The organism is Streptomyces mangrovisoli, assembly GCF_000974985.2.
Taxonomy (GTDB): domain Bacteria; phylum Actinomycetota; class Actinomycetes; order Streptomycetales; family Streptomycetaceae; genus Streptomyces; species Streptomyces mangrovisoli.
Genome location: NZ_LAVA02000034.1, coordinates 1 through 57671, shown reverse-complemented (window position 1 = coordinate 57671; position 57671 = coordinate 1). Strand labels below are relative to the sequence as shown.

The following is a 57671-nucleotide window of genomic DNA, read 5'->3' as shown; positions in this document are numbered from 1 at the left end:
ACGGCGACGCCAATGACGTCAAGGTGGCCGCGTTCTGCTCCTCCGAGCCCGACGCCGGCTCCGACGTGGCCTCCATGCGTACCCGCGCGGTGTACGACGAGGCCAAGGACGAGTGGGTCCTGAACGGCACCAAGACGTGGGCGACCAACGGCGGCATCGCCAACGTCCACGTCGTCGTCGCCGTCGTCGACCCCGACCTCGGCTCCAAGGGCCACGCGTCCTTCATCGTCCCGCCCGGCACGCCCGGCCTCGGCCAGGGCCAGAAGTTCAAGAAGCACGGCATCCGCGCCTCGCACACCGCCGAGGTCGTCCTCGACGACGTGCGGGTGCCCGGCTCCTGCCTCCTCGGCGGCAAGGAGAAGCTCGACGAGCGCCTCGCCCGCGCCCGCGAGCGCGCCAGGGCGGGCGGCGAGCGGGTGAAGAACGCGGCGATGGCCACCTTCGAGGCGTCCCGGCCGGCCGTCGGCGCGATGGCGGTCGGCACCGCCCGCGCCGCCTACGAGGTCGCGCTCGACTACGCCGTCACCCGCGAGCAGTTCGGCCGTCCGATCATCGACAACCAGGGTGTGGCCTTCCAGCTCGCCGACATGCGCACCTCCATCGACGCGGCGCGGCTGCTGGTGTGGCGGGCCTCCTGGATGGCGATCAACGGCAAGCCGTTCACCGCGGCCGAGGGCTCGATGTCGAAGCTGTTCGCCAGCGAGACGGCGAAGAAGGTGACCGCCCAGGCCATCCAGATCCTCGGCGGCAACGGCTACACCCGCGAATACCCGGTGGAGCGGATGCACCGGGACGCGGCGATCTACACGATCTTCGAGGGGACGAGCGAGATCCAGCGACTGGTGATCGCCAGGACCCTGGCCGGGGGTGTGGCGATCCGCTAGACGCGGGGGCTCGCAGGTGTCCACGGGCGTCCGCGGGCCCGTCGTGCTCGCTCGCGCAGTTCCCCGCGCCCCCAGAAGGGGCGCGGGGAACTGCGCGACCAGCCACGACGGACCCGCACGGAAACCGCTGCCCCGCCAGACCCGCCCGCCCTCAAGGGGAACCGCTGCTGTGGGCGATGCACGCCACGTCGATGCGGTCGGCCAGCTTCGCCAGTTCGATCGTGAGCGCGGCGACGGTGTCCTCGTCGAGTTCGTCCTCGCCGGCCTCGACCAGGTGCAGCCACCGGCCGCCGAGCGTCCGCAACAACTTGCTGACATCGGCCGCGGCGACCTGCAAGGTGCCCCGGTCGTCGACGATCAGGGGCAGAGTTACTTCGCGGTTCACAGACGGGATGGTAGCCGCGCGGCCCTCACGCACCCTGCCAAACCGTCGTGATGTTGCAGAACTCGCGGATTCCGTGCCCGGACAGCTCACGCCCGTACCCGGACCGCTTGACCCCGCCGAACGGGAACGCCGGGTGCGAGGCGGTCATCCCGTTCACGTACACCGCCCCCGCCTCCAGATCCCGCGCGAACCGCTCGACCTCCTGGTCGTCACGCGTCCAGACGTTCGAACTCAGGCCGAACGGCGAATCGTTGGCGATCAGCACCGCCTCGTCCGGATCGGCCGCCCGGTACAGCGTGGCCACCGGCCCGAACGCCTCCTCCCGGTGGATGCGCATCGCACGCGTGATGCCGGCGAGCACGGTCGGCGGGTAGTACCAGCCCGGCCCGTCCGGACGTTCGCCACCGCACAGCACCTGCGCCCCGGCCCGCCGCGCGTCGTCGACCAGTTCCTCCAGGTCGGCCCGGCCCTGTTCGGTGGCGAGCGGCCCGACCCCGGTGTCCTCCTCCATCGGGTCGCCGACCTTCAACTCCCGCATCCCCGCGACGAATCGCTCGGCGAAGGCGTCGTAGACGTCCGTGTGCACGATGAACCGCTTCGCGGCGATGCAGGATTGGCCGTTGTTCTGCACCCGCGCGGTCACCGCGACCTTCGCCGCACGGTCCAGATCGGCCGAGGGCATGACCACGTACGGGTCCGAACCGCCCAGCTCCAGCACGGTCTTCTTGATCATCTCGCCCGCGGTGGACGCGACGGCCCGCCCGGCCGGCTCGCTCCCGGTGAGGGTCGCCGCCTTGACCCGGTCGTCGCGCAGGATCTCGTCGACCGCCCCCGCACCGATCAGCAGGGTCTGGAAGGTGCCCTCGGTGAAGCCCGCCCGGTGGAAGAGGTCCTCCAGGTACAGCGCGGTCTGCGGCACGTTCGAGGCGTGCTTGAGCAGGCCGACGTTGCCCGCCATCAGCGCGGGCGCGGCGAAGCGCACCACCTGCCAGAGCGGGAAGTTCCACGGCATCACCGCGAGCACCGGGCCCAGCGGCCGGTAGCGCACCCGCACCCGGGCCGCGCCGGAGTCCTTCACGTCCCGCTCGGCGGGCTCCTCGTCGGCGAGCAGTTCCTCGGCGTGGGCGGCGTACCAGCGCATCGCCTTGGCGCACTTCACGGCCTCCGCGCGCGCCTGCACGACCGGCTTGCCCATCTCGGTGGTCATCACCCGGCCGATCTCCTGCTGGTCCTCCTCCAGCAGGTCGGCGGCGCGGTTCAGCAACCGGGCGCGCTCGGCGAACGACGTCGTCCGGTACGTGCGGAACGTCGCCTCCGCGAGCTGGAGCCGGCGCTCCAGCTCCTCCTCGCCCATGGCCTCGTACGTCTTGAGCGTCTCGCCGTTCGCCGGATTCACCGTCGCGATGGGCATGACCGACCTCCCTGTGAGCGGGTGTGCTTCGACCTTCGCGCGCCGCGCTGCCGCGCGCAACGCGTGGGCCGCTGTTCAGTACGCGTGCCCGGTCCGTGGGCGCGTGTTCAGTCCGTGTGCTCCGCCAGCCGGTCGAGAAACGCGGCCTGTGCCTTGACGATCAGCTCCCGGCCCCGGTCCAGGCCCAGCCACGCGACCCGGTCCAGCTCGGGGAACTCCTGCGTCCGCCCGGAGCGCGGCGGCCACTCCATGGTGAAGGTGCCGGGCACCATGTCCGCCGGGTCGAGATCGGCCTCGATCGCCCACACCGTGACGATCTTGCCGCCCGACTGCCTGACCTCGCCGAGCGGCAGGGCCTCCCCGTCGGGCGGGGCGAGCCCCAGCTCCTCGCGGAACTCCCGGCGCGCCGCGTCCCAGGCCGGCTCGTCCGGCTCGTACTCGCCCTTCGGGACGCTCCACGACCCGGCGTCCTTGCGGGCGTGGAAGGGCCCGCCCATGTGCCCGAGCAGCACCTCCAAGCCGTCCTCGGTGCGCCGGAAGAGCAGCAGACCGGCACTGCGCCGCGCGGTCACGGGTGCACCTCGGGATGGGCCGCCAGCAGGTTCTCCACGGTGTCGGCCTCCTCGGCGCGTTTGTCCTCGCGGTAGCGCACGACGCGGGCGAAACGCAGGGTCACGCCCGCCGGATAGCGGGTGGAGCGCTGGAGGCCGTCGTAGGCGATCTCGACGACGAGTTCGGGGCGTACGGTGACGCCCCAGCCGTGCTCCTCGACGGCGAGTTCGCGCAGCCGGCCGGTCTGCCAGGCGAGCATCGCGTCCGTCATGCCCTTGAACGTCTTGCCGAGCATGATGAACGCGCCGTCCGGGCCGCGCGCCCCGAGGTGCAGGTTGGAGAGTCTTCCGGTACGGCGGCCATGGCCCCACTCGGCGGCCAGCACCACCAGGTCGAGGGTGTGCACCGGCTTGACCTTCAGCCAGGAGGCGCCGCGCCGGCCGGCGCTGTACGGGGCGTCGAGCGCCTTGACCACGACGCCCTCGTGGCCGCGCGCCAGCGTCTCGGCGAGGAACGCCTCGGCCCGCGCGGTGTCCTTAGGCCCCGTGACGAGCGTACGGCGCACCCGCATCGGCTCCGGCACCAGCCGGGCCAGCTCCGCGTGGCGCTCGGTGAACGGCAGGTCGAGCAGGTCGCGGTCGCCGACGGCGAGCGCGTCGAAGAAGACGGGGGAGACGGGCACCGCCTCGGCGGCCGTCGCCACGTCCACCCGGGAGCCGACGCGGCCCGCGGTGTCCTGGAAGGACCGCGGCCGCCCGTCCGGCCCGAAGGAGAGCACCTCCCCGTCCAGGATGAATCTCTCGCCCGGCAACTCCCGTGCGGCCGCCGTCACTTCGGGCAGCCGGTCGGTGATGTCGTCGAGGGTGCGGGTGTGTACGCGTACGGTGTCGCCGTCCCGGTGGACCTGGACCCGGATGCCGTCCAGCTTCTCCTCGACCGCGCAGCCGTCCAGCTTCGCGACCGCCTCGCCGACCGAGGACGCGGAGTGCGCCAGCATGGGCAGCACCGGACGCCCCACGGTGAGCCGGAACCGTTCCAGGGCGGGCGGCCCCTCGGTGAGCAGGGCCTGCGCCACCGGCTGGAGCGCCCCGGCCAGCATCACGGCCCGCCGTACGTCCGCCGGGGGCGCGCCGGTCGCCTCGGCGAGGCCCTCCACCGCGACGGCGTCGAGCGCGCCCTGCCGTACCTCGCCGGTGAGCAGTCCGAGCAGGTACCGCTGCTCGTCCGCCGTGGCGGCGCCCATCAACTCGGCCACCAGCCGCTGTCGTTCGGCCTGCGAGCCGGGGCCCGCGACGGTCGCGAGCTCGGTGAGCAGCGCGTCCACCTCCCGCACGGTGAGCCCCGGTGCGGCGGCGGGCTCCACGGGCCGTCCGAGCACCTTCCACCCCACCCCGAGGCGGCCCTGCGGCAGGCGTCCCGCCAGGTACGGGATGACGATCGGTACGTCGTCCGCGTCCGCCTCCCGGAACAACTCCGCGAGCAGGGCGGTCTTGCGGGACCGGGCGGAGGTGGCGGCGACCTCCCGCGACACGTCGGCGAGCCGGGTCAGCAACATGCAGCCATCGTGCCTCGGGCCGTCCGGCGGCACACCTGCGCGGTATCCGCCCGCGGACCGGTGGGGGGTGTTCGCGCAGTTCCCCGCGCCCCTGAGGGGTGGGGCCTGCCCCCGGACGGACTGCTGCGGCCGCGTCGTGGTCACCCGCGCAGTTCCCCGCGCCCCCAAAAAGGGGCGCGGGGAACTGCGCGACCAGCCCACGACGGCCCGCAGTCATCCACCCGCGATCCGGCCCCATCCAAAAAGGGGCGCGGGGAACTGCGCGATCAGCCACGACGGAGCCGCACCAACGACCCCGACCCGGCCCGCGCTGCCGAATTGACAAACGGCCTTGCCGAAACTGCAATGAAGTCATGGATGACGAGACCGCCCACGACGCCGGCGCCGACGACGACACCGACGGCGTGCTCGCCGCCGTAGGCCCCCGCCTGCGTCGCATCCGCAAGGAGCGCGAGGTGACCCTCGCCGCCCTCTCGGAGGCGACCGGCATCTCCGTCAGCACCCTCTCCCGCCTGGAGTCCGGGCTGCGCAAGCCCAGCCTGGAGCTGCTGCTGCCGATCGCGCGGGCGCACCAGGTGCCGCTGGACGAACTGGTCGGCGCCCCGCCGGTGGGAGACCCGCGGGTGCGGGCGCGGCCGATCGTGCGGCACGGGCGCACCTACCTGCCGCTCACCCGCCAGCCCGGCGGCCTCCAGGCCTTCAAGATCATCGAGCCGCGCCGCACCGGCCACCCCGACCCCCGCACCCACGAGGGCTATGAATGGGTGTACGTGCTCTCGGGAAAGCTGCGGCTGGTCCTCGGCGAGCACGACGTGGTGCTGGCGCCGGGGGAGGCGGCCGAGTTCGACACCCGGGTCCCGCACTGGTTCGGCTCGACGGGCGAGGGTCCGGTGGAGTTCCTCAGCCTGTTCGGGCCGCAGGGCGAGCGCATGCACGTGCGGGCGCGGCCGCGGCAGGAGGGCGGTGGGGGCGGCGCGGGCGAGGAGTGACGGAGGCCATCCGGCCGCCGCGGTTCCCTGAAGGCAAGCGACCGCTTAGTATGCGATCGACCGGTCCGACGGCCGGTCCGACGACGCAGTCGACGCAGCCCGTGGAGGCCCCCCATGCAGGCATGGCACGTGCACGAGAACGGCGAGCCGAGCGAGGTGATGCGCCTCGAAGCGGCGGAGACACCCGTGCCGGGCGAGGGGCAGGTGCTGCTGCGCGTGCGCGCCGCCAACATCAACTTCCCCGACGTGCTGATGTGCCGAGGCCAGTACCAGGTCCGGCCCCCGCTGCCGTTCACCCCCGGCGTGGAGATCTGCGGCGAGACCGAGGACGGCCGCCGCGTCATCGCCAACCCGGCCCTGCCGTACGGCGGTTTCGCCGAGTACGCGGTCGCGGACGCCGCCGCCCTGCTGCCCGCCCCCGAGGCGCTGGACGACGCCCAGGCCGCCGCCCTGCACATCGGTTACCAGACCGGCTGGTTCGGCCTGCACCGCAGGGCGCACCTGGAGGCCGGCGAGACGCTGCTCGTGCACGCCGCAGCCGGCGGCGTCGGCAGCGCCGCCGTCCAGCTCGGCAAGGCCGCGGGCGCCACCGTCATCGGCGTCGTCGGCGGCGCCGACAAGGCCGCCGTCGCCCGCGAACTCGGCTGCGACGTCGTGGTCGACCGCCGCACCGAGGACGTCGTGGCCGCGGTCAAGCAGGCCACCGGCGGCCGCGGCGCCGACGTGATCTACGACCCGGTGGGCGGCGACGCCTACGCCCAGTCCGCCAAGCTGGTCGCCTTCGAGGGCCGTATCGTCGTGGTCGGCTTCGCGAGCGGCTCCATCCCGAGCCCCGCGCTCAACCACGCCCTGGTGAAGAACTACTCGATCGTCGGCCTGCACTGGGGCCTGTACAACACCAAGAACCCCAAGCTGGTCCAGCACTGCCACGAGCAGCTCACCGAGCTGGCCGCCCGGGGCGTCGTCAAGCCCCTGGTGAGCGAGCGCGTCCCGCTGGCCGGGGCCGCGGCCGCCGTGCAGCGGGTCGGCGACGGCCTCACCACGGGCCGCGTCACGGTGCTGCCCGCCCTGAGCGAGGGAGCCGCCGTATGATCGTCGACGCAGCCGAACTGAGGCGTCGCACCGCCGAACTGCTCGCCGCGCACCCGCCCGCCGAGACCGGGCGGCAGGCCTTCCTCGAAGCCCGCTTCGACGCCGGACTCGCCTGGGTGCACTACCCCGAGGGCCTCGGCGGCCTGGGCGCGCCGCGCACCCTCCAGGCCGTCGTGGACGCCGAGCTGGAGGCCGCGAGCGCCCCCGACAACGACCCGCGACGGATCGGCATCGGCCTCGGCATGGCCGCCCCGACGATCCTCGCCTACGGCACCGAGGAGCAGAAGCGGCGCTTCCTGCGGCCCCTGTGGACCGGCGAGGAGGTGTGGTGCCAGCTGTTCAGCGAGCCCGGCGCCGGCTCCGACCTGGCCGCGCTCGGCACCCGCGCCGTCCGCCAGGACGACGGGGACTGGGTGGTCGACGGGCAGAAGGTGTGGACCTCCAGCGCCCACCTCGCCCGCTGGGCCATCCTCATCGCCCGCACCGACCCGGACGTGCCCAAGCACGCCGGCATCACCTACTTCGTCTGCGACATGACCGACCCCGGCGTCGAGGTGCGCCCGCTGCGCCAGATCACCGGCGAGGCGGAGTTCAACGAGGTCTTCCTCACCGGCGTCCGCATCCCCGACAGCCGCCGCCTCGGCGAGGTCGGCGACGGCTGGCGGGTCGCCCAGACCACGCTGATGAACGAGCGCGTCTCCATCGGCGGGATGCGGCTGCCCCGCGAGGGCGGCATGATCGGCCCGGTCGCGCGGACCTGGCGCGAGCGGCCCGAACTGCGCACCCCCGACCTGCACCAGCGCCTCGTCGGCCTCTGGGTGGAGGCCGAGGTCGCCCGGCTCACCGCCGAACGCCTGCGCCAGCAGCTCGCCGCGGGCCAGCCCGGCTACGAGGGCTCCGGCATGAAGCTCGCCTTCGCCCGCCTCAACCAGGAGATCAGCGGCCTGGAGGTCGAACTCCGCGGCGAAGAGGGCCTGTTGTACGACGACTGGACCATGCGCCGGCCCGAGCTGGTCGACTTCACCGGCCGCGACGCGGGCTACCGCTACCTGCGCTCGAAGGGCAACAGCATCGAGGGCGGGACCAGCGAGGTCCTGCTGAACATCGTCGCCGAACGCGTCCTCGGCCTGCCCGCCGAACCGCGCACCGACAAGGACGTCGCCTGGAAGGACCTGGCCCGATGAGCCCGCAGCCCGACCTGCTGTACTCGGAAGAGGAAGAGGCGCTGCGCGCCGCCGTGCGCGACCTGCTCACGGACCACTGCGGCCCGGCGGACGTGCTCGCGCGCGTCGAGTCGGACGCCCCGCACGACCTGTCGCTGTGGAAGTCCCTCGCCGACGGCATGGGCCTCGCCGGGCTGCTGGTGCCCGAGGAACTCGGCGGCCACGGCGCCACGCACCGCGAAGCGGCCGTCGTCCTGGAGGAGTTGGGGCGCGCGGTGGCCCCGGTGCCGTACCTCGCGAGCGCCGTGGTGGCCACCGAGGCGCTGCTGGAGAGCGGCGACGCGGAGCTGCTCGGACGGCTCGCGTCCGGGCGCGCCATCGGCGTGCTGGCCGTCGGCCTGCACCTCGCGCCGGGCGCGGACTTCCCCGTCGTGGACGTCGAAGACGGCCTTCTGAGCGGTGAGTTGACCGCCGTCGCCGACGCCGCCGCGGCGGACGTGCTCCTGGTGCCCGCACGCGACGGCGACCTGTACGCGGTGGCCGCCGCGGACGCCGTCGTCACTCCGCAGACCTCCCTCGACCTGACCCGCCCGGTCGCCACCGTGACCCTCACCGGGGCGCCCGCGCGGCGCCTCGGCCCCGCCGCACCGGCCGTGCGCCGCGCCCTGCGGGCCGGTGCCGGGCTGCTCGCCTCCGAGCAGCTCGGCCTCGCCGAACGGACCCTGACCGACACCGTGGGCTATCTGAAGGAGCGGAGGCAGTTCAACCGCCCGGTCGGCGGCTTCCAGGCGCTCAAGCACCGGCTCGCCCAGCTCTGGCTGGACGTCGTGCACCTGCGCGCCGCGGCCCGGGGCGCGGCCGACGCCCTCGCCACCGGGGCCGACGCCGAACTCGCGGTCGCCGTGGCGCAGTCCTTCGCCGCCCCCGTCGCCGTCCGCACGGCCGAGGAGGCGCTGCAACTGCACGGCGGCCTCGGCATGACGTGGGAGCACCCGGTCCACCTGTACCTCAAGCGCGCCAAGGCCGACTCGATCGCCTACGGCACCGCGGGCGCCCATCGCGACGCCGTGGCCGCCCTGGTCGACCTGCAAGCGCCCTGACGCCCCACCGGAAGCTGACGCCCCATCGGAAGCTGACGCCCCACCGGAGAAGCTGACGCCCCACCGAGAGCTGACGCCCCACCGGAAGCGCGCCCGTCCGCGGCGGGCCGCCCTCCGGCCCCGCGCCCGACGGAAGCCCGCCCCACCCGGGGCGGGCTTCCTCGCGTACCCCGCCGGGCGGGTGAACGCGTGGCGGCGGTCCGGCCAACTCCTGTCAGGTACAGGCTTATCGGGGTCCTCGCGGACCCATACTCCCTGTGGTTCGCACCCGCCCCACAGGGAGGAACGCATGGCCCTCGTCACCCGTCGCAGAGCCCTCACCGCGTTGGGCGCCACCCTCGCGGCCGTGCTCGCGCCGCCCGCGGGCACCGCCTTCGCCGACGGCGCCCCGTCCCGCACCCGCCCGCTGTGGCGCGCCCACGCCCACAACGACTACGAGCACCCGCACCCGCTGTCGGACGCCCTCGACCACCGCTTCGGCAGCGTCGAGGCCGACATCTTCCTCGTCGGCGACCAGCTCCTGATCGGGCACGACGCCTCCGAACTCGACCCGAGGCGCACCCTCGAATCCCTCTACCTCGACCCCCTCGCGGCCCTCGTCAGGGCCAACAACGGCTCCGTGTACCGGGGGTGGCGCCGGCCCCTGCAGCTGCTCATCGACATCAAGACCGAGGGCTCGTCGACCTACCTCGAACTCGACCGGCATCTGCGGCGCTACCCGCACCTGTTCACCACCTGCGTCCACGGCCGCGTCCACCCCGGTGCCGTCACCAACGTCATCTCCGGCGACCGGGCCGCCCGCATCCCGATGGAGGCGCAGAGCGTCCGCCGCGCCTTCTACGACGGCCGGCTCACCGACCTCGCCACCACCGCGCCCGCCTCCTTCGTCCCGCTGATCTCCGACAACTGGACCCTCAACTTCACCTGGCTGGGCGCCGGGACCTTCCCGGACGCCGAACGCGCCACGCTGCGCGGCATCGTGGACCGGGCCCACGCCCCACGGGCAGCAGGTCCGCTTCTGGGCCACCCCCGACCTGCCCGGCCCCGACCGGGACGCCCTGTGGACGGAACTCCTCGCCGCGGGGGTCGACTTCTTCAACACCGACGACCTCTCCGGCCTGGAAGCCTTCCTGGACACCCACCGCGCCGACTGAACTCCACCCGTTCGGAGGACATGTCAGCCGCCCGGACGAACCCTCCGCTACGCCACACTTGCGGCCGAACGCCGCGAAGTGGACGTGGCGGAGGAGGCGCGCGATGGCGATTTCGATCTCTGCGGTGGTCCTGCTGATGATCCTGGCGATCATCTTCCTGCGCAACGGCGGGCTGAAGGTCTCCCACGCCCTGGTCTGTGCCCTGCTGGGATTCTTCCTGGCCGGCTCGACCATGGCGCCGACCATCAGCCAGGGACTGAGCGCGACCGCCGACCTGGTGAGCAGTCTGCATCCCTGACCATCGGGGCGCGCCCGCCGGCCGGCGGGCGCGCCCCGATGGCTCCGGTGCCGGGAACCCCGCTCACCGCGTCGAGAACACCCCGATGCCGTTCGGCACCGGGCGCTCGGCGCCGCCCGTGGGATGGTTGCGCACCGACACCGCGCTCGCGCCCGGCGCCCGCGCGACCAGCGTCGTCGACCCGCCCCCGTCGAGGCTGAACCCGTCGACCGCGCCCAGCGAGCGCAACGCCGCGGCGACCTCGGCGATGGTCAGCCCGGTGCGGTAGGCGGGCGCGCCGTCCAACGCGAACAGCAGCAGCCGCCGGCCCCCGTCCGCGATGCCGACCGCCGTGCGCACCGCGGCCGTGGCGTTGTCGAGACCGGGCAGCGGCTTCCCGTGCGAGAGCACCGGATACCCGCCGAGCGCGAAGCGGTACGGCACCCGGGACGCCGACGCCACCAGCCGGTGCCGTACCGTCACCCGCTCGCCGATCGAGAGCTTGCGCAGCCGCTGCGCACCCGCCTCCCGCCCCACCAGGACGGTCGTACCCGACGCGATGGCGCCGGAGCCCGGGGTGTCCGCCACCGCCACCACCCGGCCGTGCCGGACCGTCACCTCATAGGTGTCCGAACTGCACGGCGCGGCCCGGTCGGTGTCCGTGCCGCAGGTCGCCCGCGCCCGCGAGACGCCGCCCCACAGCGAGGTGAACGCGCCCACGGAACCCACGGGCAGCGCGAACTGGTTGAACCCGCCGAGCGGCAGCGCCCCGGCGGGGGAGCGGACCGACCCGACGAGCGAGATGCTGTCCAGCCGGGCCCGCCGGTCGGTGCCGACGCCGAGGACGTTCTTCGTCGTCGTACCGGGCGGCAGGGACGGACCGAAGCGCTGCCCGTCGGGCACCGCGGCCTTCAGCTCCCGGCCGCTCGCGATCGCCGGGCCGTCGGTCGCGCCCGTCGCCTCGACGCCCGGGTGCTGGGTCTCGGTGATGTCGAAGAAGTCGCCGTTGACACCCGCCACGGCGCCGGCCGAGTCGGCCAGCCGGGAGACGGCGGCGCGGGCGGCCACCGCTCCCGGGTGCAGCAGGTCGAGCCGCACATGCGGGTCGCGCAGGTCGACGGTGACCACATGGGCGTGGGTGAGCCCCTTGGCCGCCTTGATGTCGTACTGCCGGTAGGTCACGCCGGCCGCGATCCGCTCGGACCGCGGAACGGCACCGGCCGGTGCCGCCCCACCGAGGGCCGCACCGGCCAGCGCACCTAAGGACGCGAGGACCGCGAGAACCGATCTGCCGAGCTTCCGAGGTTTCTGACGATGTGTCACTGTGCCCCCTGATGTCTCGTCAACTGTCCCTGGAGTCAGGGGACAGGACTCAGGGGAAGTGCACCAGAGCGCCCGGTGGCGCGGAGGTTGCTATCCGCCGATGACCCGCGAACGGATCAGGAATCGCACTCCTTCGGGTGCTTCCAGGGAGAATCCGCTGCCACGGCCGTCGACCACGTCCACGATGAGCCGGGTGTGGCTCCAGACCTCGAACTGGCTCTTGGACATCCAGAATCCGACCCGGTCGTCCACCCCGTCGACGGCCAGCTCGGCGAGCAGCACGTCCGAGCCGCCCGTCTTGAACTCCCCCTCCGGATAGCACATCGGCGCGCTGCCGTCGCAGCAGCCGCCCGACTGGTGGAACATCAGCGGCCCGTGCGAGGCGCTCAGCCGCCGCACCATGTCGGCCGCGGCGGGCGTGAGTTCGACGCGGGGGATCTCCTCGTACATGATCACCGTCCAGGAGGTGAGCGGCGGCGGAATTGCCCGCCCCCAGTCTCACGTCGCGTCGGGCCCGCGTCCACCGTGCGGGGTTCCGCGGGATTCTTGTGACGCCCCGTCACTCCGTGCGCAGCGCCGTCGCCGTACGCACCCGTGCCGCCCAGCCCGCCGGCAGCAGCGCGCCCACGACGGCCACGGCCGCCCCGGTCAGCCCGAGCAGCAGCAGCCCTGGCAGGTGGTAGACGTCCACGACGTAGTGCGGCAGGCGCAGTCCGGCGGCGCGGCCCATCGCGGGCATCACCAGCGCGTGCAGGGCGTATCCGAGCGGCACGCCCAGCGCGCCGCCCACGAGACCGGGCACGACGACCGACGCCACCACCATCGCGACCGTCTGGCGGGGCGTCATACCGAGCGCCTTGTGCACCCCGAGGTCGCGGACCCGCTCCCGGGTGTCGAGCACCACCCCGCCGAGCACGCCCAGCGCCGCCACCGCCGCCAGCATCACGCTGAGCAGCGCCGTGACCGAGTCCAGCGCGTCCGCGACATCGCTGCCGTTGACGAACTTGTCGGAGGTCGCGGAGATCCCCAGCGGCTTCAGCCGGGCGTCGAGCGCCTTCACGTACATCGCCACGTCCGTGCCCGGTGCGACGTCGACGTAGTGCGCGGACACCGTGAGGCCCGGGTCGGCGTGCGTGAGGGTGCGGATGTCGGTGAACACGTGCATCCCGTCCTCGCCGGTGTCGAAGACCTCGCCGACGATACGGACCGGCACCTGTGTGCCGTGCACGGTGAGCGTGACCGTGTCGCCGACCCGCGCCCCGGCCGCCGCGAGGAACGGCGTCGCCGCCACCGCCTCGCCCGCGCCGTGCAGCCAGCGGCCGCTCACCATCCGGAAGCCGCCCCAGGACGCGTCCCCGTCGAACGCCACCACCGGCACCTCGCCGGTGACCCCGGTGACACCCGCCCGCTCCGACGCGCTGCCGTACTGCGCGCGCGTGCCGGACTGGGCCGCGATGGCCGTCTTGATCCGGGTCGCGTCGTCGGCCGTCGGCGGCCGCTGCCCCGGCTCCGCCCGCGTGCCGCCCGGCGCGGACAGGCCCACGGTGACATCGGCGGCGTTGTGGTTCTTGGCGGCGATCACCGCGCCGAGCGACGAGGACAGGCCGGTGGCGAAGGTGACGGCCGCCGCGCCGAAGGCGATCGCCACGACCATCGCGGCCGTCCGGCCGGGCCGGGCGAACGGCCGGGCGAGCCCCAGTGCGAGGCCCGGTGGTACGGGCAGCCGGGCCGCGAGCGCGGTGGCCCGGCGGCCCCGCGCCGTACCGGCCGAACGGCCCACCGCGAGCGCGTCCACCGTGCGCAGCCGCCCGGCCCGCCAGGCGCTCGCGCAGGCCGCGCCCGCGACCACCGCCAGCACCGCGGCGACCACCACCACGTCGACCCGCACGGCCACGCCGAGCCCCACCGTGCCGTACGCGTCCGCCGTGTCGGACAGCAGCGGCACCGCCAGCAGATGGCCCGCCGCCACGCCCAGCGCCGTCGCGGCCAGCGCCGGGACCAGCGCCTGCGCCGCATGGGCGCGCACGACCTGGCCCGGGGTGCAGCCGACCGCCTTCAGCACGCCGATCCGGCGCAGCCCGGTGGCCACCGTGCCCGCGACCATGCTGCCCGCGACCAGGGCCGACATCATCAGCCCGAGCACGCCGAACGTGACCAGGAACGGCACGAACAGGGCGGTGTCCCGGTTGGCCGCCTTCTTGACGGCCAGCCAGGACCGCGCCGTCTGGAGGGACTTGGCCGGTACGGCGGCCTCGACCGCCGAGCGCCCGGCCGCGACCTGCGCGGCGGTGCCGGCCTCGGTGAGGCGGTACAGCATCTGGTACCCGGCGGGATGCCCCGACGCGGACAGCGCCGTGATCTCCGCGGGCGTCACCCACCCGTCGGCGGTACGGCTGACCGAGCGCGCGACGCCGACCACCGTGAGGGTCGGGCTGCCCGGCAGGTCCGGGAAGGAGAGCCGGTCCCCGAGGCGGGTGGGGGTGTCCGACCCGGCCGCGATCACGACCTCGCCGGTGGTCCGCACCCAGCGGCCCTGGGTCAGGGTGACCCGGTCCACCGCGCCGCCCCGGCTCGCGCGGCCCACCAGGGCGAGCGGGGCGGCCTCGCCGCCGTCGGGGGTGCCCGGGGCGGCGGACACGGTCGGGTAGGGCCCGGCGGCGGCCGCGACCCCCGTCGTGTGCGCGGACGCGGCCAGTCGCGCCGCCGTCACCCGCCGGGCGTCGAACTGGGCGGTCAGATGCGCCCCGTGCTGGCGGGCGAAGGCGGTGTCGAAGGGCTTGTCCGACGCCACGAGCAGCGCCCCGGCCAGCACGGAGGCCGTCACGGACAGCAGCGTGGCCAGCGCGACCACCGTCGTCTGCACCCAACGCCGCGTCACACCGGCCCGGACCACGCGCGTGAGCGCGCTCATCGAAGGGCCTCCGCACCGGAGGAACCGGAGGAACCGGAGGAACCGGAGGTCCCGGTGGCACCGGAGGTCCCGGTGACGCCGGCCGAACCCGCCGCGCCCGCGGATCCCGCGGCACCGGCGGCGCCGGGCGAATCCCCCGCCCCGGCGGCCCTCACCCCGGCGATCCCCGCCCCGGCGGTCCCGGCGTCGGCGACCCGGCCGTCCGCCAGTCGTACCGTCCGCCCCGTGCACGAGCGCGCCAGCGCGTCGTCGTGCGTGACCAGCAGCAGTGTCTGGCCCTCCGCGTTGAGTTCGCGCAGCAGGCGCCCCACGTCGTCGCCGGACGCCGAGTCCAGCGCGCCGGTCGGCTCGTCGGCCAGCAGCAGCGGGGGGCGGTTCATCAGCGCCCGCGCCACCGCCACCCGCTGCCGCTCGCCCCCGGAGAGCCGGGCCGGGTAGGCGTCCGCGTGCCGGTCGATGCCGAGCGACCCCAGCAGCTCGGCGGCGCGCCGCCGGGCCTCCCGGCGGCCGGTCCCGGCCAGCCGGGCGGCCAGGACCACGTTCTCGGCCACCGTCAGATCGTCCAGCAGGTTGAAGAACTGGAAGACCATGCCGATCTTCTCCCGCCGGTAGCGCGCCGCCCCCGCCTCCTTCAGCCGGTCCACCCGCACCCCGTCCACGGCGACGGTCCCCGCGTCCGGCCGGTCGAGACCGGCGATCAGGTTCAGCAGGGTCGACTTGCCGCTGCCCGAGGGGCCCAGCACGGCGACGGCCTCACCGGCCCGCACGGTCAGCGACACCTCGGACAGGGCGGGCGGCCCGGCGGCGTAGCGCCTGGTCACCTCGGTGAGTTCGATCACGGCTGTGCTCATGGTCCCTCCCGGGTCGGTACGTCGGTGCCCCGACGCTAGGGAGGGTCCGGGCCGTGCCACGTCCGGCGGCGGAGGTGAATGCCGTACCGCGCCGGTACGACGGCCTGCGAGGTCATCCTTGCGATGTAGTCGACGGGAGGAGCCGAACCGGCCGCCGGAGGGATGTCCGGGCCCGGCCGGCCGGGGAGGATGGGCGGATGACGAAGACGGCCCTGACACGGCTGCGCGTCCGGCTGCGGGCCGCCGGGGACGACCTGACGCGCCCGGCCGGGCCGCGGCCCACACCCACCCCCGCGGGCCGGGCGTTCGACACCGGCCTGGCGCTGCTGCTGGGCGTCATGTCGGCGCAGTTCGCCATGGGCGACCTCTACGAGGAGTCGCACCGGCACGGCACCGGCGGGCTGGCCGCGCTGCTGGTCCTGGTCGCCGTGGCCGCGGGCGCGCTCGCCTGGCGCCGCAGCCACCCCCTCACCGTGCTGTGGATCGTGATGGCGGCCAACGCCCTCACCCCGCACGACGCGACACGGCTCACCTTCTACGCCCTGATCATCGCCGCGTACAGCGCCGCCGCGCACAGCCCGTACCGTACGGCGACGATGCTCAGCCTCGGGCCGACGGTCGTACTGGCCGTGGTGGTGGGCCGGTCGGTGCCGTACGTCCCCGGCATGGACGTCGAACCCACCGTCCCCGTCCAGTGGGTGCCGCTGCTCGTGTCCGTGCCGCTCGTGGTGACCGCCGTCGGGCTGCGCACCTGGCGGGAGCGGGCCGCCGAGAGCCGGACCCGGCTGTCCGCCGTGGAGCGGGCCAGGACCGAGGAGCTGCGCGTCGCCGTCGAGCACGAACGCGCCCGCATCGCCCGTGAGTTGCACGACGTCGTCACGCACAACGTCAGCGTGATGGTGATCCAGGCCGGGGCCGCCCGCAAGATCCTCGACCGCTCCCCGGACGAGGCCCGCGAGGCGCTGCTCGCCGTGGAGTCCGGCGGCCGCGCGGCGATGGCGGAGCTGCGGCACGTGATGGGCCTGCTCACGATGGACACCGAGGACGACGCCCACGACGGCGGCGACGGCGGCGAGGCGGGACGGCTGGCGCCGCAGCCCGGCCTCGGCCGGCTGGACAGCCTGGTGGAGCGGGTGCGCGCCGGGGGAGTGGACGTCACGCTCGCCGTCCACGGCCCGGCCCGCCCGCTGCCGCCCGGCATCGAACTGGCCGCCTACCGCGTGGTGCAGGAGGCGCTCACCAATACCGTGAAGCACGCCACGGGCGCGCGGGCGAGCGTCCGGGTCGACTACGGCGCCGACGACCTGCGCGTCGAGGTCGCCGACTCCGGCGGCGCCCCCGGCCCGTCCGCGACCGCGGGCGACGGCCGCGGCCTGATCGGTCTGCGCGAACGCCTCGCCGTCTACGGCGGCACCCTGGACGCCGCCCCGCGCCTCCTCGGCGGCTACCGTGTGCAGGCCCTGATCCCCCTGGACCAGGCGTAAACCTTCCCCTGGAGCAGGCGTGAACACCGACTCGGAGCGCCGGGTGAACACCGCCTCGGAGCGCCCGTGAACATCCCTGGAGCACCCGTGAACCCGTCACCCCCGCGCGTCCTGGTCGCCGACGACCAGGCCCTCGTGCGCACCGGATTCCGGCTGATCCTCGGCGCCGACGGCATCGAGGTGGTCGCCGAGGCGACCGACGGCGCCGAGGCCGTGGCCGCCGTCCGCCGCACCCGGCCCGACGTGGTGCTGATGGACATCCGGATGCCCGAGATGGACGGCCTGGAGGCCACCCGGCGCATTCTCTCCGGTGGCGCGGAGGCTCCCCGGGTCATCATGCTCACCACCTTCGACCTCGACCGTTACGTCTACGCCGCGCTGTCCGCCGGGGCCAGCGGCTTCCTGCTGAAGGACGTCACGCCCGAGCAACTGGTCGCCGCCGTCCGCACGGTCCGCGCGGGCGACGCCCTCCTCGCGCCCGCGATCACCCGCCGTCTCGTCGAACGGTTCGCCCGTACGGCACCGGAGACGGCCGCGCTCCACCGCGACCTCGCCCTGCTCACCCCGCGCGAACTCGACGTGCTGCGGCTGCTCGCCCGCGGTCTGAGCAACGCCGAACTCGCCACCGCGCTGCACCTGTCCGAGGCGACCGTGAAGACCCACGTCTCGCGCGTCCTCGGCAAACTCTCCCTGCGCGACCGGGCCCAGGCGGTGGTGGTGGCGTACGAGACGGGACTGGTCAGTCCGGGCGGCCGGGAGGCCGACGGCGCCGTTCCCTGACGGCCGCCGAACCCGGCGGTGCCGCCCTCGCCGAGCGCGTCGCAGCTCTGGACGGGCAGGCCACCGGTGGGCTCCGGTGGGTCCCGGCGGCCATGATCCGGCTGATCCGATCGCGATACGATCACCGCATGAGCGACCGGCGGGAGAGCTGAGATGGCGGGCCTGCGCGCGGCCCAGAAGGAGATGACCCGCACACTCCTGCTCACCACGGCCCTGGACCTGTTCACGCAGCAGGGCTACGCGGCGACGACGGTGGACGCCATCGCCTCCGCCGCCGGAACCACCCGGGTCACGTTCTACGCCTACTTCCCCTCCCGCAGCGACCTGATGAAGGCGCTCATCGGCGAACTCGGCGAGGCGCTGCAGAGCGCCGGTTCACCCGCCCACGGCTCCCCGGCACGCGGCCTGGCCGCGGTCGTCGCCGAGGGCGGCCGCGCCGCGTTGCGGGAGTGGCTGTGGACCGTCTCCGGCCGCTGGGACGTCGTGCGCGCCCACCTCAACGCCGCCTTCGAGGCCGCCGCCGTCGACCCCGAGCTGCGCGGCCTGGTCGACGCGTGGTCCGAGGAGGCCGTCGGCGACATCGAGCACGGCCTCGACCAGGCGGACCGCTTCGAGCCGTCGAGCCGCCGGCTGCGCGGGGTGCTGGCGATGGCCCAACTCGACCACGTGGCCCGCACCTGGACCCCGGGCCGCTGGGACAACGACCGCGAGCAGGTCGTCGACACCCTGGCGGAGAGCTGGGCGGGGCTGCTCGGCGACGCCTCGCCGGGCAGCTGAGGGCCGGGCCGCCCCGCCCCTCCTGCCACGTCGGCACTACGACGTCGCCGCCAGGAACCGTTCCAGCGAACCCGCCATCGCCGTCACGAACCCCTCGCGCACCGGCTCCGGGACCCGGTCGAGGGAGAGATACGGGTTCAGGTCCTCCAACTCGACCAGCAGCAGCTCCCCTTGACGGGTGCGGCAGGCGTCGACGCGCTGGATGCCGTGGTCCAGGGTGTTCCAGTCGACGAAGCGCCGCGCGAACTCCAGGTCGGCGGCGGTCGGCTCGTACGGTTCGAGCAGCCAGCGCCGCTCGGGGTCGGGCGCGTACAGGGCGTACTGGAAGGCGTCGTCGACGTAGTAGAACGACACCTCGTAGCGGAAGTCGATGTGCGGCTGCACGAGGAGCCCGCCGTCCAGACCGGCCGACAGCCCGTCGAGTTCCGCCGCGGTGACGATCCGCAGCCCGATGGAGTCCGCCCCGGCCTTCGGCTTCACCACGTACTCCGCGGCGCCGGTCAGCAGGCCGAGTTCCGCCGCCCGGTCGACGGTGGGTATCACCGGCTGCCCGGCCCGCGTCAGCTCCAGCAGGTACTCCTTGCCGGCCATGTCGCCCCGGCCGGTCAGCGGGTTGTACACGCGGGTGCCGCGCGCGAGTGCCGCGGCGCGGAAGGCGTCGTACTCCTCGCGGTAGTGGAGGACGGGCCCGCTGTTGCGGACCACGACCGCGTCGAAGGCGTCCATCAGCCGCACGGCGTCGCCCGGATGGCACAGCGCGACGTCGAAGCCGTCGCGGAGCCGGGACGACAGGTGGATGTCCTCGTCGCAGTAGCGCCGGCCGCGGGCGTCGTAGGCGAGATCGGTGACGTAGAGCAGACGCGGACGGGCGGCGGACGCGGACACGGGCATGAGCTGCTCACCTGGGGTTTCCTGAGGGCGGACGGTGATCAGCCACTGTCGCCCGCCCGCCGGAAAGTGTCAAACATTCAACCTTCGGACCGAGGGTGAACCGGGCTGCGGACCGGGCGGCGGACTGGGCTGCGGACCGGGCGGCGGGCCGCCGTCGCCGGATGTGCGGCTCTCCCGCCCGGGTGTTGCAATGACGGAGGGAATCCGGCGTATACGGGAGGGACGAAGCCGTGACGCGGTCGGACCGATCCACCGCCGCCTCCGCCGCCGGTACACAGCCCGAAGAGGCGGACCGGCTTCGGGAGCTGCTGCGCAACCGGGCCTATCAGAAGGCCCTCGTGTTCTCGGCGATCATGGGCGTGCCGGTCTCCCTGGCCGCGTTCTGGTTCCTCGCCGGGCTGCACGAGGCGGAGCACCAGGTGTGGGAGGAGATCCCCGACGACCTGGGCTGGAGCACCCCGCCGTCCTGGTGGCCGCTGCCGTTGCTGGCGCTGGCCGGGCTGGTCGTGGGCCTCGTGGTGCGCCATCTGCCGGGAGGCGGCGGACATGTGCCCGCGGGCGGCCTGCACACCGCGGGGATGTCGCCCGTCGCGCTGCCCGGAGTGATCGTCGCCGCCGCGGCCAGCCTGCCGCTCGGCGCGACCCTCGGCCCCGAGGCGCCGCTGATCGCGCTCGGCGGCGGCCTCGCGCTGCTGTTCAGGGACCTGGCCAGGGCCCCGGCGACCCCGCAGAGCTCGGCCCTGCTCGGCGCGGCGGGCGCCGCGGCAGCCCTGGCCGCGATCTTCGGCAACCCGCTGGTCGCGGCCGTCATCCTCATCGAGGTCGCGGGGGTGGGCGGCCCCCAGCTGTTCGCCGTGATGCTGCCCGCGCTGCTGGCCAGCGGCGTCGGGGCGCTGGTCTTCACCGGCTTCGGCCACTGGACCGGCCTGTCGACCGACAGCCTGACGCTCCATCTGGGCGTCCCGCTGCCGCGCCTCGACGCGGGGGACGTGTGCTGGGCGGTGCTCATGGCCGTCGCCATCGCCGTCGCGATCCACTTCGTCCTGGCCGGCGGGCGCCTCGCCGCGATCTTCGTCGCGGGCGGCGTGATCCCCCGCACCGTGCTGTGCGGGCTGGCCGCGGGCGCCTGCGCCACGCTGTACGCGCTACTGGTCGACCGGTCGCCCGCCGACGTGGCGTCCTCCGGCGAGGCGCTGCTCGGGCAGCTGGCCTCCGATCCGCACTCCTGGCCGGTGAGCGCCCTGATCGCGGTACTCCTGTGCAAGGGGGCGGCGTACGCGCTCTGCCTCGGCAGCCTGCGCGGCGGTCCCGTCTTCCCGTCGCTGTTCCTCGGCGGCGCGGCGGGCGTGCTGCTCGCCCCGCTGCCCGGTCTCGGCGTCGTGCCCGGAATGGCGGCGGGCATGGCCGCCGCGGTGGCGGCGTCCCTGCGGCTCCCGGTCAGCGGCGTGGTGCTGGTGGTCCTGCTGCTCGGCAGCTCCGCGATGATCCCCGTGATCATCCTGGCCGCCGTGGTCGGCTTCATCACCGTGGAGCTGCTGCCGCCCGGCCGCCCCCTGCCCGCGATCGGCAAGCCGGCCGGACCACCGCAGACCCATCCGGCGGCCACCTGGGACGAGGGACGCGAGGGCGGGCACGGCGACGCCGAGCCCGCCACGGAGAAGACCGCGCCGACCGATACGGCGCCCGGCGGCCCGGAGCCACAGGGCACCCGCTGACCCGGAGGGGCCGCACGTGCCCGCCCGGGGTGGCCGTCCGCGGTGCCCGCCCGCGGTGCCCGGCCCGTCGCGGGGGTCAGTCCTTGTGTCCTGGCCGCCCGACCCCGGGCCGCCCGCCCCCGCGTCGCGCGGCGCCGCGGCGGGCCGCCAGGCGCCACAGGCGTCGTTGCAGACGCAGCGTGAGGACGCCGACCACCACCAGGACGACCACGTTGAGCAGCAGTTGAAGCAGTGAACTGCGCGCCTGGTCCCAGTCGTCGAACGCGATCGCCACGCCCACACCGGAGGCGGCGGGGATCGTCGTCACGGAGATGAACACCCCGAGCAGCGCGCTGCCCCGGGCCTCGGTGAGGGAGACGATCCCGACCACACCGGCCAGCACGGCGACGGAGACGGAGAAGAAGTCCGGGGTGCCGATGAGATGGGAGACCGGGCGCAGCCCCAGCTCGAAGGTCGCCGACTGGAAGCCCGCCCGGCGCGCCAGGGCCGAGAAACCGAGGGCGGCGACGATGGCCAGCGCGAAGCCCACGGACAGTGCGACGGTCCCGTCCCGGACGCGATGGCGCAGGCGGCGGTCGATCCCGAGCGCGACGCTGGTGAGCGCGTTGTACTCGGGGCCCACCACCATCGCCGCCACGATCAGGATCTGCGAGTTCGTCATGATGCCGACCGAGCCGATGAGCGCGGCGATGACCAGGAACAGGTAGAACGACGGCGGATAGGTGCCGCCGGCCCGGATCCGGGCCTCCAGCGCCACCCACAGCGGCGCGTCGACGCGGGCGTGCGGCTGGGCCGCCACGACCCGCTCGGCGTCCCGCGAGAACATCATCTCCACGGTGCCGACCGCGATCGAACCCGCCCGGTCCACGCCCAGCGCGCGCAGCCGGGCCAGTACGTCGTTCGCGGCGCCCCGCAGCACGTCGCACTCCAGCGCGTCCCCGTCCGGGACATGGGCGTCCCGGACGAGCAGGAGGTTGAGGACGCACTCGTCGGCGGAGAGCAGGTCGACCACCCGTCCGGTGAGAGCGGGCGGCGTCACCAGGCGGACATGGACCAGATCCATCCGCTGCCTCCTCCGGGCGGGCCTGCCCCCGCGGGGCGGGCGTCGGGCACCGGCCCCGGTCCACTATCGCCCGCCCGGGAGGAACCCGCCCCGCGGAACGGGCCGCGCGGAAGGCAGTCCGGGCGGCCGGCGATCGACGCGCGGACCTCCGGGCCCCCGCCGCGCGTGCCCTCCCACGGACCCCCGCCCTGCGCGCCCCCTCCCCGGGACCCCCGCGCCCCCTCCCGGACCCCTGCCCGTGCTGGCCCGCGTGCCCGGAACGGCCGTCCTCATCAGGCGATTCCCGCCGACGTGGCCGATAGTGGTCACGGGACGACGTCCCCGCCCGTACCCGTACCGGCACAGGAGGACCGATGCGCGTTTCCCGGCGGCTGGCCGCGCTCTGCGGCATGGCGTTGTTCGGTATCGCGCTGACCGCCTGCGAGGATCAGGCGTCCGGCGTCATCGAAGGACGCAAGGGCACGACGGTGCAGACCATCTCGAACCCGCCCATCGACGGCTGCCACCGCTTCGTCGGCAGCGTCGAGGAGGTCCACAACCGGACGGGCAGCGACATCAAGCTGTACACCACGCCCGACTGCACCGTGCCGAAGAACGGCGACAGCAAGTTCCTCGGCACGGGCCTGTCCGACGACGCGGTCGCGTCGACCGGGCTGTGGCAGAGCTTCACCTTCGCCCCGGGCTGACAGGGCCGCGCCGTGCGCGCCGGGACGGTCAGCCCCGCAGGCCTCCCCTGGTCTCGGCCCACTCCGTCCCCCGCGACCACAGGCCGGCGCCGCCCGCGGTGCCCGTGCCGCCCCACGGCCCGGACGGCGCGCCGTCGCCGGAGCCGCCCGTGGCCCGGTCGCCGCTGCCGCCCGCCGCCACCGGCCGGTGGTCCTGGCCCGTACGACGGAACCCGACCGTGTACGTCCGCGTGACCGCACCGTTCGCCGATGTCACCTCGATGGTGCGGGTGGTGAACCCGGCCTCGCCCGACGCGAGCACGGAACCGCCGTCGGTGACTTTCACCCGGGCGCCGGAGGCGGCCGCCACGGCGGAGACCGCGGGAATCCGCGCGTTCCTCGGCAGGTCGACGACGTAGGTGGCCGTGTCCGGGTCGAACCCGTCGATCGCGACACCGCCCACGGTGATGGCGCGGGCGCCGGCGACGCTCGCCCGGGTGGCGTCCGTGCGGCCGGTCACCGTGACCTGCCCGTCGGCGTCCACCACGACCTGCGCCGACATCGCCGCCGCCAGGTCGATCCGCTGCCAGCTCGCCTCGCCGCCGCCGGTGAGGTCGAGCGGGTAGCCCGAGTCGGTCGCGGTCTGCTCCAGGACCTGTGTGCGCTGCCCGGTGGTGAGGTCCGGGAAGGCCGTGGTCAGCAGCGCCGCCGCGTCGGACGGCGTCACCAGGGTCTGCCCGGCCTTCCCCGTCTGCGAGAACCCGTACGTCAGGCGCTGTGTGTACAGGTCGACGTCCTGCGCCTGGCTCAAGCCGTCGTAGGAGTCGCCCGCGCAGGCGGCCAGCGTGTCGCCGTACCCCTGCGCCGAGCACTGCGCGAGCAGGACGTTCTCCATCTCGGTGTGGGCCGCGAGGAGCAGTTGCCGGAACTCGGGGTCGGCCCACCGGTGCGCCACGGTGGCCTGCCCGGTGATGCGGCCGCCCATGACGTCGAGCGGGTAGTGGAACCCGAGGACGATGCGGTTGTCGCCGTACTCCGAGGTGCGCGCGAGGATCGACGGCGCCAGCTCGGGCAGGAGCGTGGCGAGCAGCGTCCCGGTCTCGTAGCCGCTGTAGGTGTGGCCGCTCGGGTACGAACCGTCGCCGGCCAGGCCGCTGTACGAGCCGTCCTGCGACTCGTACACGTCGCCGCCGTCGCCGACGAACCCGAGCCGGACGTACGGGCGGAGATACCCGTAGTGGTCCTTCGCCTCGGCGTGGGTGTCGAGGCCCTGGGCGACGCGCGCGAACAGGGCGCTGGTCTTGGGCAGTCGGCCGGCGTCGAGGGCGTCGAGGTAGAGCCGGCCGAGCCGGGAGCCGAGGCCGTCGGCCATCGTGACGGTCGGGCTGTTCGTCGCGTCCGTCTCGGCCCGGTCGACCTCGCTCTGCGTCGCCGCGTTGTTGATGCCGAGGGCGATCCTGTCGTTCTGCGCGGTGGGCGAAGTGCCGGACGCGACTTTGGAGTTGGCGCCGAGGGTGGTGGAGCCGAGGTCGTCGAAGCCGCTGAGCAGGTCGTCGAAGTAGTCGCTGCCGTCGCCGGTGGCGGGCCAGGTGTCCGACGCGTAGGAGGCGTCGAGAGTGTCGGAGGAGAAGGGGGACGGCACGTAGTCCGCCGGGTCGGAGGACGTCACGGCGGCGGCCGTTGCGTCTGAGGCCGTTCCGTCGGAGGCCGCCGAACCGGCCGAATCCGCGGCGTCGGCAACGGTGTTGGCGTCGGCGGTGGCGGTGGCGTCGGCGCCCGTGCCGGTGTCGTCCGAGGTGCCGGCCAGGGTGACCGCGGTGACGGCGGCCGTGTGGGTCGGCGCGTCGCCGCGGGTGGTGAGCAGCGCGGTGGCCGCCGTGCCGGAGACGTGCGTGGCGGTCCCGTCGTCGAGGGTCACGGTGTAGCCGACGACCGGGAAGCCGCCGTCGCCGGCCGCCCGCCAGGTCACGCGGACGTGATGGCCGTCGGTCACCACGCCCGTCACGGTCGGCGGCTGCGGTGTGCTGTCGCCGGTGACCACGGGCTGCGTGGCGGCGCTCGGCCGCGAGGCGCCCACGGCGTTCACTGCCCGGACCCGCGCGGTGTACGACGCGCCGGTGGGCAGCCAGGTGAACGTCGTGCTGCGGCTGTGCGGATCGCGGATCGTGACCTGGTGGCCGTCGTCGAGGGTGACCCGGTAGCCGGTGACCGCGGAGCCGCCGTCGTCCTCGGGCGCGGACCAGGCCACCGTCACGCTCGTGCCGGACGAGGTCGCCGACACCGCGCCGGGCACGGCCGGGACCGTCCTCGGCTTCGTCGTGAGCCCGGAGCGGGCGTGGTCGAGGGCGTCGTAGCGCGCGGTGAGGGTCTCGTCCGTCGCCGCGCCGTCCGCCACGGCCGTCCTCGCCGCCGCCAGCGCGTCGGTGAACGCGGTCCACAACGCGTCGGTGTAGCGGGCGTCGTCGAGGGCGGATACGGCCGTGATCAGGTCCTCCAGCTTCAGCCGGGGGAGCGGGATCAGCTGGCCGACCGCGAGGGTGAGGCTGCGGGTCTGCGCGTCGACCTCGGACTGCGCGGCGTCGGAGGCGTCCACAAGGGCGCGTGCGGCGCCGAGTTCGCGCAGGAACACCCCGAAGTCGATGGTGTCGTACCGGCTCGCGTCGTCGGACAGCCCCGCGAACGTGTCGATCGCCTTCCGCAACGCGGTGGTGTCCGTGGCGGCGGGCGTGCCGACATGGCTGAAGGTGACCCGGCCGAGGTTCGCGACGTACGGGTGCGAGGAGTCCGCCTGCGTGGTCAGCCGCAGATGCACCCGGTGCGTGCCGGTGATCGCCTTCGGCAGGGTCAGACTGGTCGTCCCGCCGGACGACCACGCCGATCCGGTCACCGGCAGCGGGATCGACGCGTACGGCGTCCCGAGGGCGGCCGGGTCGAAGGAGTCCAGGTAGAGCTGGACGGCTGAACCGGTGCCGCAGCGCGCCGAGTTGTTGACGTAGGTGAGGGTGACGGTGTCCTTCGCGGAGCTGCCGAAGTCGAGGTCGCCGTAGTCGAGCCAGGCGCCGTCGTAGGTGCCGCCGAGGTCGGTGGCGGACCCCGCGCCGGTCCAGGTCGCCGTCTCGCTCTTGAGGCCGCCGCCACCGGAGGCGGTGAACGCCGTCGCGTCGAACGCGAGCGGGGCGTCGGCGCTGCTGGTGAGGGTCAGCGCGTACACGTTGGCCACGTAGGGCTGGCCGGCGGACTGGGTGCCGGAGACGAAGTCTGCGTACACGTCCTGCACCCCGGCGAAGACGCTCGGGTCCAGCTGCACGGTCGTGGTGGCGACGGTGCCCCAGCCCGAACCGGTGTACCCGAGCGGGATGTCGACGCTCCGGGCGTCGTCCTTCGCGCCGAGGTGCAGCTCGATGCGCGAGTCCGACGCCGCGCGCGACTGGGGCTTGTCGTAGCTGACGGTGACGGTGTCGGCGCCCTCGCCGAGGCGGGTGCCCTGCCACTCGGCCCACGCGCCGTTCGTGACGTTCTCGAAGATGCCGTTCGCGAGGTCGAGCTCGGACGAACCGCCGCCGGTCGCCGTGGTGTTGCCCGCGTTCAGGGTGGCGAGCGTGGTCGACGTGGACGAGGCGACCTGGTCCGGTGAGAACTGGTACCAGTCGAAGTTGGAGACCCAGCTCTGCCCGGACGGCGCGTGGAACACGAAGGTCGCGCTCGACGCGGCCAGCAGGGCGTCCGGGTCGGTGACGGCCGCCTGCACCGTGGCGTAGTACTGCCAGCCGCCGGTGCCGGGGAGCTGCACGGTGGCGACCACGGGCCCGTCGGCGCCCCCGGCGTGGATGTCGACGCTGCTCGGAGTCGCGTTCGCCGCCTGCGAGTTGGCGTAGCGGACCGAGACGCTGTGCGGGGCGACCCCGCCGAAGTCCAGCTTGTCGAACGTCTCCCACGACCCCTCGGTGACCCCGCCGAGGTCGCCGTCCGAGTAGTACGCCTCGGCCTTCAGGTCGGCGCCGTACTTCTGGTCGGGGCTCTCGGCCTGGAGCACGGCGTAGCCGCCCTCGTCGATGGTGAGCCCGTCGACTGCGGACTGGAGGGTGTCGTCCGCGGCCATGATCGTGCCGGTCCCGGAGGCGCTGTCCGCGAGGACGGTCCGGGCGCGATCCAGAGCCGACCGGAACAGGGTCCAGGAGCCGTCGGAGTAGTGGCCGGCGCGCACCAGGGACGCCTGGTCGACGAGCGCGGCGAGGGCCTTGCGCGCCACGGCGGCGGCGGACACGACGAGTGGGTCGGCGGGCGAGACCCCGGTGCCGGTGAGGCTGTCCGTGGTCGTGCCACGGCCGAACGCGCCGTCGTGGAAGGCGATGTCGAGGCGCGCGTCGACCTTGGTGCTGCCCGTCAGGGACAGGGTTGCCGTGTGCGCCCCGGTGACCCGGAGATCGGCGGTGACCCCGGCCGGCAGACCGGACACGGAGGCGGCGCCGGTGGCGGTGAGGCTGGTCCCCTTCCGGGCGGCGAAGGAGGCCGGCCCGGACAGGCTGAGCCTGATGTCCCCGTCGACGGTGCCGTCGGCGCTGGTGGCGAGGGTGCCGGGGTCGGCGGAGACGACGGTGCGGCCCGAGCCGGACGCCGTGCCGCCTCCGGTGTCGGTATCGGTGTCGAGCGAGTACGCGGCCGCGGTGTGCGTCCCCCAGTCGGACGCCTTGGCCCCCATGGTGAACTCCAGGGTGCCGCCGGACACGATCTGCGCGTAGTCCAGCCACGTGTTCGCGAACCGCGAGCCGTTGAGGGTCGCGCTCTGCACGTAGTAGGTGCTCGGGGACACGCCGTCGGCCTTCACCGTGAAGTGCCTGCCGTCGGCGTAGGTGATCGTCGTGGACTCGAAGAACGGGCTGCCGATCTGGAACTGGCTGGAGCCCGAGGTCACCGGGAACAGCCCGAGGGCCGCTGCGACGAACATGGTCGACATGGTGCCGGCGTCGTTGTCCATGGTCGGCAGGAAGCCGTGCGGGGAGAGCTGGTAGACCTGCGTGTCGACCGGAGGTGTGAACTCGCCCCCGGAGCTGGGTGCTTCGTTCGTGGAGCCGGTGGCGAGGTAGCGGTTCCAGGTGGTGCCGGTGTAGATGGCGCGCACCCACTTCTGCGTCAGGCCCGGCTCACCGACGTAGTTGAACAGGTAGGGAGCCTGGAGGTCGATCTCGTTGGCGTTGGAGTGCAGCATGGTCGAGCCGTCGGCCGCGTCGGAGTCCTCGCCGAACAGGTGCTCCACGGCGGCCTTTCCGGCCTGTGCGCCGCCCATCGCCTTGATGAGGCCGCCCATGTCGTAGGCGTCGTACCAGTTGTACTGCCAGAGCGTGCCCTGGTAGAGGCCGGCCGCCTCGAACTTCTCGTAGTCGGCGCTCTGCCAGTCGCCGCCGGTGGCACGCGGGGTGAGCAGACCGACCTTCGTGCCGTCGGCCGCCGTCCAGGCCCCGGACTTGACGAGGTTGTCGATCGCCATCGTCGACTGCGTGCGCAGCTTCGTCTCGTCGTCCGACTTTTCGAGCGCGCCCGCGACGACGGACAGCGCCCACTGGTCGTAGCCGCGCTGGACGGTCGTGCCGGGATCGCCCGAGACATAGCCCTGCCGCAGCTGCGCGCCGGTGTAGTACCCGGTGGAGGAGAGCAGCGCGGGATAGGCCTCGTCGAGCCGGTCGAAGTCCCGGTAGCCCTTGGAGATCGCGTCGGCGATCACCACGGCCGACCGCTCCCAGCGCACGGTCGGAACCGAGTGGGTCAGGCTGCCGAGGCTCTTGCCCGAGGTGTGGGCGTCGGCGAACAGTTCGATGAGCGACTGCACCAGGTCCCGGTAGGTGACCGGGTCGATGTAGGCCTCGACGGAGTACTTGCGGAAGTCGTCCCAGGTGGACCAGCCGTCGTAGTACGTGAAGCCGTTGGTCTTGTGCACCGCCCCGTCGACACCGCGGTAGGTCCCGCTGGTGCTGGTGGCGTTCACCGGCAGCGCGTACATGCGGTACAGGTGGGTGTAGAACTCGTCGGTGAGCGTCGAGCCGGGGTCGGAGGTCGCGGAGGACTTCACGTCGACGGCGCCGAGGGTGCTGTTCCAGTCCGCCTTCGTCTGCGCGCGGGCCTGGTCGAAGGTGCTGCCGCCGACCTCGTTGCGCTGGTCGACGGCGGCCTGTTCGGCGCTGATCGGCGACAACGTGATGTGCAACTCCACGTCGGATGCGGCGGACTTGTCGAACTGGAGGATCGCGCCGGTGTCGCCGCCGTCCTGCGTGGTCGCCCCGCTCAGCTTCCCGTCGGCGCCCCAACTCCGCAGCGAGGTCACGGGGACGTTGGTGGTGGCGTAGTAGTACAGCCGGTAGGCGGCGCCGTTGAACGACCCGGCGACGAGACCGGAGATCGCGGTGGTGCCGTCGGACAGGGTCGTGGCGCTCAGGGTCGAACGGGTGCGGCTGGTGTAGTTGTTGGCGAGATCGAGCACCAGCTCGGGGTCGGACCCGTCCGGAAAGCGGTACCGCTCCAGCGCGGTGCGGGTGGTCGCGGTCATCTCGGCGTCGACTGTGCCGCCGGTCTGCGTCACGGCGGACCCGGTGCCGCCCAGGGCGCCGAGGCCCACCTGGTAGTAGCCGGGCGTCGCCGTCTCGTCGTCGTGGCGGTAGGCGTGCGCGTACGTGCCGGTGGCGGGCCGGCTGTCGTACTGCACGGAGGTGGGCACGACCAGCAGGTCGCCGCCGCCGCCCGAACCGCCCACGCCGTCGAGGTCCGTGGCGGTGAACCCGGCGATGTGGTCCTCGTCGTAGTCGTACCCGGAGTGGTTCCGGTCCGGCGTGGTCATCGGGTTGACCTTGGCGAGGCTGTGCGGGGCCTCGGCGCCCGGCAGGTCGTTGCCGTCGTCCCCGCGGGTGGACACGAACGGGTCGACGCGCTGGGTGTAGTCCGTGCCGGACGCCGTCGTGCCGGAAGCCGTCGTGGCGCCCGCCGGGGCCGAGGCCACCGCCGTCCCGCCGGCCGTCAGCGTGGTGAGCCCGAGCGCTCCGGCGAGCAGCGCGCAGACCGTTGCCCGCAGCAACCTCCGGCGCCGCCGGTCCGGTCTCACCAAGGTCGTACGGGCCAAGCGGGCGTGATGTCGTGTGAGCACGGAACCTCTCCAGTGGCGTCGCGATCCACACGCACGGACCGGACCGCGGGACAACGTTGTCGCCCCGACGTGCCCGCACCGTGCGCACCAGAGGAAGGACGGCCGCGACCCTACGGAACACAGACCCGTCATGTCCACGACCGCCCCACATTTCACAGGGGCCGGAAGTACGCCGGGCAAACGGGGTGCGTACACAGGTGGTTGGGGCACCCGTCGTGTGCGGTCCGGGGCGTCCGTCGTGGTCTTCTCCGGCTGCGAAGCCGTTGTGACCGCGGGCAGCGGCGGCGCCCTGTCCGTCCCCGGCGCCATCGGCTGCGGCGCGCTCGCGGGCGCGGCTGCCGGCCTGGTCGACCAGGGCAGCAAGTGCATGGGCGGCCAGCAAGGGGTCTGCTCGGTCAGCGCGTTCGCCACATCCACCGTGCTCGGCGCGGTCGGCGGAGCCGTCGGCGGCGGCATCGGCCGAGCCCTCGGCGGCAAGCTCGCGGCCTCCGCGCTCGGCAAGGCGCTCCCGAAGCTCGTCACGAACGTCCTGGGGGGCGCGGCGATAGGCGGCATCTCCGGCGGCGCGACCGGCGCGGCCGACTACGGCCTGACCTGCTCCGAGACCCACGCGGGCTGCTCCTGGTCGGGCGCGGCGGCCGCGTCCGCGGAGGGAGCGGAGTCCGGCGTCGAGGGCGGAGCGATAGGCGGCGTCATCGCGACGGCGGGCGGCGCGATGCTCGCCCGCGGCTGCGGGACGACCCACAGCTTCACGGGCTCCACGAAGGTCGTGATGGCCGACGGCTCGACCCGCCCCATCGAGGACATCAAGGCGGGCGACAGGATCAAGGACGCCGTCCCCGGCGGGAAGGCCACCGAGACCCACACGGTCACCCGCGTGATCGTGACCCGCACGGACCACGACTTCGTGGACGTGACGGTGACGTCCACGTCCTCGAAGCGGGGGGCGTCGGCGGAGCCCGGGGCCACGGAGCGGGAGACGGCGGCCGGGGCCACAGAGCGGGCGGCCAAGGCGAGTCCGGGTCTGGCCAAGCGCCTCCAGACCGAGACGGGCACGGCCACGGTCACCGCGGTACGCCTGTACCACGCGCACACCACGACGTATGACCTGACGATCGGTGATCTGCATACGTACTATGTGCTGGCGGGGACCACGCCGATCCTCGTCCACAACACGGACGCCTTGAAGTGCGATCTCCGGGCGTATACGGATTTGGCCAGGCTTGCGCCTGGGAAGAATGAGGGGGCGGCGAGCGTTCTCTTGACGCCTTCAGGGAATGCCTATTTCGACATCAGTACCCGTAGGGCGGGTGAGGCTTTGAGGAGCCTTCCCTTGTCGCTGCGTCGAGTGATCGAGCAAACCGGCCATCACGGAGGGTGCGCCGAAATAGGCTGCATCGCCCAGGCGATGGAGGCTGGCGACCTGGTACGCGGAAGCAGTAGCCTGGCTATGCTCCGCAAGCCGTTTGATCACATTCGCTACAGGGACCTGCTCCCGGCTTGCCCACAATGTCAGGCCGTGATGTCGCGGCTCCGGATAACCGACCTATTCCAAGGGTGATGTAATGGGAAGACCGCTCAAGCGACTTCCTGCTGTTCGATGGGGCGAGCTCTCTGATGCCACCGGCTCCGCAGTAGAACTTCCAGCGCTGCTCTCAAAGTTGGCATGGGCCGGCGAGAGCGACGCTCGTGATGCCATTGATGAGCTGGCGGGCAGGGTATGCGCCCTGGGATTCGTTCTCGCGGAGGCCACGGCCAGCGTAATTCCATTTCTTATGGAATTGGCGGAAATTCCTGAATCGAATTGCCGGGTCGAGATCCTGGAGTTGGTCTCTGCTGTACATTCCACTCGGCAATGGGCTGATGCTGCGGCTGTTGCCGCACCAAAGCACCGTTCGTCCTATGACGAAAAGGTCTCCTGGGAGGAGAACTCAAGGGCGGCGGTGGAGGCGTCGAGGGGAATCATCGAATCGCTGACGCTGGACTCCGATGCCGCTGTGGCTGCGCTTGCGTGCCAACTGCTGGACGATTTGGTGGACCCTCCGGGTCGAACTTAGGATCGCTGTCGAGGGCTGTGCCCGGGAGGGGGATCTCCTTGAATTCTACGGATCTTTCGCATTTCGGAGATCCGTTCCTTCTGTCCGAGCCGAACGAAGTGGCGGGGATCCTTGCTCTCGTGGGGTCGTCCGTCCCGCCGCCCTTCTGGTGGGCTTCCCTGATGTCGTCGTGCTGGACGGGTTTTGGGGCAGTGGACTCCGGGAGTCGGATCATGGGCCGGTGGGGCGAGAGCCTTCTGTTGGCTCTGAGATCCGCGCGCAGGTCCGGCGGGTTGCCCTGGGAGGAGACGCTTCATCGTGAGGTCGTGGTCAAACTGGCCATGAACGCGGTGGGGATCGGGAGCGCCGAGATCCTCGACGGCGCGGACGGGGCCTGGCGGGACTTCGTGCGGGACCTGACCGGTGAGGGCGAAAGCCTGGAGGCACTGCGGTCCGAAGTCGCGTCGGTCCGGGCGACGGGCGTGGGATCGATGGCGCCGGTTCGTGTGCTGCGGCTCATGCGGATCCGCTTCGTACTACGGGAGTTCCTTCGCAGCCGGGAGCACCTGACGAGTGACGCGGAACGGGACGTGCGGCACTGGGCGGAGCAGCTCGCCGTCGCGTAGGTGCTCGTCCCGGGCGCGGTCACCGGACCGACGGGCCCTGGACGGAAGGGCGGTTCGGCCCTGTCGTTCATGGGAGGTCGGCGCAATCATCGACGCGTCGGCCGGGGCCCGGTGTGCGGATCCCGGCCGGCGTGCCGTTCCCGCACGTGCCCAACTCCCGGAGGAGTCCCATGCTGTCGCCCGAGTCGGCCGCCGTAGTCCGAGCCACCCTGCCCGCCGTCGGCGGGGCTCTCGGCGAGATAACGACGCGCTTCTACGGCACCATGTTCGCCGAGCACCCCGCCCTGCTGGACGGGATGTTCAACCGCGGCAACCAGGCCACCGGCGAGCAGCGCCAGGCCCTCGCCGGGTCCATCGCCGGATTCGCGACCGCCCTGGTCGCCGACCCCGACGCCCGCCCGGACGCGCTGCTGGCCCGTATCGCCCACAAGCACGCCGCGCTCGGCGTCACCGAGGACCAGTACACGATCGTCCACCAGTACCTGTTCCGCGCGATAGCCGAGGTGCTGGGCGAGGCCGTCACCCCGGAGGTCGCCGCCGCCTGGGACGAGGTCTACTGGCTGATGGCCGGCGCCCTCATCGCCCGCGAGGCCCGCCTCTACCAGGAGGCCCAGGTCGACCCGCACAAGCCCTGGCGCCAGTGGACCGTCGTCGAGCGGCGCGAAGAGACCCCGGACGTCGTGTCCTTCCTGCTGCGCCCGGCGGACGGCGGGCCCCTGCCCGAGGCGCGGGCCGGCCAGTACGTCAGCCTCCGCGCGCTGATGACCGACGGCATCCACCAGACCCGCCAGTACAGCCTCTCCAACGCCCCCGGCGACGGCCTGCGGCGCATCACCGTCAAGCGGGTGGCGAGCGTCGCCGAGAATCCCGAGGGCGAGGTCTCCAGCCTGCTGCACGGCACCGTCCGCGCCGGGGACGAACTGACCCTCTCCGCCCCGTTCGGCGACGTGATCCTCGACGACGCCGACACCCCGCTGCTGCTCGTCTCCGCCGGTATCGGCTGCACCCCGCTGGTGGGCATGCTCGAACACCTCGCCGCCACCGGTTCCACCCGCCCCGTGCGCGTCCTGCACGCCGACCGCTCCCCGGCCGACCACGCCCTGCGCGCGGACACCCGCCGTCTGGTGGGGCAACTGGCCGACGCGAGCGCCGAGTTCTGGTACGAGCAGGACGCCGAGGCGGAGCCCGGGAGCAACGAGGGCCTGATGGACCTGGACGGGCTCGGCCTCCCCGTCGACGCCGACGTCTACCTGTGCGGGGCGCTGCCCTTCATGCGGGACGTCCGCACCCAGCTCCTCAAGGCCGGTGTCCCCGCCCGCACCATCCGCTACGAGGTCTTCGGCCCCGACCTGTGGCTGGCCCACGGCGAGGACTGATCCGACGGCGGAACAAGCGAACTCGGCCCCGAAGCAACCGCGTCGGGGCCGAGCGCGTGTGAAGCGGCCTGCTCCGGCACGCCGTTCAGAGCAGCCCGCTCCAGTACGTCCAGAACCGGGTCAGCACCAGCAGCACGATCACCCCGTACCAGGCGCCGAGCAGCATGCCCTGCGTGTCCCGCAGGACCACCAGCACGCCCCGGGGCGCGCGGACGATTCCCTGCTCCAGCAGGTGCAGGGTCACGAACCAGAACAGGGCGATGGTCACCGTCCAGACCACCACGCAGTACGGGCAGATCTTCCCGAGGTCGTACAGCGACTGCTTGATCAGCCAGTGCACGAACAGGACCGCGAGCAGCGCTCCCGCGTCGAGGGCCAGCCACAGCGCGCGGTGCAGGCGCGCGCCGGAGAGCACCGCCATACCCAGCACCGCCACCACGGCGAAGGCGCCGAGGCCGAGGAGCATGTTGGGGAAGCCGAAGACATGCCCCTCCGCGCTCGACATGACGCTGCCGCAGTTCACCACGGGGCTGAGGTTGCACGGCGGGGTGTAGCCGGGATCGCGGAGCAAACGCCAGTCATCCACCGCGAGTTCGAAGGAGGCGAGCCAGCCGGCGATCCCGGTCAGCAGCAGGACCAGGCCGGTCCGGCGGCTCGCGGCCACGGTCCGCTCGCGCGGGACGGGACCGGCGTCCGGCGCGAGCGCGTGCGGATGGCTCATGCGGCGCGCCCGGGGCGTGAGGCCGACCGGTTCCCGGGTGTGGCCGCGGGGGCAGCGGCCCGGCCGTCCCGGCGGCGGTAGACGAGGTACGGGCGGGCGAGGTACCCGATCGGGGCGCTCCACACATGGACCAGCCGCGTGAACGGCCAGGCCGCGAAGAGCAGGCACGCGCACAGGGCGTGCAGCTGGAACAGCAGCGGCGCCCCGGCGATGGCCTCGGGCTGCGGGTGCAGGGTGAACACCCCGCGGAACCAGACCGAGACGGTCGCGCGGTAGTCGTAGCCGGGACCGAACACGTTGTGCGTCGCCGTGGCGGTGAAGCCGAGCAGCACGGTGGCCGACAGCAGCGGGAAGAGCACCTTGTCGCTGCGGTCGGTGGTGAGCCGGATCCGCCTGGTCAGCAGCCGTCGCGCGCACAGCATGCCCAGGCCGGTGAGCATCGCGACGCCTGCCACGGAACCCAGGGACACGGCCGTGAGGTGGTAGGCGTGTTCGCTGATCCCGGCGGCCTCCGTCCAGGACGCGGGCACCGCGAGGCCCACCACATGGCCGCCGATCACCGCGAACGCGCCGAGGTGGAACAGCGGGCTGCCCCAGCGCAGCCAGCGGTGTTCGAGGAGCTGGGTGGTGCGGGAGGTCCAGCCGAACTGGTCCTGGCGGTAGCGCCAGACATGCCCGACGACGAACACCGCCAGGCAGATGTAGGGGAAGGCGACCCACAGCAGCAGGTCGGTACCGCTGGGCGCGGCGGCCGCGATCGGGTTCATCGGACGCTCTCGGTGTGCTCGGCGTGACATGTGGGTGGGGCGGCGGGCGGTGGTACGAAGGCGTCCGGCGGCGCGAACTCGCCGTGCCCGTAGGCCCCGTACGGGTCGAGGCCCACCTCCTCGGTCGGTGGCCCCTCGGCCGCCAGCCGCGCGACGGCCTTCTCGTCGGCCTCGGAGAGCGGCGGCAGCAGAGTGAGCAGGGCGCCGACCAGGTGGTGGTACGGCGAGTCGGCGGCCTCCAGGGCCCGGTGGATCAGGCCGAGACCCCGGCGGTGCCGGCGCAGCGGCGCCTCGCCCGCGCCCGGACCGGCGAGAGCGGCGAACTCCAGGACGACCGGCAGGTGGTCGGGCAGTTCACCGCCGCCGATGTCCCAGCCGGCGGCCTTGTACGACTGCGCCAGCGTGAGCAGCGCCATGCCGCGGCGGCGGGTGTCGCCGTGCAGGTAGTAGGTGAGGTAGAGGCTGCTCCGGCGGCGCAGGTCGAACGTCTCGACGTAGTGGCTCTCCAGGGCCTCGGGGTCCTGGGCCGTGAACCAGTCGGTGAAGGCGGCCAGCCGAGCAGCGGCCGGAGAGGAAGGCAGAGCGCGCACCGCCTCCACCAACTCAAGACGTCCGGAGGTCAGTTCCGCGTCCGGGTACTGGAGGCACAGCGACAACAGCCTCAGCAGCAGGGCGCGTTCCTCTGCCTCCCGAGGCGTCAGCCGCGGCCGCCGCCGGACCGAGGCGCGGATGCGGGTGCGCACGATGGCGGGCAGGGTGCTGGGCAGCGGGCTCATGCCTGGTCTCCCGAGGTGGTGCGGCGCCGGGTGGGGATGCCGAGCATCACGCGCCGGCCGCCTGCGTCCGAGGGCTCGCCGGAGGTCTCGACGGGGCAGCGGTTCTCCATCGCGGTCAGCGCGGCCGCGTCCTCCTTGTGCGCCGCGGGGACGACGTACCGGTCCTGGTACTTGGCGACGGCCAGCAGCCGGTGCAGGTCCTGCGCGTCTCGCGCGGTGAGGCCCACGGCCTTGATCGCGGTCTCGTCGCCGTCCTCACCCAGGATCCGCTGCCGCATGTACGAGCGCAGCGCGGTGAGTTTCATGAGAACTCCGGCCACGACGTCGGCGTCCCCGGCGGTGAACAGCTCCGCCAGGTACTCCAGGGGGATGCGCAGCCGGGTGACGGCCGCGAAGACATGGTCGGGGTCGTCCTGGTCGCCGCCCGCCGCGTCGACGGCGTCGAGCACGGGGGAGAGCGGCGGGACGTACCAGACCATCGGCAGCGTGCGGTACTCCGGATGCAGCGGCAGCGCCAGCTTGTAGCGCATCACCAGGTCGTACACCGGGGAGCGGCGGGCCGCCTCCAGCCAGTCCTCGGGGATCCCGGACTCCCTTGCCGCCGCGATCACTTCGGGGTCGGACGGGTCGAGGAAGACACCACGCTGGGCGTCCAGCAGGTCCCGCTCGTCCGGGGTGGCGGCGGCCGCGCCGACGCGGTCGGCGTCGTACAGCAGCAGGCCGAGGTAGCGCAGTCGGCCGACGCAGGTCTCCGAGCAGACGGTGGGCTGGCCGGCCTCGATGCGCGGGAAGCAGAAGGTGCACTTCTCGGCCTTGCCGGTGGCGTGGTTGACGTACACCTTCTTGTACGGGCACGCCGTCACGCACATCCGCCAGCCGCGGCAGCGGTCCTGGTCGACCAGGACGATGCCGTCCTCGACCCGCTTGTACATCGCGCCGGACGGACAGGCCGAGACGCAGGCCGGGTTGAGGCAGTGCTCGCACAGGCGGGGCAGGTGGAACAGGAAGGTCTGCTCGAACGCGAACTTCACCTTCTCGGCCCACGCGCCGGTCAGGTTGGGGTCGCCGCCCGCGTGTTCGGGGGCGCCGCCGAGGCCGTCCTCCCAGTTCGCGCCCCAGGTGATCTCGGTGGGCCGGCCGGTGAGCACGGAGCGGGGCCGGGCGACCGGGATGTCCTTCCCGGCCGGGGCGTTGACCAGGTTGTCGTAGTCGTAGGTGACCGGCTCGTAGTAGTCCTCGATGCTCGGCAGGTCCGGGTTGGAGAACAGCGACAGCAGGCGCTTGACCCGGCCGCCCGAGCGCAGCACGAGGCGCCCGCGCCGGTCCAGCGTCCAGCCGCCCTTCCACTGCTCCTGGTCCTCGTAGCGGCGCGGGTAGCCGACGCCGGGCTTGGTCTCGACGTTGTTGAACCAGGCGTACTCGACGCCGGTGCGGTTGGTCCACGTCTGCTTGCAGGTGACCGAACAGGTGTGGCAGCCGATGCACTTGTCGAGGTTCATCACCATCGCCACCTGGGCCATGACGCGTCCCACCGGGGCCTTGGCGCGTTCCTCCGAGACGTCGGCGCGTCCCACCGGGGCCTTGTCACCGGGCATGTCAGTACTCCACTTCCTGGCTGCGGCGGCGGATGACGGTGACCTCGTCGCGCTGGTTGCCGGTCGGGCCGTAGTAGTTGAAGGCGTAGGTGAACTGCGCGTAGCCGCCCGCGAGATGGGTGGGCTTGAGCAGCAGCCGGGTCAGGGAGTTGTGGATGCCGCCGCGCCTGCCGCTGACCTCGGTCTTCGGCACGTTCACGTTCCGGTCCTGGGCGTGGTACATGTACACGGTGCCCTCGGGCATCCGGTGCGTGACCACGGCGCGGGCGGCGACGACACCGTTGCGGTTGTACGCCTCGATCCACTCGTTGTCCCGCACGCCGATCTTCTCGGCGTCCGCGGTGGACATCCAGATGACCGGGCCGCCGCGGGACAGGTCGAGCATGTACTTGTTGTCCTGGTAGTTGGAGTGGATGGACCACTTCGAGTGCGGGGTGAGATAGCGGACCGTGACCTCCGCCCGGCCGTCCTCGTGCAGTTGCTCGTCCCCGTAGTGCCGGGGTGTGTTCAACGGCGGGCGGTAGACCGGCAGTTGTTCGCCCAGTTCGGTCATCCAGTCGTGCTGGACGAAGAAGTGCTGCCGGCCGGTGAGGGTGTGCCAGGGCTTCTTGTGTTCGGTGTTGATGACGAACGGCGAGTAGCGCCGGCCGCCGGTCTCCGAGCCCGACCACTCGTAGGAGGTCATCACGGCGCGCGGCTGGGTGCGGGTGTCGGCGAAGGTGATCCGCTCGGCCTCGCGTTCGGCCGCCAGCTCCACCAGGCCCGCGCTGCCGGTCTGCCGCTCCATCTCCTTGAAACCCTCGGTCGCCAGGCGCCCGTTGGTGGTGCCGGACAGCGCGAGGATCGCCTCGCACAGGTCCGACGCGGTGGCCAGGGAGGGCCGCCCGGCGGCGATCCCGTCCCGCACGGTGCCGATGCGGTGCCGCAACTCCTCCAGCTCCCGGTCCGGGTGGACGGTGACGCCCTTGGTGGTGGTGCCGAGGGTGTCGAGCAGGGGGCCGATGGCCCGCATCTTCTGCGCGGTCGCGGCGTAGTCGCGTTCGACGACGACCAGCTTCGGCATGGTCCGCCCCGGTACGGGCTCGCACTCGCCGGTCCGCCAGTCCCGCACCACCCCGCCCGGCTGGGCGAGTTCGTCGGGGGTGTCGTGCGTCAGCGGCACGGCGAGCACGTCGGTGCGGGTGCCCAGATGCTCGGCGGCCAGCTCGCTGAACCGGTCGGCGAGGGCCAGGAAGGTGTCGTAGTCGGTGCGGGCCTGCCAGGGCGGCGCGATGGCCGGGCTGAAGGCGTGCACGAAGGGATGCATGTCCGTGCTGGACAGGTCGTCCTTCTCGTACCAGGTCGCGGCCGGCAGCACCACGTCGGCGAGCAGCCCGGTGGACGTCATCCGGAAGTCCATGCAGACCAGCAGGTCCAACTTGCCCTCGGGCGCCTCCTCCCGCCACACCACGTCCTTCGGGCGTGCCTCGGGCGGCGTCTCGGCCGAGCGGACCGCGGCGTCCGTGCCGAGCAGATGGCGCAGGAAGTACTCGTTGCCCTTGCCGGAGGAACCGAGCAGGTTGGCCCGCCACACCGTCAGCACCCGGGGGAAGTTGGCCGGATCGTCCGGATCCTCGGCGGCGAACTTGAGCCTGCCGGACTTCAGTTCGTCGACGATGTGGTCGGCGACCGGGCGGCCGGCCCGCGCCGCCTCGTCCGTCAGGTCGAGCGGGTTGCGGTTGAAGCCGGGGTGGCCGGGCGTCCAGCCCAGCCGCACGGCCTGCGCGAGGCAGTCCGCGAACCCCTTGCCCTCGAACCGTCCGGCACCGAGCGGCGAGGCCAGCTCCTCGGGCCCGAAGGCCTCGTAGCGCCACTGGTCGGAGTTGAGGTACCAGTACGAGGTGCCCGCCATGTGCCGGGTGGGCCGCTGCCAGTCGAAGGCGAACGCCAGATGCTGGAAGCCGGTGATCGGGCGGACCTTCTCCTGCCCCACGTAGTGCGCCCAGCCGCCGCCGTTGACGCCCTGGCAGCCGGTCATGGTGATCAGCGCCAGGAACGCCCGGTAGATGGTGTCCGAGTGGTACCAGTGGTTGGTGCCCGCGCCCAGCGCGATCATCGAACGGCCCTGGGTGCGCTCGGCGTTGCGGGCGAACTCCCGGGCGATGCGCGCGGCCTGCTCGGCCGGCACGGACGTGATCGTCTCCTGCCAGGCGGGCGTGTACGGCCGCGACGCGTCGTCGTACGAGGACGGCCAGTCGCCCGGCAGACCCGGACGGGCCACCCCGTACTGCGCGAGCATCAGATCGAACACGGTGGTCGCCAGGCGGCCGCCGACCGTGCGCACCGGCACGCCCCGCACCACGACCGAGCCGCCCTCCGTGGCGCCCTCGTCGAAGCGTGGCAGCGCCACGGAGACGGCGTCCTCGGCGCCGTCGAGCAGCGTCAACATGGGCTCCACGTCACCCAGTTCGAGGTTCCAGCGACCCGCCCCGGTCTGTCCCCAGCGGAAGCCGAGCGAGCCGTTCGGCACGACCGGCTCGCCGGTGGCCGAGTCCAGCAGGACGGTCTTCGCCCCGGCGTTCTCCGTCTCCTCGCCGAGGTCGGCCGCGGTCAGGAACCCGTCCGGCACCAGACCCCGCTCGTGCTCGCGCAGGGTCACCAGGAACGGAGCGTCGGTGAACTTGCGCAAGTAGTCCTGGAAGTAAGGCACTTCACGGTCGACCAGGAACTCGCGCAGGATCACGTGGCCCATGGCCATCGCCAGGGCCCCGTCCGTGCCCGGGTGCGGGGCCACCCACTCGTCGGCGTGCTTGACGTTGTCGGCGTAGTCGGGACTGACCGCGACGATCTTCGTGCCGTTGTAGCGGGTCTCGGTGAGGAAGTGCGCGTCCGGCGTGCGGGTCACCGGGATGTTGGACCCCCACATGATCAGATAGCCGGCGTTCCACCAGTCCGCGGCCTCCGGCACGTCGGTCTGGTCGCCGAAGACCTGCGGGGAGGCGATGGGCAGGTCGGCGTACCAGTCGTAGAACGACAGGAGCGTGCCGCCGATCAGCGACAGGAAGCGGGAGCCCGCCGCGAAGGAGGCCATCGACATCGCCGGGATGGGGGAGAAGCCCGCCACCCGGTCGGGGCCGTACGCCTTGACGGTGTGCACATGGGCGGCGGCGACCAGTTCGTTCACCTCGTCCCAGGTGGCGCGCACCAGGCCGCCCTTGCCCCGGGCCCGCTTGTAGGCGCGGGCCTTCGCGGGATCGCCGGTGATCTCCGCCCACGCGGCCACCGGGTCGCCGAGACGGCGCCGCGCCTCGCGCCACAGCTTCAGCAGCGCACCGCGCACATACGGGTAGCGGACCCGGCTGGGGGAGTAGGTGTACCAGGAGAAGGATGCGCCGCGGGGGCAGCCGCGGGGCTCGTACTCGGGGCAGTCGGTGCCGATCGACGGGTAGTCGGTGGCCTGGTGCTCCCAGGTGATGATGCCGTCCTTGACGTACACCATCCACGAGCACGAGCCCGTGCAGTTCACGCCGTGGGTCGAGCGCACCACCTTGTCGTGCGCCCAGCGGTCGCGGTAGAAGCCCTCCCACGCGGGGTCGCCGGTGCCGAAGACGGCGCGTCCGTCGGCGGAGACCTCACGTCGGTTCAGCAGCCTGCGGGCGGCCAGCGGCCAGCTTCCGGCTTCGCCCGGCCGGGAGGGGCGCGCGATCTTGTCTTTCTCCATGGCATCGCACGCTAGGTGTCCGCCGCGCTGCGGACCCGGGGCCGAACGGCCCTGGTCGGCGACCGTCCGGCCCGTGCGACCGGTCCTGGCGGGTCCGCCGGGTCCGCCAGGTCGGTCGGGTCGGTCGGGTCCGCTGGGTCCGTCGGGTCTGCCGGGTTGGTCGGGTCCGCTGGGTCCGCCGGGTCGGTCGGGTCCACCGGGGCTCCTCCCGCCGCCTGGGGCGCGGCGCGCACCGGGACTCCTGGCCCTGCCGCGGCCCCCGCGGGAAGGGACCCTCGGCCCCGGCGTGAGGGGCGGGCGGCCGCCGCACGGGGGACGGCCACCGCCGGATGCTGGCGGTGAACCGACCGGAGGTACCCCGTGCACGACCGAACACCGCGCCCGTCCGGGCGCGCCCACCGCCGTCCCCCACGGAGGCCCCGGTGACCGCCGCCCGAGCGATACGAAGGCAGCACCAGGACGCCGCCGACCGGCCCTTCATCGTGATCTGGGAGTCCACCCGCGCCTGCCCGCTGGCCTGCCTGCACTGCCGGGCCGAGGCGGTGCCCGACCGTGACCCCTGGGAACTGGACACCGCCGCCGCCAAGGAACTCCTGCACCAGGTGGCCGCCTTCGGCTCCCCCGCCCCGCTCTTCGTGATCACCGGCGGCGACCCCTTCCAACGTCCCGACCTGCTGGAACTGATCTCCTACGGCGAGACGGCGGGGGTGCGCGTCGCCGTCTCGCCGTCCGGCACCCCCACGCTCACCCCCGACCGGCTGCGCGCCGTCCACGAGGCGGGCGCGGTCGGCCTCTCGCTGAGCCTCGACGGCTCCACCCCGGCCCTGCACGACGGGTTCCGCGGGGTGCCCGGGGTGTACCGGTGGACCCTCGACGCGTGGGACACCGCCCGCGCGCTCCGCATGAAGGTGCAGATCAACACCACCGTCACCCGGCACAACCTGCACGATCTGCCCGACATCGTCCACCTGGTCGCCGAACACGGCGCGATGCTCTGGAGCGCCTTCTTCCTGGTGCCCACCGGCCGCGGCCGGCAACTCGGCGTGCTCACCCCGGCCGAGGCGGAGGACGTACTCAACTTCGTGTACGACGTCGGTCTGACCGTGCCCGCCAAGACGACCGAGGCGCACCACTTCCGGCGCGTCGCGCTCCAGCGCCGGATCCTGGCCGACGCCGGCGAGGACCATCTCGGCGCGCTCGGACTGGGACCGCTCTACCGGCGGCTGAGCGAACGCGCCGCCGGACTCGGCCTGGACGCCGGAGGCCGCCGAGCGCGGCGCCCGCCCCTGGACGTGAACGCCGGCCGGGGCTTCGTGTTCGTCTCGCACACCGGCAGCGTCCACCCCAGCGGCTTCCTGCCCCTGGGCGCGGGCAACGTGCGCGCGACCCCGCTGACGGACGTCTACCGCACGTCACCGCTGTTCACCGGCCTGCGCGACCCGGACCGGCTCGGCGGCCGGTGCGGCACCTGCGAGTTCCGCCGGGTCTGCGGCGGCTCCCGTTCCCGCGCCTACGGTGTCACCGGCGACCCTTTCGCCGAGGAACCGTGGTGCGGATACCGGCCCGGGTCCTTCCCCCACCAGCGCGAACTGGCGGCCCTGCTGTCGGACGCCGCCGCCACGGCGCGCCCCGGTGTCCCGTCGGCACCGGCACCGGCCTCGGCACCGGCACCAGCCTCGGCACCAGCCTCGGCACTGGCACCGGCCTCGGCACCGCCGCACCGCTCAGCGTCCGACCGCTCCCTCCAGCGACAGGAAGTCCGGTGACCGTCCCTCTCGGCCGTCCCGAGCCCACCAGAGGCCACCGTCCGAGCGACTCCGGGCAGTCCGCGCAGCCCGCGCAGCCCGCGGAGTCCGTGCAGTCCGTGCGTGGTGGGAAGCCTGGGCGGAGCGTTCCCCTCGGGATGCCCGGGCGGTCCGGGTACCTCGGGAAACCCGGGCACTTCGGTAAGTCGGGGCTGACGGCCCGCCATCTGCGCGCCCACGTCGTCGTCGTGGTGTGGGTGGGCCTCGCGCTGCCGGCGGCGGGCGCGCAGCAGTCGCTGCCCGTCGCCCGTTGGCTGGCGATCCACCTGTTCCTGCTCGGCGCCGCCACCACCGCGGTCGTGGTCTGGAGCGAGCACTTCGCCGTCGCCCTGTTGCACGCCGCGCGCCCCGACGAGCGGTGGAGCGACGCCCGGCTGGCCGCGGTCAATCTCGCCGTGGCGGGTGTCCTCACCGGTGTCGCCACGGACCTGCCGGCCCTGACCGGTGTCGCGTGCGCGCTGCTGGTCGGGGCGGTGACCGCGCACCTGGTGGTGCTGGTGCGCATGGGGCGGGGCGCGCTGGGCGGGCGGCTCGCGCCCGTCGTCGGCTACTACCGGGCGGCCGCCGCCGCGTTGCTCACCGGCGCCGTCCTGGGCGGCCTGCTCGCCACGGGGCACGCCGGTGCCGGGCACTACGGCGGCCTGCGGCTCGCCCACATCCACGTCACCCTGCTCGGCTGGATCGGACTGCCGGTGCTGGGCACCCTGTTCATGCTCTGGCCCACCGTGCTCGGTGTGCGGATGGCCGAGCGCACCACCTCGGTCGCCCGCCGGGTGCTGGGGCTCACCGGCGGCGGACTGGCGGTCGCCGTCGCCGGACTGACCGCCGGATGGCGGCTCCCGGCCGTGGTCGGTGTCCTCGTGTACGGCGCCGGGCTCGCCCTGGCGGTGGACCTGTTCGCCCGCACGGTACGCGGGAGGAATCCCGCGGCGGCCACGGGCGCCGCGAGCCCGGCCTCGCCGGACGGCGCTGGAAGTCCGGCAACAGCGGTGGGCCCCGGCCGCGCCCCGGCCCTCGGGGTGGGCAGCCGCCGGGCTCCCCTCTCCGCGGCCGCCGTCCAGTCGTCGGCCGCGGCCCTGGGCTGGCTGTGCGCCGGGGTGGCGGCGGACGCGGTCGTCCTCGCCGTCCGGCCCCTCGACCGGGCGGGGGAGCAGATCGACACCCTGGTCCCGGTGCTGATCCTCGGGGTCGTCGCGCAGATCCTCATCGGCGCGCTCAGCTATCTGCTGCCGATCGTGCTGTCCGGCGGCCCGAAGGAGCGTACGGCGCTGCAAGCCGTACTGGAGCGGGGCCGCACGGTCCGGCTGGTGGCCCTGAACGCGGGGCTCGTGCTGGTCGCGGCGCCGCTGCCCGGCCCTTGCGGCACGGTGGGCGCCCTGCTCGCCGCGGCGGCCGGGGCGGTGTTCGCCGTCCTCACCGCCATGGTGCTGGTCCGCGGCGCGCGCCGTACCGGAACAGGCGGTTCGCCGCGCAGGCCGGTCCTGCTCGGCAGCGCGGCCGGCGCCCTGCTGGTCGTGCTGGCCGTGCTCGTCGCCAACAGCGGCGGCGTCGGCAACGACAGCACCGGCAACGACAGCGCGGGCCGGTCCGGCACCGGTGCCGTCGCCGCGGGCGAGGGCGCCGACGGCGCCACCGTCGTCCGCACGGTCGACGTCACCCTCGCCGACATGCGTATCCGGCCCAGCCGGATCGACATCACCGCGGGGACCGCGCTGAAGCTGAAGGTCACCAACAAGGACGCCCAGCGCCACGACCTCAAGGTCGACGGCGGTCCCGCCACCCCCCTCCTCGCCGACGGCGAGAGCCGCACCCTCGACCTGGGGACGATCACGGCCGACCGCACCGCCTGGTGCACCCTGCCCGGCCACCGCGCGGCCGGGATGACCCTGGACATCGTCGTGCAGAAGCGCGGACAGAAGCGCGGACAGAAGAGCGAACAGAAGAGCGGGCAGCAGGGCACGGGCCAGGACTCCATGGCCGGCATGACCGACGACGGGCAGATGTCCACGGGCGACGGCACCGGACTGGACCTCACCGCGGACTTCTCCCGCGGTTGGACCTCCCGCGACCCGGCCCTCGCCCCGGCCCGCGGGGGAACGGTGCACCGCGTCACCCTGCACGCCGGTCCCCGGACCGTCGAGGTCGCCCCCGGCGTGAAACAGCGCATGTGGACCTTCGGCGGCACCGCGCCCGGACCCACCCTGCACGGCAAGGTCGGCGACGTCTTCGAGGTCACGCTCGTGAACGACGATCCGGCCATGGGCCACGGCGTCGACTTCCACGCCGGTTCCCTCGCCCCGGACGAGGCGATGCGCACCGTCCGGCCCGGCGGGCGGCTGGTATACCGGTTCCGCGCCGACCACGCCGGAGCCTGGCTCTACCACTGCAGCACCGCGCCGATGCTGCAGCACATGGGCAACGGCATGTACGGCGCCGTCGTCATCGACCCGCCCGGCCTGGCGAAGGTGGACCACGAGTACGTCCTGGTCTCCTCCGAGCTGTACCTGGGCACTCCCGGCAGCGCCGCCCAGGTCGCGAAGATGCGTCAGGACGACCCCGACGCCTGGGTGTTCAACGGTGTCGCGGCCCAGTACGCCAAGGCCCCGCTGAAGGTGAAGGCGGGCGAACGGGCCAGGTTCTGGGTGGTGGCCGCGGGCCCGAGCGACGGAGTCTCCTTCCACATCGTGGGCACCGTCTTCGACACCGTGTACAAGGAGGGCGCCTACCTGCTGGAGCCCGGCGGGTCGGGCGGATCCCAGGCGCTGGATCTCTCCGTGGCCCAAGGGGGCTTCGTCGAGACGACGTTCCCCGCGGCCGGGCACTACTCCTTCGTCGACCACGACATGCGGCACGCGGAGCGCGGGGCCGCGGGCACGGTGGAGGTGACCGACCGGTGAACGGCGTCGGCTGGTGGTCTCTGGTCCGCTTCCTCCATGTCGCCGGGGCCGTCGTGTGGGTGGGCGGACAGCTGACCCTGACCCTGGTCGTGCTGCCGCTGGCCCGGCGGTCGCTGTCCGACGAGGCCCGGGACCGCTTCGCGGCCGCGGCGGGCCGCCGGTTCGGGATGCTGACCGGGGCGGTGTTCCTGCCGCTGCAACTGGCCACCGGGTGGGCCATGGCCTGCCACAGGGGCGTCACCTGGGCCTCGCTCGCCGACCCCGGCTACGGACGCACCCTGGCCACCAAACTGGGCCTGTTCGTGCTGGTGATGCTCGCCGCGGCCGGACACGGCATCGCGTACGCCAGGGGCCGCGCCGAACTCGCCCGCACCCTGGCGGTCGTGTCGCTGGTCGGCTCCCTGGGCGTCGTCCTCCTCGCCACCGCCCTGCCCGCCACCTGACCGTACGACCACCGGCGCCCCGCCGCCCGCTTCGGGCCGCGGGGCGCCGACGGTGAGCCCGGACTTCACCGACCCGGCCCGGCCGGCCGGAATGCGGGGACCGACGGACGGGCGGACAAGGCCCGTTCGGCCCCATCACCGGGAGCGCCCGGGTCCGGATAGTGGCAGCAGGCCGGTCGATCACGTCGCGCGATCGCCGGACCCGCGGCCCCGGCCTCCGTTCCGGAGCCGCACCCCTGCGAACACGAAGGGACGGACGGCAATGCTCCAGCCGTCGAGAAAGCAGAACGAGCCCGCGGCACCGGAACCGGAGGCGGCAGCGACATCGGGCGCCGTCCCGGCGGCGGCGGAGGCGGCAGCCACACCCGTCGTGCCCGCGTCGGTGCCCGCGTCCGTGTCCGGCCGGGCCTGGGCGATGCTGGCCCTGGCAGCGGTGGGATTCGCCGTCAACTTCTGGGCCTGGGCGCTGCTCAGCCCGCTCGGCCCGCGGTTCAAGGAGAGCCTGGGGCTGAGCTCCTTCCAGCAGTCGCTGCTCGTGGCGGTGCCGGTGGTGGTCGGCTCGCTCGGGCGCATCCCGGTCGGCGCGCTGACCGACCGCTTCGGCGGGCGCGTGATGTTCCCGCTGGTCTCGGCGGCGACCATCGTGCCGGTGCTGTACCTGGGCCTGGCCGGCCACTCCTCGCTCACCGCCCTGTTGGTCGGCGGCTTCTTCCTCGGCATCGGCGGCACCGCGTTCGCCGTGGGCGTGCCCTTCGTCAACGCATGGTTCCCGCCGGAGCGGCGCGGGCTGGCGATCGGGATCTTCGGGGCCGGCATGGGCGGCACCGCGATCAGCGCGCTGACCACCGTCAAGCTCGTGACGGCGCACGGCATGGCCACCCCCTTCCTGATCACCGCCGCCGTGCTCGCGGCGTACGCGGTGCTGGCCGCACTGCTGCTGCGCGACGCGCCCGGCCGCACGGTGCCCACCGAGCCGCTCACCCGCCGCCTCGCCGCCACCTTCAGACTGGGCGTCACCTGGCAGGCGTCCGCCCTCTACGCGGTGGCTTTCGGCGGCTACGTCGCCTTCTCCGTCTATCTGCCGACCTACCTCAAGACCGGCTACGGCCTCGCCCAGGCGGACGCGGCGAACCGGATGGCCGGGTTCGTGCTGCTGGCGGTCGCGATGCGGCCGGTCGGCGGCTGGCTCTCGGACCGCATCGGCCCGCTGCGGGTGCTGGAGACCGTGCTGGCGGTGGTCGTCGCCGGAGCCGTCGCGCAGTCGTTCACGCCGGAGCTGGCACCGGTCGGCACCCTCGCGTTCCTGGCCATGGCCGCCGCCCTCGGCGCGGGCAGCGGCGCGGTCTTCGCCCTGGTCGCGCTCCTGGCCCCGGCGAACCAGGTCGGCTCGGTCACCGGCGTGGTCGGCGCGGCCGGCGGCCTCGGCGGCTTCCTCCCGCCACTGGTGATGGGCTCGTTGTACGGCGCGTACGGCTCGTACGCCGTCGGCCTGGCCCTGCTGGCGGTGGTGGCCCTGGCGGCGCTCGCCTTCACGGGAACGGGGGTGCGCCACGCGCTGACGCGGCGCGGTTCCACTGCACCCGCCCACTGATCCCGCGGACCGGCCGGGCGCACTGCTCCCGCGGACCGGCCGGATCCGAGTGATCCGGCCGGTCCCTTCCCCTGCCCTTCGCCCCCCTCAGTTCAGGTAAGGACCACACGATGTGCGAGTACTGCGGCTGCCAGGCACTCGAATCCATCGACCAGTTGACCCTGGAGCACGAGACGGTGGTACGCCTCATCAGCCACGTCCGCGACGCTCACCGTGACGGCGCGGTCGCGCGGATGGCGCAGCTCGCCCGGGAGATCGCCGCCGTACTCGGCCCGCACACCGAGGTCGAGGAGAAGGGCCTCTTCCCGGCGCTGGCCGGTGACTTCCCCGAGAAGATCGCCACCCTGGAGGCCGAGCACCGCCTCATCGACGCCGTACTGGCCGAGGCGGAGGGGCCGTTCCTGGCCGACCGCAGCTGGCCGCAACGCCTGATCAGGACCCTCGACCTGCTGCGGGACCACATCCTCAAGGAACAGGACGGCGTGTTCCCCGCGGCCCTGGCCCTGCTCGACATCGAGCAGTGGGAGGCCGTCGACGCGGTGCGCGCCAGGGTCCGCACGCTCGCGCACCAGCCTTCCAGCTAGCGGACCTCAGCCGTGGTACATGCGCACCACCATGTATCCCTCCCCGTGCGCGGGCGGCCGCGTCCAGGACCGGCTGGTGAACGTGTGCAACCGCCCGTTCCGCAGGGCGTGCCGGGGCAGCCGGGCCCCGAACTCCGCGGCCACCGCTTCCAGCAGGGCACGTTCCCCGTCGCCGTCGTCCTCCAGGTCACCGAAGAACAAGTCCGGGTCCAGCGCCGCCGGTATCTCCCCGCTCCGCCGCACCGCGCCCTCCGCGTAGGTGAACGCGTACTCCTCGGTCCCGTCCCGTGCCACCGAGAGGTGGAAGTACGGCCCCCCGTGCCGTGTCGTCGGCGCGTTCCACACCACCACCGCGCGCGTGCCCGCGCCGGCGGCCGCGGCAGGGGAGACGAACCGCTGCCGACCGAACGGCGCGGGTTCACCGTCGAAGGCGAAGCTCCAGCCGGCACCGGCCCGGCCGACCGCCATCAGTGCCCGGTCGTCGTAGGACGAGGCCTCCCGCTGCCCGTGCCGGGCCCGGCTGCGGGCCTCCCACGCGTTCATGGGTTCGCTCAGCCCGCTGTCGTCCCCGTCCGAGAGCCGTCGGGGCATCTCCCGCGGTTCCACCCCTTCGACCAGCACGAACCGGTAGCCCGTGTGGTGGCCGCCCCGGTCGGGCTCCGCGAGCCAGGCCAGGCCGTCCGGGTCGAGTCCGGCCGTCGGCCCCGGTGCGTCACCTTCCTGACCAGCCCGTGGCGTGGCCAGGAGTTCACGCCCCCGCTCGGGCGTGAGCAGCGGGCCGAGCAGGGGGTCGGCCACCCACCCCAGCGGCGCCAGGTGGTCCGGCCCCAGTGGCTCCCACAGGGGCAGAGCCTCCATGAACGTCCGCCACGCCGCGTCGTTCTCCCCCCACCGCGCCAACTCCCGTGCCCGCTCGACCGCTTCACCGAACGGTCCGGCGGGGGCGTACCGGTAAGTGCCGCTCTGCACCTGGTCCAGCGTCGCATGAGCCAGTGACACCACGTCGTCGCTGGCACCCCCCAGATGGAACCGCAGCGTGGAGCCGTCCCGGTGCGGGCGCATCGCGTCCTCGGCGAGCAGCGCCGGCAGCAGGTCGGGCGCGTACCGAGGGTCCGTCAGCAGGCCCTGGAAGTCGACCGTGTGACGGTGTCCCAGCAGAAGCCGTATCTGGTCGCGCAGCGCGGCGGCCCGCGGGCGGCCGTACCCCTTGGCCTCGGCGAGCGCCTCGGCGGCCTGCTCCCAGCCGCCCCGCAGCGCCTCCAGCCGGGCCTGTTCCACCTGGGCGTCCAGCGCTCGTGTCGTGTCGTTGACGAACGTGGGCCTCCTCGCGTCGCGCTCGTGCGCCCGCAGGCTGTGGAACTCCCGATGCATCCCCCGCATGAACTCGAGAAAGCTGGCGTACCGCTCGGGCGGCGCCGCGCGCCAGGCCGCCCAGGTGTACACGGCCCATTCGCCGTGCTCGTCGACTTCGTCGGGATACAGGAGAACGTAGGTGGCGTCGGACTCCACGCTGATCTCCAGTCCGCGCCGCCAGATGTCGACCTCCAGCCGCGCCTCCGGCCCGGCGTCCTCGTCCAGTTCCTCCTCGAACAGCTCCCCGAGCCCCGAGGCGTCCTCGTGCCAGCACGCGTCGTCGGTGCCCGCCAGCTGCCACACGAACCCGCCCGCGTGCAGCATCCCGTCGCTGACCTTCAGGAACTCCCGGTAGGACGGCGGCATCCGGCGGCCGAGGCGCTCCTCCATGGCCGCGATCCGCTCCTCGGGCGCGGGCGGGAAGCCAAGCCATCGCGCCTGCCGGGCGGTCTCGTCCACGGCACGCAGAGCGTCGTCCTCCGCCAGGGAGTCCGCCCACTCGCCGCTCCACCCGAGGAGGAAGGACCGCCAGTCGAATGCCGTCGTGTTGGTCATGGATCCGATGCTGCCACCCGCCACTGACAACGCCTCATCGCGCTCAACCCGTCCCGCTCGCGCGAGGCGCAGGTCGCGCCCGTCGCGGTCATCGCGCCCCTCGCACGGCACGGAGAGTGAACCGGCAACTCCCCGGCGCCGTTACACGGAAGAAATGCCTCCGCAACCTTGACGCGATTGGTCTGGTCCAATAACGTCCCCGCACAGAACCCCACACGTTTCAACTATTTAACTCCCCACCACCGTCACATAGTTGACGGGCAATCACCCCCTCCGGGAGGGCCCCTGTGGTTTCCCGACGTTCCTTCCTGACTGCTGCCGGTGCGCTCACCGGCGCGGCCGCGCTGAGCCCCCTCTCGCCGGTCTCGCCGCTGACCTCCTCCGCGGCGGCGGCGGGAGTCTCGCTCCCCGTCAAACTGGCGAACAACTCCGGCTCCAACACCGTCTACGCCTACATATCCGGCACCGACAGCAGCGGCTGGCCGGTGTTCGTCTCGGCGAACGGCACCCTGAACCGGCTGCCCAACCCGTCGTCCGCGGTGACCCCCATCGCCGACTACTCCATCGCGCTGGGTGCCTCCGGCTCGGCCGCCACCACCGTCAACCTGACCGACTACGTCATCGGCGGACGCGTCTGGTTCTCGGTCGGCCAGAAACTCCAGTTCTTCGTCAACCCGGGCACCGTGCCCGGCGTCGTACAGCCCGCGCTCGTCAGCTCGGACCCCAACTGGTCGACGAACTGGACGTTCTGCGAGTTCACGTTCAACAGCGCGAACCTCTACGCCAACATCTCCTACGTCGACATGGTCGCGCTGCCCGTCTCCATGAGCAGCACCGGCAGCGGCGGCACCCAGACGGTCAGCCCGCTGCCCTCCGGCGCCCTCGCCTCCATCGCCTCCGGCCTCCAGAGCCAGCACGCCTCCGACGGAGCCCCCTGGGACAAGCTGGTCGTCACCGACTCCTCCGGCGGGGTGCTGCGCGTCATGGCGCCCTCGCACTCACCGGTGGACTTCGGCACCTACTGGGACGACTACCTGAACCGGGTCTGGACCCACTACGCCTCGACGCCGCTGACCATCAACGGCCAGGGCAGCATCGGTTCCTACACCGGCACCGTCTCCGGCAACGCCATCGTCTTCTCCGGTCTCAACACCAACGGCGTGCCGTTCACCAAGCCGAGCGCCGTCGACATCTTCGGCTGCGCGTCCGGGCCCCTGTACAACTCCGGCGGGGACGCCCGCGGCGCGATCGCCGCCCGGCTGGCCGCGGCGCTCAACCGCAGCTCGCTCCTGGTCTCCGGCGGGAACAACCAGCCCGACGGCGTGACCCCCTCGCAGTACTACACGGACTCGGTCACCAACCACTACGCGCGGCTGGTCCACAAGTACGCCAGCATCGGCTACGCCTTCCCCTACGACGACGTCGGCCCGACCGGCTCGGCCCCCGTCGACGGGCACATCCAGGACGGGGCGCCCACCTCCTGGAGCATCACCCTGGGCGCGGGCGGCTCCAGCGGCGGTTCGGGCGGCGGCTCGACCACCGTCAGCGCCTACGGCACCATCCAGGCCGAGTCGTACTCCGCGCAGAACGGGACCACCACCGAGAGCTGCTCCGACACCGGCGGCGGCAGCGACGTGGGCTACATCTCGAACGGCGACTGGCTGAAGTTCTCCTCCGTCGACTTCGGTTCGACCTCGCCCGCCCAGTTCAAGGCGCGGCTGGCGTCGGGCGCGGACTCCGGTGTCAGCGGTGCCGTCCAGGTGCGGCTCGACAGCACCACCGGCACGAAGATCGCCGAGATCGACTTCGCCAACAACGGCGGCTGGCAGGCCTGGCAGACCGTCCCCGCGAACATCGTCGCCTCCGCCACCGGGGTCCACGACGTGTACCTGGTGTTCTCGGGCAGCACGTCGGACTTCACGAACATCAACTGGTTCACCTTCACCAGCTGACCACGGCCCGAGCGAAAGGCGCCCGCCGGGTGGGAACCCGCGCCGGGCGCCTTTTCCGCGGACCCGGCCGATCGCCCGGGCCTGAGGCGCGGGCCCGCGCCTCAGCCCGGTGGTCGGGTGGTCAGGCGGGTGCGGAAGGTGGTGCCGGCCGGGGTGTCGTGGACGCTGACGGTGCCGCCGTGGAGGGCCGCGATGTCCAGGGCGATGGGCAGCCCGAGGCCGGTGCCGCCGTCGTCGCGGCTGCGGGCGTCGTCGAGGCGGGTGAACCGTTCGAAGATCCTCTCCCGGTCGTCGGCGGCGATCGGGGGACCGTCGTTGGTGACGTCGAGTACGGCGTCGCCGGTGTCCGCGTCCACCGACAGCCGCACCGTGACGGCGTGCCGGGCGTGGCGCTGGGCGTTGTCGAGCAGGTTGGTCAGGAGCCGGCCGAGCCACAGGGCGTTGCCGGGGACGGTGACGCCGTCCGGCCCGTGGAGGGCGACCGGGTGGGGGTCGGTGGAGCGGGCCGCCACCGTGGTCCGGGCGAGTTCGGCGAGGTCGACGGGCTCGTCGGGCCGGATCCGTCCGGTGGCGTCGAGGCGGGCGAGCAGCAGCAGGTCGGCGGAGAGCGCCTGGAGCCGCTCGGTGTCCTGGAGGGCGCCGGCCACCATCGTGTCGCGGACCGTCGGATCGGGGTGGGTGAGCGCGACCTCCAGCTGGGTGCGGAGCACCGCGAGCGGGCTGCGCAGTTCGTGCGAGGCGTCGGCGATGAACCGGCGCTGCCGCGTACCCGCGTCCTCCAGCCGTTCGAGCATGGCGTTCATGGTGTCGGCGAGGCGGGCGATCTCGTCGTCGCCGCGCGGAGCGGGGACCCTGCGGTCCAGCCCGCGGTCGCCGATGGCGGCCACCTCGGCGCGGATGGCCTCGACCGGCCTCAGCGCGCGGCCCGTCGTACGCCAGGTCAGCGCGCCGACGGTGAACACCAGCAAGGCGCTGAGCGCGGCGAGGGCCGCCGTGGCCATGTCCTCCGCGGCGTCCGCGGTGCGCAGCGAGGCCCCGACGTGGACGGTGACCGGGCCGGTGGGGGTGGTGGCGGTGACGGTCGTGACGCGCTGGTGGTGCTCCTCGCCGAGGGCGTCGAGGTCGTAGGTCCGGTGGCCGTTGCGGCTGCCGGTGGAGGTGAGCGCGGGGTGGCCGGCCAGGTTCTGGGTCTGCGCGACGACGTTCCCGTCGGCGTCGACCACCTGGACGAAGTCGGTCCCGGGGCCGAGCGCCAACTGCCGGGTCAGATGTCCGTCGGCGGCCAGGCGTACGACGTCGCGCGCCTCGGTGCGGCCGCTGGTCTCCACGGTGCGTTCCAGGTCGGCGCGGAACAGCACCAGGACGACGGCCGACGCGACGAGCAGGACGACGGCGACGCTGGCGCACGCGGCGAGGGTGGTGCGGGCCCGGACCGAGCGCGGCGTCAGACGGCGGATCAGCGCGGCGGCGCGGGGGTGCGCGGCCGCCTCGGAGCGTCCGGTCGCGCGGCGCAGCGCGCCCCGGACCCGACGGCGCGCGCCGGGGACGAACCGGGGACGCCTGGGTCGTTCGGCGAGGGGAGCCGGGTCGGCCACCGCCGGGTCGGCCACCGCCGGGTCGACCACCGTCGGGTCGACCACCGTCGGGTCGGCCACCGTCGGATCAGCCTCTGTCGGATCAGCCACCGTCGGCCGCCAGCCGGTATCCGGCGCCCCGCACGGTCTGCACCGCGGCCCGCCCGAACGGGGTGTCTATCTTCCGGCGCAGGGCGCTGACGTGGACCTCGACGGTGTTGGGATCGCTGTCCGCGCCGCTGTCCCAGACATCCAGGATCTCCCGTTTGGAGACGGCCTCCCCGGCCCGCCGGGCCAGATGGTCCAGTACGGCGAACTCGCGCGGGGTGAGCGGGACGGCCACGCCCCCGCGGGTGCAGGTGCGGGCGGCGGAGTCGACCACCAGGTCGCCCAGCACGGTGCGCCTCGGGGCCCGGCTGCCCATTCGGCGGGCCAGCGCCCGCAGCCGGGCGACGAGCACCACGAAGGAGAACGGCTTGGACAGGTAGTCGTCGGCGCCGGTGTCCAGCGCCTCGGCCTCGTCCCACTCGCCGTCCTTGGCGGTGAGCATGAGGATGCCGACGTCGCTGCCGGTGGCCCGCAGCCGCTGGCACACCCGGTAGCCGTTGAGGCCGGGCAGCATGATGTCGAGCAGGACCACGTCGTAGGCGCGCTCGGTGGCCTTGGCGAGCCCGGACAGGCCGTCGTGGGCGATGTCCACGCTGAAGCCCTCGGCGGTCAGGCCGTGCTGCAGCGCCAGGGCCAGCCGTCTCTCGTCTTCCACCACCAGTACGCGCATGGCATCAGGGTGGCAGGTCGCCGGACGGGCGACGCACCAAGCTGAAGGCGTCTTCAGGTCTTCAGCAAGTCTTCAGCGCCCTCCAGCGATGCTGTGCCCGGTCGTCCGGGCGCAGGGCCCGGACCCTTCCGGAGGATCGGGGCGGGCACAGTGAGCGATTTCATGGGCGCGGAGGAGCCGCGGCAGCGGACGGACGAGGAGGTTCCGGTCACCACGGAGCCGGAGCCCGAGCCGGGCACGACGCCGGGCACGCCGTCGGAGACGAAGCGGGCCCGCGTGCGGCGACTGGCCGGTGGGAGAGCCCGCTGGGTCGTGGCCGGCGCGGCGGCCGTCGTGGTGATCGGCGGGGCCGCGGCCGCGGCGGCGGCCCACCACCACGAGGAGGGCGGCGTCACGCACAAGGTGACCGCCGACGGCCGCGGCGGGGCGCGGGCGGGCTTCGAGGGCCCTGACGGGCGCTTCGGTCCCAAGGAGCGCGACGGCAGGACCGCGGACGGCGAGCGCGGCTCGCACGCGGCGGGCTCGCGCGCCGCGGCCGGTGCGCCCGCCGGGGACGGCACCGAGTCGTCGACCGGCGAGGCCCCCGCCCCGCTGCCCTCGCTCTCCGCGGCGGACGCCGTGGACAAGGCCGCCGCCGCGGTCAAGGACGGCAAGGTCGAGTCGCTGGCGCCGGTCACCGAGCAGGGCGGCGGTCAGGCCTGGCGGATCGTGGTCGTCGGCCCCGACGGGGTGCGGCACGCGGTCACCGTCGACGGCACCACGGGCACGCTGACCGGCAACACCGTCCTCAACGGCTGAACCGGAAACGGCCTGGTGCGGCGCGGCCCCGCCACGCCGCACCGGGCTGGACGCGGCGCCGGGCGAAGGGCCGGGCGAAGGGCCGGGCGAAGGGCGGCTGAAGGGTCGGACGAACGGCCGGACGAACGGCCGGACGCGGGCCCTGACGAACGGCCGCACGGTCACCCCCGGGCCGGGGTCCCGGCAGGACCGCCGCATGACACACTCGACCGAGGCCTCGTGGGCGACGGAAGCGGAAGGCGGCGCACCTTGCTGACACTGGATCTGCACCCGATCTTCCGGAACAACCGCGACATCGACCTCGCGCTGCGGCAGATCGTCTTCCAGGCGAAACGCACGGGCGAGCCCGTCGTGCAGATCATCCACGGCAAGGGCAGCGGGCAGCTCAAGGGCCGCGTCCTCGCGTTCCTCGGCCAGAAGCACATCAGAAGTCTCTACGACCGCGTCGAGATCGACCCGGCGAACACGGGCCGCATCCTGGTCCACTTCGCCCCCCCCGACCCTGAGCCCTGCGGCAGCCTCCGCCTCTGAGCCGCTACGGCAGCCTCCGCCCCTGAGCCCCTACGGCAGCCTCCGCCCCTGAGCCGCTACGGCAGTGCCCGCAGCGGGCTGTGGACCGGGCCTCGTTGGCTCTGGCGGTTCAGTGGCGCGGTGGAGTTCCTGACGACCAGCTCGGGTTCGTGCAGGAGTTCCTTCGCCGTCGACGTGACCCCGGTGATCTGGTTGACGAGCAGGGTGACCGCGGCGCGGGACATGGCCTCGATGGGCTGGCGCAGGGTGGTCAGCGGCGGGTCGGTGTAGTTCATGAACGCGGAGTCGTCGTAGCCCACGACCGAGATGTCCTGCGGTACGGCGAGTCCCCGGCGGCGGGCCGCGCGCACCGCGCCGAGCGCGAGGACGTCGCTGCCGCAGATGAGCGCCGTCACGCCCTGGTCGTAGAGTTCGGTCGCCGTGGCCTGGCCGCCCTCGAAGGAGAACAGCGCGTGGCCGATGCAGCGGGCGTTGTCCCCGCCCTGGGACCGCGCCGCCAGCCGGGTGAACGCCGCCACCTTGCGCCGCGACGGGCTGTGGTCCGCCGGGCCCACCAGCAGCCCGATCCGGGTGTGCCCGAGCGCCGTGAGGTGCGCGTACGCCTGCTGGACCGCCGCCGCGTCGTCGGTGGAGACCTGCGGGAAACCCGCCGTCGGGTCGCCCGCGCCGCCGTTGTGCGCGACGGCCGCGTTGAGCAGGACCACGGGGACCCCGCGCCGCAGCAGCGCCGCGTACTCCTCCGCGCTCAGCCCGCCGCAGAAGATGACGCCGGAGACGTGCTGGTCGAGGAGCATGGCGACGTACTCGGCCTCGGTGAGTCCGCCCGCGGTACGGGTGCACAGCACCGGCGTGTACCCGAGCTGGACGAGCGCGCCGCCCGCGACCTCGGCGAGCGCAGGGAAGATCGGGTTCTGCAGCTCGGGCAGCACCAGACCCACCAACCGCGCCCGCACACCCCGCAGTTGCGTCGGACGCTCGTACCCGAGCACGTCCACCGCGGTCAGCACCGCCTGCCGGGTCGCATCCGACACACCCGGCTTGCCGTTGAGGACACGGCTGACC

43 protein-coding genes and 1 pseudogene (1 of these 44 running past the window's edge) are annotated in these 57671 nt (G+C 73.3%); 24 read left to right on the top strand and 20 right to left on the bottom strand.

Annotated elements, in window-relative coordinates:
* Positions 1-884: the 3' portion of an acyl-CoA dehydrogenase family protein gene (locus WN71_RS15655; protein WP_046587499.1), read on the top strand. The gene continues 346 nt to the left of window position 1, outside the view; only the last 884 of its 1230 coding nucleotides appear in the window; the start codon falls outside the window, past its left edge; its stop codon occupies positions 882-884.
* A gap of 151 nt (positions 885-1035) precedes the next feature.
* Here WN71_RS15655 and WN71_RS15650 read toward each other — a convergent pair whose 3' ends face one another.
* The 4 genes from WN71_RS15650 to WN71_RS15635 all read right to left on the bottom strand — a co-directional run bounded on the left by WN71_RS15650 (position 1036) and on the right by WN71_RS15635 (position 4787).
* Positions 1036-1269 carry a DUF6213 family protein gene (locus WN71_RS15650; RefSeq protein ID WP_046587498.1) on the bottom strand — a complete coding sequence of 78 codons (234 nt, stop codon included), beginning with the start codon at positions 1267-1269 and terminating at the stop codon, positions 1036-1038.
* A gap of 25 nt (positions 1270-1294) precedes the next feature.
* Complete coding sequence (locus WN71_RS15645) at positions 1295-2680, bottom strand: NADP-dependent succinic semialdehyde dehydrogenase (protein WP_046587496.1); 1386 nt, start codon at positions 2678-2680, stop codon at positions 1295-1297.
* 107 nt (positions 2681-2787) lie between these two features.
* Positions 2788-3252, bottom strand: a complete 465-nt coding sequence (locus tag WN71_RS15640; RefSeq protein WP_046587494.1) for an NUDIX hydrolase — start codon at positions 3250-3252, stop codon at positions 2788-2790.
* Positions 3249-4787, bottom strand: a complete 1539-nt coding sequence (locus tag WN71_RS15635) for an ATP-dependent DNA ligase (RefSeq protein WP_046587493.1) — start codon at positions 4785-4787, stop codon at positions 3249-3251. Before WN71_RS15635 ends, WN71_RS15640 begins: the two co-directional genes overlap by 4 nt.
* Before the next feature lie 353 nt (positions 4788-5140).
* Here WN71_RS15635 and WN71_RS15630 point away from each other — a divergent pair, with 353 nt between their 5' ends.
* The 6 genes and pseudogenes from WN71_RS15630 (at position 5141) to WN71_RS15605 (ending at position 10583) form a co-directional block, all read left to right on the top strand.
* Entirely contained in the window at positions 5141-5776 is a 636-nt protein-coding gene (locus WN71_RS15630; protein ID WP_046587492.1) for a helix-turn-helix domain-containing protein, read from the top strand.
* A 114-nt stretch (positions 5777-5890) separates the two neighbouring features.
* On the top strand, positions 5891-6868 hold the full coding sequence (locus tag WN71_RS15625) for an NADPH:quinone oxidoreductase family protein (RefSeq protein ID WP_046587490.1): 978 nt from the start codon (positions 5891-5893) through the stop codon (positions 6866-6868).
* Entirely contained in the window at positions 6868-8052 is a 1185-nt protein-coding gene (locus tag WN71_RS15620; RefSeq protein WP_046587780.1) for an acyl-CoA dehydrogenase family protein, read from the top strand. Before WN71_RS15625 ends, WN71_RS15620 begins: the two co-directional genes overlap by 1 nt.
* Positions 8049-9131, top strand: a complete 1083-nt coding sequence (locus WN71_RS15615; protein ID WP_046587489.1) for an acyl-CoA dehydrogenase family protein — start codon at positions 8049-8051, stop codon at positions 9129-9131. Before WN71_RS15620 ends, WN71_RS15615 begins: the two co-directional genes overlap by 4 nt.
* Positions 9132-9420: 289 nt before the next feature.
* Positions 9421-10285, top strand: a pseudogene (locus WN71_RS15610) (phosphatidylinositol-specific phospholipase C/glycerophosphodiester phosphodiesterase family protein).
* Positions 10286-10388: 103 nt separating this feature from the next.
* Positions 10389-10583, top strand: a complete 195-nt coding sequence (locus WN71_RS15605; RefSeq protein ID WP_046587488.1) for a hypothetical protein — start codon at positions 10389-10391, stop codon at positions 10581-10583.
* A 63-nt stretch (positions 10584-10646) separates the two neighbouring features.
* Here WN71_RS15605 and WN71_RS15600 read toward each other — a convergent pair whose 3' ends face one another.
* From WN71_RS15600 to WN71_RS15585, 4 genes are all read right to left on the bottom strand, one after another.
* Positions 10647-11885 carry a phosphodiester glycosidase family protein gene (locus WN71_RS15600; RefSeq protein ID WP_079177887.1) on the bottom strand — a complete coding sequence of 413 codons (1239 nt, stop codon included), beginning with the start codon at positions 11883-11885 and terminating at the stop codon, positions 10647-10649.
* A 90-nt stretch (positions 11886-11975) separates the two neighbouring features.
* Positions 11976-12335, bottom strand: a complete 360-nt coding sequence (locus tag WN71_RS15595; RefSeq protein WP_046587487.1) for a DUF779 domain-containing protein — start codon at positions 12333-12335, stop codon at positions 11976-11978.
* 109 nt (positions 12336-12444) lie between these two features.
* Positions 12445-14796 (bottom strand): ABC transporter permease, encoded by a 2352-nt coding sequence (locus WN71_RS15590; RefSeq protein WP_206300083.1) that lies wholly within the window; start codon positions 14794-14796, stop codon positions 12445-12447.
* The gene (locus WN71_RS15585; RefSeq protein WP_079177886.1) at positions 14793-15647 is read right to left on the bottom strand and encodes an ABC transporter ATP-binding protein; all 855 of its coding nucleotides are present in this window, start codon (positions 15645-15647) and stop codon (positions 14793-14795) included. The genes WN71_RS15590 and WN71_RS15585 overlap by 4 nt, the downstream gene beginning before the upstream one ends.
* Positions 15648-15844: 197 nt before the next feature.
* Between WN71_RS15585 and WN71_RS15580 the strand changes: the two genes are divergently transcribed.
* From WN71_RS15580 to WN71_RS15570, 3 genes are all read left to right on the top strand, one after another.
* Entirely contained in the window at positions 15845-17131 is a 1287-nt protein-coding gene (locus tag WN71_RS15580) for a sensor histidine kinase (protein WP_046587485.1), read from the top strand.
* Positions 17132-17218: 87 nt separating this feature from the next.
* Positions 17219-17911 carry a response regulator gene (locus WN71_RS15575; protein WP_046587483.1) on the top strand — a complete coding sequence of 231 codons (693 nt, stop codon included), beginning with the start codon at positions 17219-17221 and terminating at the stop codon, positions 17909-17911.
* Between the two features lie 183 nt (positions 17912-18094).
* A complete protein-coding gene (locus tag WN71_RS15570) occupies positions 18095-18688 on the top strand; it encodes a TetR/AcrR family transcriptional regulator (RefSeq protein ID WP_240529670.1) in 594 nt (197 codons plus the stop codon).
* A 36-nt stretch (positions 18689-18724) separates the two neighbouring features.
* Here the strand turns inward: WN71_RS15570 and WN71_RS15565 are convergent, their stop codons facing one another.
* The gene (locus WN71_RS15565) at positions 18725-19579 is read right to left on the bottom strand and encodes an ATP-grasp domain-containing protein (RefSeq protein ID WP_046587480.1); all 855 of its coding nucleotides are present in this window, start codon (positions 19577-19579) and stop codon (positions 18725-18727) included.
* A 230-nt stretch (positions 19580-19809) separates the two neighbouring features.
* On the opposite strand from WN71_RS15565, the gene WN71_RS15560 reads away from it, so the two are divergent.
* On the top strand, positions 19810-21294 hold the full coding sequence (locus tag WN71_RS15560) for a chloride channel protein (protein ID WP_079177885.1): 1485 nt from the start codon (positions 19810-19812) through the stop codon (positions 21292-21294).
* 76 nt (positions 21295-21370) lie between these two features.
* On the opposite strand, the gene WN71_RS15555 is transcribed toward WN71_RS15560, so the two are convergent.
* Positions 21371-22357, bottom strand: a complete 987-nt coding sequence (locus WN71_RS15555) for a DUF389 domain-containing protein (protein ID WP_046587479.1) — start codon at positions 22355-22357, stop codon at positions 21371-21373.
* A gap of 353 nt (positions 22358-22710) precedes the next feature.
* Between WN71_RS15555 and WN71_RS15550 the strand changes: the two genes are divergently transcribed.
* The gene (locus WN71_RS15550) at positions 22711-23043 is read left to right on the top strand and encodes a hypothetical protein (protein WP_046587478.1); all 333 of its coding nucleotides are present in this window, start codon (positions 22711-22713) and stop codon (positions 23041-23043) included.
* Positions 23044-23071: 28 nt separating this feature from the next.
* Here WN71_RS15550 and WN71_RS15545 read toward each other — a convergent pair whose 3' ends face one another.
* A complete protein-coding gene (locus WN71_RS15545) occupies positions 23072-30082 on the bottom strand; it encodes a glycoside hydrolase domain-containing protein (RefSeq protein WP_240529669.1) in 7011 nt (2336 codons plus the stop codon).
* A gap of 307 nt (positions 30083-30389) precedes the next feature.
* Between WN71_RS15545 and WN71_RS15540 the strand changes: the two genes are divergently transcribed.
* The 4 genes from WN71_RS15540 to WN71_RS15530 all read left to right on the top strand — a co-directional run bounded on the left by WN71_RS15540 (position 30390) and on the right by WN71_RS15530 (position 34189).
* Positions 30390-31712: a Hint domain-containing protein gene (locus WN71_RS15540; protein ID WP_143074841.1), complete on the top strand. Its 1323-nt coding sequence runs from the start codon at positions 30390-30392 to the stop codon at positions 31710-31712.
* Between the two features lie 4 nt (positions 31713-31716).
* Positions 31717-32208 carry a hypothetical protein gene (locus tag WN71_RS41485; protein ID WP_143074840.1) on the top strand — a complete coding sequence of 164 codons (492 nt, stop codon included), beginning with the start codon at positions 31717-31719 and terminating at the stop codon, positions 32206-32208.
* Between the two features lie 305 nt (positions 32209-32513).
* Positions 32514-32813, top strand: a complete 300-nt coding sequence (locus WN71_RS41480; RefSeq protein WP_143074839.1) for a hypothetical protein — start codon at positions 32514-32516, stop codon at positions 32811-32813.
* A gap of 170 nt (positions 32814-32983) precedes the next feature.
* Positions 32984-34189, top strand: a complete 1206-nt coding sequence (locus WN71_RS15530; protein WP_046587473.1) for a globin domain-containing protein — start codon at positions 32984-32986, stop codon at positions 34187-34189.
* 85 nt (positions 34190-34274) lie between these two features.
* Here WN71_RS15530 and WN71_RS15525 read toward each other — a convergent pair whose 3' ends face one another.
* The 5 genes from WN71_RS15525 to WN71_RS15505 all read right to left on the bottom strand — a co-directional run bounded on the left by WN71_RS15525 (position 34275) and on the right by WN71_RS15505 (position 41748).
* Positions 34275-34910, bottom strand: a complete 636-nt coding sequence (locus WN71_RS15525; RefSeq protein ID WP_046587471.1) for a vitamin K epoxide reductase family protein — start codon at positions 34908-34910, stop codon at positions 34275-34277.
* Complete coding sequence (gene narI, locus WN71_RS15520; RefSeq protein ID WP_046587469.1) at positions 34907-35677, bottom strand: respiratory nitrate reductase subunit gamma; 771 nt, start codon at positions 35675-35677, stop codon at positions 34907-34909. The genes WN71_RS15525 and narI overlap by 4 nt, the downstream gene beginning before the upstream one ends.
* A complete protein-coding gene (gene narJ / locus WN71_RS15515; protein ID WP_046587467.1) occupies positions 35674-36453 on the bottom strand; it encodes a nitrate reductase molybdenum cofactor assembly chaperone in 780 nt (259 codons plus the stop codon). The genes narI and narJ overlap by 4 nt, the downstream gene beginning before the upstream one ends.
* Complete coding sequence (gene narH / locus WN71_RS15510; RefSeq protein ID WP_046587768.1) at positions 36450-37973, bottom strand: nitrate reductase subunit beta; 1524 nt, start codon at positions 37971-37973, stop codon at positions 36450-36452. The genes narJ and narH overlap by 4 nt, the downstream gene beginning before the upstream one ends.
* Before the next feature lie 76 nt (positions 37974-38049).
* The gene (locus tag WN71_RS15505; protein WP_046587465.1) at positions 38050-41748 is read right to left on the bottom strand and encodes a nitrate reductase subunit alpha; all 3699 of its coding nucleotides are present in this window, start codon (positions 41746-41748) and stop codon (positions 38050-38052) included.
* Between the two features lie 422 nt (positions 41749-42170).
* On the opposite strand from WN71_RS15505, the gene WN71_RS15500 reads away from it, so the two are divergent.
* The 5 genes from WN71_RS15500 (at position 42171) to WN71_RS15480 (ending at position 49068) form a co-directional block, all read left to right on the top strand.
* The gene (locus tag WN71_RS15500) at positions 42171-43514 is read left to right on the top strand and encodes a TIGR04053 family radical SAM/SPASM domain-containing protein (RefSeq protein WP_240529668.1); all 1344 of its coding nucleotides are present in this window, start codon (positions 42171-42173) and stop codon (positions 43512-43514) included.
* A 137-nt stretch (positions 43515-43651) separates the two neighbouring features.
* Positions 43652-46450 (top strand): multicopper oxidase domain-containing protein, encoded by a 2799-nt coding sequence (locus tag WN71_RS15495; protein ID WP_052743082.1) that lies wholly within the window; start codon positions 43652-43654, stop codon positions 46448-46450.
* Entirely contained in the window at positions 46447-46893 is a 447-nt protein-coding gene (locus WN71_RS15490) for a hypothetical protein (RefSeq protein ID WP_046587463.1), read from the top strand. Before WN71_RS15495 ends, WN71_RS15490 begins: the two co-directional genes overlap by 4 nt.
* 415 nt (positions 46894-47308) lie before the next feature.
* Complete coding sequence (locus WN71_RS15485) at positions 47309-48484, top strand: MFS transporter (protein WP_107469666.1); 1176 nt, start codon at positions 47309-47311, stop codon at positions 48482-48484.
* A 110-nt stretch (positions 48485-48594) separates the two neighbouring features.
* Positions 48595-49068, top strand: coding sequence for a hemerythrin domain-containing protein (locus WN71_RS15480; RefSeq protein ID WP_046587461.1), 474 nt, complete (start codon positions 48595-48597; stop codon positions 49066-49068).
* Between the two features lie 6 nt (positions 49069-49074).
* Here WN71_RS15480 and WN71_RS15475 read toward each other — a convergent pair whose 3' ends face one another.
* On the bottom strand, positions 49075-50976 hold the full coding sequence (locus tag WN71_RS15475; RefSeq protein WP_046587459.1) for an SMI1/KNR4 family protein: 1902 nt from the start codon (positions 50974-50976) through the stop codon (positions 49075-49077).
* Positions 50977-51263: 287 nt separating this feature from the next.
* Here WN71_RS15475 and WN71_RS15470 point away from each other — a divergent pair, with 287 nt between their 5' ends.
* Entirely contained in the window at positions 51264-52928 is a 1665-nt protein-coding gene (locus tag WN71_RS15470; RefSeq protein ID WP_046587456.1) for a beta-1,3-glucanase family protein, read from the top strand.
* A 101-nt stretch (positions 52929-53029) separates the two neighbouring features.
* Here the strand turns inward: WN71_RS15470 and WN71_RS15465 are convergent, their stop codons facing one another.
* Both WN71_RS15465 and WN71_RS15460 read right to left on the bottom strand, forming a co-directional pair.
* Positions 53030-54583 carry a sensor histidine kinase gene (locus tag WN71_RS15465; protein WP_052743081.1) on the bottom strand — a complete coding sequence of 518 codons (1554 nt, stop codon included), beginning with the start codon at positions 54581-54583 and terminating at the stop codon, positions 53030-53032.
* Positions 54584-54605: 22 nt separating this feature from the next.
* Entirely contained in the window at positions 54606-55280 is a 675-nt protein-coding gene (locus WN71_RS15460) for a response regulator transcription factor (RefSeq protein ID WP_046587455.1), read from the bottom strand.
* A 150-nt stretch (positions 55281-55430) separates the two neighbouring features.
* Between WN71_RS15460 and WN71_RS15455 the strand changes: the two genes are divergently transcribed.
* Both WN71_RS15455 and WN71_RS15450 read left to right on the top strand, forming a co-directional pair.
* On the top strand, positions 55431-56078 hold the full coding sequence (locus WN71_RS15455) for a PepSY domain-containing protein (RefSeq protein ID WP_143074838.1): 648 nt from the start codon (positions 55431-55433) through the stop codon (positions 56076-56078).
* A 249-nt stretch (positions 56079-56327) separates the two neighbouring features.
* Positions 56328-56609, top strand: coding sequence for a Smr/MutS family protein (locus tag WN71_RS15450; protein WP_046587451.1), 282 nt, complete (start codon positions 56328-56330; stop codon positions 56607-56609).
* Between the two features lie 56 nt (positions 56610-56665).
* On the opposite strand, the gene WN71_RS15445 is transcribed toward WN71_RS15450, so the two are convergent.
* Positions 56666-57671, bottom strand: a 1006-nt coding sequence (locus tag WN71_RS15445) for a LacI family DNA-binding transcriptional regulator (RefSeq protein WP_240529667.1), incomplete at its 5' end; no start/stop codon positions are given.

Bases quoted from the DNA above. Each gene is read 5' to 3' on its own strand.
- WN71_RS15645 (WP_046587496.1), bottom strand. From the start codon at position 2,680: ATGCCCATCGCGACGGTGAATCCGGCGAACGGCGAGACGCTCAAGACG.
- WN71_RS15635 (WP_046587493.1), bottom strand. From the start codon at position 4,787: ATGTTGCTGACCCGGCTCGCCGACGTGTCGCGGGAGGTCGCCGCCACC.
- WN71_RS15630 (WP_046587492.1), top strand. From the start codon at position 5,141: ATGGATGACGAGACCGCCCACGACGCCGGCGCCGACGACGACACCGAC.
- WN71_RS15625 (WP_046587490.1), top strand. From the start codon at position 5,891: ATGCAGGCATGGCACGTGCACGAGAACGGCGAGCCGAGCGAGGTGATG.
- WN71_RS15615 (WP_046587489.1), top strand. From the start codon at position 8,049: ATGAGCCCGCAGCCCGACCTGCTGTACTCGGAAGAGGAAGAGGCGCTG.
- WN71_RS15605 (WP_046587488.1), top strand. From the start codon at position 10,389: ATGGCGATTTCGATCTCTGCGGTGGTCCTGCTGATGATCCTGGCGATC.
- WN71_RS15595 (WP_046587487.1), bottom strand. From the start codon at position 12,335: ATGTACGAGGAGATCCCCCGCGTCGAACTCACGCCCGCCGCGGCCGAC.
- WN71_RS15590 (WP_206300083.1), bottom strand. From the start codon at position 14,796: ATGAGCGCGCTCACGCGCGTGGTCCGGGCCGGTGTGACGCGGCGTTGG.
- WN71_RS15585 (WP_079177886.1), bottom strand. From the start codon at position 15,647: ATGAGCACAGCCGTGATCGAACTCACCGAGGTGACCAGGCGCTACGCC.
- WN71_RS15580 (WP_046587485.1), top strand. From the start codon at position 15,845: ATGACGAAGACGGCCCTGACACGGCTGCGCGTCCGGCTGCGGGCCGCC.
- WN71_RS15570 (WP_240529670.1), top strand. From the start codon at position 18,095: ATGACCCGCACACTCCTGCTCACCACGGCCCTGGACCTGTTCACGCAG.
- WN71_RS15565 (WP_046587480.1), bottom strand. From the start codon at position 19,579: ATGCCCGTGTCCGCGTCCGCCGCCCGTCCGCGTCTGCTCTACGTCACC.
- WN71_RS15555 (WP_046587479.1), bottom strand. From the start codon at position 22,357: ATGGATCTGGTCCATGTCCGCCTGGTGACGCCGCCCGCTCTCACCGGA.
- WN71_RS15550 (WP_046587478.1), top strand. From the start codon at position 22,711: ATGCGCGTTTCCCGGCGGCTGGCCGCGCTCTGCGGCATGGCGTTGTTC.
- WN71_RS41485 (WP_143074840.1), top strand. From the start codon at position 31,717: ATGGGAAGACCGCTCAAGCGACTTCCTGCTGTTCGATGGGGCGAGCTC.
- WN71_RS15530 (WP_046587473.1), top strand. From the start codon at position 32,984: ATGCTGTCGCCCGAGTCGGCCGCCGTAGTCCGAGCCACCCTGCCCGCC.
- WN71_RS15525 (WP_046587471.1), bottom strand. From the start codon at position 34,910: ATGAGCCATCCGCACGCGCTCGCGCCGGACGCCGGTCCCGTCCCGCGC.
- narI (WP_046587469.1), bottom strand. From the start codon at position 35,677: ATGAACCCGATCGCGGCCGCCGCGCCCAGCGGTACCGACCTGCTGCTG.
- narJ (WP_046587467.1), bottom strand. From the start codon at position 36,453: ATGAGCCCGCTGCCCAGCACCCTGCCCGCCATCGTGCGCACCCGCATC.
- narH (WP_046587768.1), bottom strand. From the start codon at position 37,973: ATGGCCCAGGTGGCGATGGTGATGAACCTCGACAAGTGCATCGGCTGC.
- WN71_RS15505 (WP_046587465.1), bottom strand. From the start codon at position 41,748: ATGGAGAAAGACAAGATCGCGCGCCCCTCCCGGCCGGGCGAAGCCGGA.
- WN71_RS15495 (WP_052743082.1), top strand. From the start codon at position 43,652: ATGCCCGGGCGGTCCGGGTACCTCGGGAAACCCGGGCACTTCGGTAAG.
- WN71_RS15485 (WP_107469666.1), top strand. From the start codon at position 47,309: ATGCTGGCCCTGGCAGCGGTGGGATTCGCCGTCAACTTCTGGGCCTGG.
- WN71_RS15480 (WP_046587461.1), top strand. From the start codon at position 48,595: ATGTGCGAGTACTGCGGCTGCCAGGCACTCGAATCCATCGACCAGTTG.
- WN71_RS15475 (WP_046587459.1), bottom strand. From the start codon at position 50,976: ATGACCAACACGACGGCATTCGACTGGCGGTCCTTCCTCCTCGGGTGG.
- WN71_RS15460 (WP_046587455.1), bottom strand. From the start codon at position 55,280: ATGCGCGTACTGGTGGTGGAAGACGAGAGACGGCTGGCCCTGGCGCTG.